Origin of the sequence: Sinorhizobium fredii NGR234, from assembly GCF_000018545.1 — a bacterium.
Taxonomy (GTDB): domain Bacteria; phylum Pseudomonadota; class Alphaproteobacteria; order Rhizobiales; family Rhizobiaceae; genus Sinorhizobium; species Sinorhizobium fredii_A.
On record NC_012587.1, the window covers coordinates 112,727 to 170,397 of the forward strand.

General features: G+C 61.2%; 48 protein-coding genes, 1 tRNA gene and 1 pseudogene (2 of these 50 running past the window's edge). 36 read left to right on the forward strand and 14 right to left on the reverse strand.

Translation table 11 applies throughout. The features are described 5' to 3' along the window. Together NGR_RS11890 and NGR_RS11895 are read right to left on the reverse strand one after the other, a co-directional pair. Window positions 1-955 carry the 5' portion of a CHASE2 domain-containing protein gene (locus tag NGR_RS11890; protein ID WP_012706692.1) on the reverse strand. The gene continues 929 nt to the left of window position 1, outside the view, so only the first 955 of its 1,884 coding nucleotides appear in the window; the start codon lies at window positions 953-955; the stop codon falls past the left edge of the window. 5 nt (window positions 956-960) lie between these two features. After that, window positions 961-1,665 carry a Crp/Fnr family transcriptional regulator gene (locus NGR_RS11895; protein WP_012706693.1) on the reverse strand — a complete coding sequence of 235 codons (705 nt, stop codon included), beginning with the start codon at window positions 1,663-1,665 and terminating at the stop codon, window positions 961-963. 321 nt (window positions 1,666-1,986) lie between these two features. On the opposite strand from NGR_RS11895, the gene NGR_RS11900 reads away from it, so the two are divergent. Together NGR_RS11900 and tnpA are read left to right on the forward strand one after the other, a co-directional pair. Further along, window positions 1,987-2,424 (forward strand): DoxX family protein, encoded by a 438-nt coding sequence (locus tag NGR_RS11900; RefSeq protein ID WP_012706694.1) that lies wholly within the window; start codon window positions 1,987-1,989, stop codon window positions 2,422-2,424. A gap of 173 nt (window positions 2,425-2,597) precedes the next feature. After that, window positions 2,598-3,032, forward strand: a complete 435-nt coding sequence (gene tnpA / locus NGR_RS11905; RefSeq protein WP_012706922.1) for an IS200/IS605 family transposase — start codon at window positions 2,598-2,600, stop codon at window positions 3,030-3,032. Window positions 3,033-3,118: 86 nt separating this feature from the next. Here the strand turns inward: tnpA and NGR_RS11910 are convergent, their stop codons facing one another. Both NGR_RS11910 and NGR_RS11915 read right to left on the reverse strand, forming a co-directional pair. Next, window positions 3,119-3,547: an RbsD/FucU family protein gene (locus NGR_RS11910; protein WP_012706696.1), complete on the reverse strand. Its 429-nt coding sequence runs from the start codon at window positions 3,545-3,547 to the stop codon at window positions 3,119-3,121. Continuing rightward, window positions 3,548-4,780, reverse strand: coding sequence for an ROK family transcriptional regulator (locus NGR_RS11915; RefSeq protein ID WP_012706697.1), 1,233 nt, complete (start codon window positions 4,778-4,780; stop codon window positions 3,548-3,550). A gap of 266 nt (window positions 4,781-5,046) precedes the next feature. Here NGR_RS11915 and NGR_RS11920 point away from each other — a divergent pair, with 266 nt between their 5' ends. From NGR_RS11920 to NGR_RS11950, 7 genes are all read left to right on the forward strand, one after another. Next, complete coding sequence (locus tag NGR_RS11920; RefSeq protein ID WP_012706698.1) at window positions 5,047-6,072, forward strand: sugar ABC transporter substrate-binding protein; 1,026 nt, start codon at window positions 5,047-5,049, stop codon at window positions 6,070-6,072. Window positions 6,073-6,372: 300 nt separating this feature from the next. Then, on the forward strand, window positions 6,373-7,458 hold the full coding sequence (locus tag NGR_RS11925; protein ID WP_012706699.1) for an ABC transporter permease: 1,086 nt from the start codon (window positions 6,373-6,375) through the stop codon (window positions 7,456-7,458). Then, on the forward strand, window positions 7,458-8,240 hold the full coding sequence (locus tag NGR_RS11930; protein WP_012706700.1) for an ATP-binding cassette domain-containing protein: 783 nt from the start codon (window positions 7,458-7,460) through the stop codon (window positions 8,238-8,240). Before NGR_RS11925 ends, NGR_RS11930 begins: the two co-directional genes overlap by 1 nt. Continuing rightward, on the forward strand, window positions 8,237-8,857 hold the full coding sequence (locus tag NGR_RS11935; protein WP_012706701.1) for a nucleoside triphosphate hydrolase: 621 nt from the start codon (window positions 8,237-8,239) through the stop codon (window positions 8,855-8,857). Before NGR_RS11930 ends, NGR_RS11935 begins: the two co-directional genes overlap by 4 nt. Before the next feature lie 148 nt (window positions 8,858-9,005). After that, on the forward strand, window positions 9,006-10,043 hold the full coding sequence (gene pyrC / locus NGR_RS11940) for a dihydroorotase (RefSeq protein ID WP_012706702.1): 1,038 nt from the start codon (window positions 9,006-9,008) through the stop codon (window positions 10,041-10,043). Window positions 10,044-10,067: 24 nt separating this feature from the next. Beyond that, window positions 10,068-10,766, forward strand: coding sequence for an orotate phosphoribosyltransferase (locus NGR_RS11945; RefSeq protein WP_012706703.1), 699 nt, complete (start codon window positions 10,068-10,070; stop codon window positions 10,764-10,766). A gap of 58 nt (window positions 10,767-10,824) precedes the next feature. Continuing rightward, on the forward strand, window positions 10,825-11,751 hold the full coding sequence (locus tag NGR_RS11950; protein WP_012706704.1) for a carbohydrate kinase family protein: 927 nt from the start codon (window positions 10,825-10,827) through the stop codon (window positions 11,749-11,751). Window positions 11,752-12,083: 332 nt separating this feature from the next. Here the strand turns inward: NGR_RS11950 and pgi are convergent, their stop codons facing one another. Together pgi and NGR_RS11960 are read right to left on the reverse strand one after the other, a co-directional pair. Further along, window positions 12,084-13,709: a glucose-6-phosphate isomerase gene (gene pgi, locus NGR_RS11955; protein ID WP_012706705.1), complete on the reverse strand. Its 1,626-nt coding sequence runs from the start codon at window positions 13,707-13,709 to the stop codon at window positions 12,084-12,086. A gap of 318 nt (window positions 13,710-14,027) precedes the next feature. Continuing rightward, a complete protein-coding gene (locus tag NGR_RS11960; RefSeq protein ID WP_012706706.1) occupies window positions 14,028-15,728 on the reverse strand; it encodes a long-chain fatty acid--CoA ligase in 1,701 nt (566 codons plus the stop codon). Window positions 15,729-16,118: 390 nt separating this feature from the next. Here NGR_RS11960 and NGR_RS11965 point away from each other — a divergent pair, with 390 nt between their 5' ends. The 5 genes and pseudogenes from NGR_RS11965 to NGR_RS11985 all read left to right on the forward strand — a co-directional run bounded on the left by NGR_RS11965 (window position 16,119) and on the right by NGR_RS11985 (window position 22,387). Next, on the forward strand, window positions 16,119-17,294 hold the full coding sequence (locus tag NGR_RS11965) for an AI-2E family transporter (RefSeq protein WP_012706707.1): 1,176 nt from the start codon (window positions 16,119-16,121) through the stop codon (window positions 17,292-17,294). Window positions 17,295-17,399: 105 nt separating this feature from the next. Beyond that, window positions 17,400-20,084 (forward strand): sensor histidine kinase, encoded by a 2,685-nt coding sequence (locus NGR_RS11970; RefSeq protein ID WP_012706708.1) that lies wholly within the window; start codon window positions 17,400-17,402, stop codon window positions 20,082-20,084. 84 nt (window positions 20,085-20,168) lie between these two features. Then, a complete protein-coding gene (locus NGR_RS11975) occupies window positions 20,169-20,834 on the forward strand; it encodes a CDP-alcohol phosphatidyltransferase family protein (protein WP_012706709.1) in 666 nt (221 codons plus the stop codon). Beyond that, complete coding sequence (locus NGR_RS11980; protein WP_012706710.1) at window positions 20,831-21,442, forward strand: lysophospholipid acyltransferase family protein; 612 nt, start codon at window positions 20,831-20,833, stop codon at window positions 21,440-21,442. Before NGR_RS11975 ends, NGR_RS11980 begins: the two co-directional genes overlap by 4 nt. Window positions 21,443-21,449: 7 nt before the next feature. Beyond that, window positions 21,450-22,387 (forward strand): annotated as a pseudogene (locus tag NGR_RS11985) (phosphatidate cytidylyltransferase). Between the two features lie 104 nt (window positions 22,388-22,491). On the opposite strand, the gene NGR_RS11990 reads toward NGR_RS11985, so the two are convergent. Together NGR_RS11990 and NGR_RS11995 are read right to left on the reverse strand one after the other, a co-directional pair. After that, the gene (locus NGR_RS11990) at window positions 22,492-22,983 is read right to left on the reverse strand and encodes a PIN domain-containing protein (protein ID WP_012706712.1); all 492 of its coding nucleotides are present in this window, start codon (window positions 22,981-22,983) and stop codon (window positions 22,492-22,494) included. Continuing rightward, a complete protein-coding gene (locus tag NGR_RS11995; protein WP_164924153.1) occupies window positions 22,980-24,167 on the reverse strand; it encodes an XRE family transcriptional regulator in 1,188 nt (395 codons plus the stop codon). The genes NGR_RS11990 and NGR_RS11995 overlap by 4 nt, the downstream gene beginning before the upstream one ends. A gap of 444 nt (window positions 24,168-24,611) precedes the next feature. Here NGR_RS11995 and NGR_RS12000 point away from each other — a divergent pair, with 444 nt between their 5' ends. The 6 genes from NGR_RS12000 to NGR_RS12020 all read left to right on the forward strand — a co-directional run bounded on the left by NGR_RS12000 (window position 24,612) and on the right by NGR_RS12020 (window position 28,545). After that, window positions 24,612-25,820 carry a tyrosine-type recombinase/integrase gene (locus NGR_RS12000; RefSeq protein WP_012706714.1) on the forward strand — a complete coding sequence of 403 codons (1,209 nt, stop codon included), beginning with the start codon at window positions 24,612-24,614 and terminating at the stop codon, window positions 25,818-25,820. Further along, complete coding sequence (locus NGR_RS12005) at window positions 25,810-26,670, forward strand: hypothetical protein (RefSeq protein WP_012706715.1); 861 nt, start codon at window positions 25,810-25,812, stop codon at window positions 26,668-26,670. Before NGR_RS12000 ends, NGR_RS12005 begins: the two co-directional genes overlap by 11 nt. Before the next feature lie 155 nt (window positions 26,671-26,825). Then, a complete protein-coding gene (locus NGR_RS12010) occupies window positions 26,826-27,023 on the forward strand; it encodes a helix-turn-helix transcriptional regulator (RefSeq protein ID WP_012706716.1) in 198 nt (65 codons plus the stop codon). 171 nt (window positions 27,024-27,194) lie between these two features. Further along, complete coding sequence (locus tag NGR_RS33095) at window positions 27,195-27,488, forward strand: winged helix domain-containing protein (RefSeq protein ID WP_012706717.1); 294 nt, start codon at window positions 27,195-27,197, stop codon at window positions 27,486-27,488. Window positions 27,489-27,597: 109 nt separating this feature from the next. Further along, entirely contained in the window at window positions 27,598-28,095 is a 498-nt protein-coding gene (locus NGR_RS12015) for a hypothetical protein (protein ID WP_012706718.1), read from the forward strand. Between the two features lie 138 nt (window positions 28,096-28,233). Beyond that, window positions 28,234-28,545, forward strand: a complete 312-nt coding sequence (locus tag NGR_RS12020) for a DUF6074 family protein (RefSeq protein ID WP_164924154.1) — start codon at window positions 28,234-28,236, stop codon at window positions 28,543-28,545. Window positions 28,546-29,347: 802 nt separating this feature from the next. On the opposite strand, the gene NGR_RS12025 is transcribed toward NGR_RS12020, so the two are convergent. Next, entirely contained in the window at window positions 29,348-29,602 is a 255-nt protein-coding gene (locus NGR_RS12025; RefSeq protein WP_012706719.1) for a hypothetical protein, read from the reverse strand. A gap of 1 nt (window position 29,603) precedes the next feature. Further along, entirely contained in the window at window positions 29,604-30,128 is a 525-nt protein-coding gene (locus NGR_RS12030) for a hypothetical protein (RefSeq protein WP_012706720.1), read from the reverse strand. A 139-nt stretch (window positions 30,129-30,267) separates the two neighbouring features. Here NGR_RS12030 and NGR_RS12035 point away from each other — a divergent pair, with 139 nt between their 5' ends. The 8 genes from NGR_RS12035 (at window position 30,268) to NGR_RS12070 (ending at window position 45,336) form a co-directional block, all read left to right on the forward strand. Continuing rightward, complete coding sequence (locus NGR_RS12035; RefSeq protein WP_164924155.1) at window positions 30,268-30,540, forward strand: helix-turn-helix domain-containing protein; 273 nt, start codon at window positions 30,268-30,270, stop codon at window positions 30,538-30,540. A gap of 421 nt (window positions 30,541-30,961) precedes the next feature. Further along, window positions 30,962-34,372, forward strand: coding sequence for a type I restriction-modification system endonuclease (gene hsdR / locus NGR_RS12040; RefSeq protein WP_164924156.1), 3,411 nt, complete (start codon window positions 30,962-30,964; stop codon window positions 34,370-34,372). A gap of 66 nt (window positions 34,373-34,438) precedes the next feature. Continuing rightward, on the forward strand, window positions 34,439-35,974 hold the full coding sequence (locus NGR_RS12045) for an N-6 DNA methylase (protein WP_012706722.1): 1,536 nt from the start codon (window positions 34,439-34,441) through the stop codon (window positions 35,972-35,974). After that, entirely contained in the window at window positions 35,971-37,461 is a 1,491-nt protein-coding gene (locus NGR_RS12050; RefSeq protein ID WP_012706723.1) for a restriction endonuclease subunit S, read from the forward strand. Before NGR_RS12045 ends, NGR_RS12050 begins: the two co-directional genes overlap by 4 nt. A gap of 3 nt (window positions 37,462-37,464) precedes the next feature. Beyond that, complete coding sequence (locus NGR_RS12055) at window positions 37,465-38,712, forward strand: hypothetical protein (RefSeq protein ID WP_012706724.1); 1,248 nt, start codon at window positions 37,465-37,467, stop codon at window positions 38,710-38,712. Window positions 38,713-39,234: 522 nt separating this feature from the next. After that, complete coding sequence (locus NGR_RS12060) at window positions 39,235-41,637, forward strand: ABC-three component system protein (RefSeq protein WP_012706725.1); 2,403 nt, start codon at window positions 39,235-39,237, stop codon at window positions 41,635-41,637. A gap of 4 nt (window positions 41,638-41,641) precedes the next feature. Continuing rightward, window positions 41,642-42,283, forward strand: coding sequence for an ABC-three component system middle component 1 (locus NGR_RS12065; RefSeq protein WP_164924157.1), 642 nt, complete (start codon window positions 41,642-41,644; stop codon window positions 42,281-42,283). Beyond that, on the forward strand, window positions 42,280-45,336 hold the full coding sequence (locus tag NGR_RS12070; protein WP_012706726.1) for an AAA family ATPase: 3,057 nt from the start codon (window positions 42,280-42,282) through the stop codon (window positions 45,334-45,336). The genes NGR_RS12065 and NGR_RS12070 overlap by 4 nt, the downstream gene beginning before the upstream one ends. Window positions 45,337-45,605: 269 nt before the next feature. On the opposite strand, the gene NGR_RS12075 is transcribed toward NGR_RS12070, so the two are convergent. Together NGR_RS12075 and NGR_RS12080 are read right to left on the reverse strand one after the other, a co-directional pair. Next, a tRNA-Thr gene (locus NGR_RS12075) sits at window positions 45,606-45,681 on the reverse strand. A gap of 74 nt (window positions 45,682-45,755) precedes the next feature. Next, the gene (locus NGR_RS12080; protein WP_012706727.1) at window positions 45,756-46,766 is read right to left on the reverse strand and encodes an NAD(P)H-dependent flavin oxidoreductase; all 1,011 of its coding nucleotides are present in this window, start codon (window positions 46,764-46,766) and stop codon (window positions 45,756-45,758) included. A gap of 283 nt (window positions 46,767-47,049) precedes the next feature. On the opposite strand from NGR_RS12080, the gene NGR_RS12085 reads away from it, so the two are divergent. Next, window positions 47,050-48,222, forward strand: coding sequence for a biotin transporter BioY (locus NGR_RS12085; RefSeq protein ID WP_012706728.1), 1,173 nt, complete (start codon window positions 47,050-47,052; stop codon window positions 48,220-48,222). Window positions 48,223-48,480: 258 nt separating this feature from the next. Here the strand turns inward: NGR_RS12085 and ppk2 are convergent, their stop codons facing one another. Then, entirely contained in the window at window positions 48,481-49,383 is a 903-nt protein-coding gene (gene ppk2, locus NGR_RS12090; RefSeq protein ID WP_012706729.1) for a polyphosphate kinase 2, read from the reverse strand. Window positions 49,384-49,628: 245 nt separating this feature from the next. On the opposite strand from ppk2, the gene phoR reads away from it, so the two are divergent. The 7 genes from phoR to phoB all read left to right on the forward strand — a co-directional run bounded on the left by phoR (window position 49,629) and on the right by phoB (window position 57,318). Further along, window positions 49,629-50,873 carry a phosphate regulon sensor histidine kinase PhoR gene (gene phoR / locus NGR_RS12095; protein WP_012706730.1) on the forward strand — a complete coding sequence of 415 codons (1,245 nt, stop codon included), beginning with the start codon at window positions 49,629-49,631 and terminating at the stop codon, window positions 50,871-50,873. A 193-nt stretch (window positions 50,874-51,066) separates the two neighbouring features. Then, on the forward strand, window positions 51,067-52,101 hold the full coding sequence (locus tag NGR_RS12100) for a substrate-binding domain-containing protein (protein WP_012706731.1): 1,035 nt from the start codon (window positions 51,067-51,069) through the stop codon (window positions 52,099-52,101). A gap of 94 nt (window positions 52,102-52,195) precedes the next feature. After that, entirely contained in the window at window positions 52,196-53,680 is a 1,485-nt protein-coding gene (pstC, locus tag NGR_RS12105; RefSeq protein ID WP_012706732.1) for a phosphate ABC transporter permease subunit PstC, read from the forward strand. Next, the gene (pstA, locus tag NGR_RS12110) at window positions 53,677-54,999 is read left to right on the forward strand and encodes a phosphate ABC transporter permease PstA (protein WP_012706733.1); all 1,323 of its coding nucleotides are present in this window, start codon (window positions 53,677-53,679) and stop codon (window positions 54,997-54,999) included. The genes pstC and pstA overlap by 4 nt, the downstream gene beginning before the upstream one ends. Before the next feature lie 12 nt (window positions 55,000-55,011). Next, window positions 55,012-55,827 carry a phosphate ABC transporter ATP-binding protein PstB gene (gene pstB, locus NGR_RS12115; RefSeq protein WP_012706734.1) on the forward strand — a complete coding sequence of 272 codons (816 nt, stop codon included), beginning with the start codon at window positions 55,012-55,014 and terminating at the stop codon, window positions 55,825-55,827. A 46-nt stretch (window positions 55,828-55,873) separates the two neighbouring features. Then, window positions 55,874-56,587, forward strand: coding sequence for a phosphate signaling complex protein PhoU (gene phoU, locus NGR_RS12120; protein WP_037420495.1), 714 nt, complete (start codon window positions 55,874-55,876; stop codon window positions 56,585-56,587). A 47-nt stretch (window positions 56,588-56,634) separates the two neighbouring features. Continuing rightward, a complete protein-coding gene (gene phoB / locus NGR_RS12125; RefSeq protein ID WP_012706736.1) occupies window positions 56,635-57,318 on the forward strand; it encodes a phosphate regulon transcriptional regulator PhoB in 684 nt (227 codons plus the stop codon). Window positions 57,319-57,405: 87 nt separating this feature from the next. Here the strand turns inward: phoB and NGR_RS12130 are convergent, their stop codons facing one another. Further along, on the reverse strand, window positions 57,406-57,671 hold the 3' portion of the coding sequence (locus NGR_RS12130; protein WP_012706737.1) for a GcrA family cell cycle regulator. Its footprint extends 253 nt past the window's final position; 266 of the gene's 519 nt are visible here — the last part of the coding sequence; its start codon lies beyond the right edge, outside the window — the gene reads right to left on this strand; the stop codon is at window positions 57,406-57,408.

A 57,671-nucleotide genomic window follows, 5' to 3' on the forward strand; every position in this document is an offset into this window, starting at 1 on the left:
GCACGAACCCGGTGACCACCGCATTGGCTATGTCGGCATGGATCTGTACCGAGGGCTCGAGCGGCATGGAGGCGGTCGGTCTCAGCCCGCCGAGGCTCGGCATGCTGCTGCCGAGGAAGACCAGCTTGCCGGCGATCCTGGATTCGTCGATCCTGCCCGCCAACACGTCGGCTGCCGAAACCGTCCGGGCGGCGAGCGCCGCTTGCGAGCTCGCCACGAAACGAAGATTGCCATCCGCGTCGAGCGGGATGATCGCATGATCGAGCCTCAACCAGGCTGGCTCACCGCCGAGCACCGGCGTGCTGCTTGCCGCGCCCAGCCGGCCCGCTTCGATGCCAAGCGCCGGGAAGGCGTCGTTATCGACGATGGCGAAGGCCTGCGTACGCCGGACGCGTGCATCCTTGTCTCCGACGAGGAATGCCGCCGTCGCCGCCTTCGACCGGTCCATGAAGATCGGGCAGGCGGTCTCCGCGCCCTGGGTGAACCATTGTTCGGGAACAGCGAGCTGACGTCTGAACGCCAGCGGCGGAACGGGACGCGGCCGCTCAAGGGAGCGCGCCGCAGCCAGAAATCCCAGGACGACCGGTGCTTCGCCGATCGCCGAAGCAAGGGCCGAATTCGCCGGCGAGGCCGGATCGCAGTCGGAACTGAAGACGAAGTCGACGGCGATCGCCTTCGGGCGGGCGGCTGCAAGCCGCGCTATCAGCTCAGCCGTCGCACCACGATCCCAGTTTTCCGACCGCGCCTCGTAGGCCACCCGATCGATGTCGACCACGACGATATCCGCCGAGCGCGGCGAGGAGACCCATTGGGTAAGATTGTCGAAGAAGAGTTCGCGCGGCGTCCGGAAGGCCGTCTCGGCATAAAGGTAGAGAAGGAGCGCCGTGGCCAGACTCGCAACGATCCCGCCGGCAAGCGGGCTGATGCGGCGATGCGGCCATGGCGTCTGGCTCAATCGGCCTAGTCCTCCGGTGGATCGGCTATCATCAACAGTCGTCCCACATTACACGAGACGATGCCGTCCGTCCGCTTGAGAGCGCCGTGTTCCTCCAGCCACAGAATGGCGCGGTTCACCTTCGGTCGGCTGGCGCCGAGAATGGCGGCGATATCGGTCTGGCTCAGGGTCAGGCGAAGGTTGGCGCTTGCCGGCAGTTCGTTGCCGTGGATCTGCCGGAGCGTCGCCAGGAAGAAACGTGCGACGCGGGCATTGAGATCGTAGAGCGCGATCGTTTCCAGCCGGTCGGTCGTGTCGCGCAGCTGCGCGCAGAGGAAGCGGATGACCGCCTCGGCAATTCTCGGCTTCTGGGTGATGAGATCGAGGAAGGCCTTCTTGCCGATCACGTAGCCCTCCGCGGCGGTCACCGCGGCGGCGTCGGCCGAACGCGGCTGATCGTCGAGCACCGCCATTTCACCGAACAGCGCCCCGGCCTCGTGCTGGCGCAGCATCAGTTCGCGCCCCTGCGGCGTGAACAGCGACAGTTTGATGCGCCCGGAGACCACGACGATCATGTAGTTGCCTTCGTCGCCGCGCTGGAAGATGACCGTGCCGGCCGGCCATTTCCGGTAGCTGGCGATGTCGGCAAGTTCGCAGAGCGTTTCCTTGTCGAACTCTTCGAAAATCGGAAAGGACCGCCAGAAGGCGGGACTCCGGTTGATTTCGGTCATGCGATTTCCCCGCGTGCCCTACAGCGCCGCGCGTCTTGTCAGATGCGCAAGGTCGCTGTAGCGCTTTGAATTGCTGCATGTTCTTACCCTAAAATCGCCGGGGATTTAAGAAAACATGCAGCAGACGTGGGGAAAATTCTTCCACAGGCGCGACCTGTTGCAAACAGAGACGAGTTTGGCGCGCAGGATATTGCCGGAAGATTGACGATTTCACATTGTCGTCTCGAAATTGTGAACGATCCGTTTCCATCGGGCCGGCTGGCCGATTCGTCAAATGCTGATATTCCTGTTGCAAATCCGTTTCCAACAGGAGCCTCGCGCATGCCTCTGAATGTCATCGTCCTCGTCGGGCGCGTTCTACTCTCGATCATGTTCATTACCTCCGGCTTCGGCAAGCTCGCCGATCCGGCGGGCACGGCCGGCATGATCGCCAATGCCGGATGGCCGGCGGCGACGGCGCTCGCCTATCTCGCCGGCCTCTTCGAACTCGTCGCGGGCCTTGCCGTTCTGGTCGGCTTCCAGACGCGCATTGCCTCCTATCTGCTTGCCGCCTTCTGCCTCGTCACGGCCTTCGTCTTCCACAGCGGCCCGATCAACGTTCCCGATTTTCCGGCAGCGGCAAACGGCCTTCTGTCGATGTTCAACCAGATCATGATGATGAAGAACATTACCCTTGCCGGCGCCTTCCTGGTGCTTGCCGGTTTCGGCCCCGGAGCGCTCTCGCTTGACGCCCGCCTCGGCAGAACCGTCGCTGCCTGAGACGACGTCACTCCGAAAATAAGGAGAACCCGCCGGCCCCGCCGGCGGGCGTTTTTCGTTGTAAGCAAAATAAACCTCCACCTCCGGTGGAGGACTGGACGCGTTCTACATTGTGATTGAGAGACCTCCGTGCTTGGACCGCTAGGCTGGCCGAGACATAGAACGGAGGTTTTATGGATGAACGATCGCAATCACACGCGACGTGGGACTGCAAATACCATGTGGTCTTTTCAAGTAAATACCGAACGAAACGTCTTTACGGTGACTTGCGCCGTGAATTGGGTGACCTTTTGCATCGGCTTGCTCTGCAAAAGGATTGCCGGATCGAGGAAGGGCACCTTATGCCCGACCATGTGCATATGCTGATCTCGATCCCGCCGAAGTACTCGGTGTCGCACATTGTGGGCTTCCTGAAGGGCAAGACAGCCCTTTACGTGGCCAACAAATATGCCCGCAAGCGGCGCTACAAAGGCTATCACTTTTGGGCGCGTGGGTACTTCGTCTCAACGGCTGGCTATGATGAGCAGGTCGTCAGACGCTATATCCGTAATCAAGAAAAGGCCGACAAAGCTTCCGACTTTGCCGACCTCTTTAACCGTAGCTACTAACTTATAGCAAAACCGCTTCTAGCGGTTCAAGCGCAGCGTTTCAAACCTCCACCTCTGGTGGAGGTCGTGACTTTTGGGCGGCGGGCTCAGGGGTAGACCACCCCCTTGCGCAGGATGACGTTGCCGTAGAGGCGCGGTTCGCTGGTCTGCACCACCGTATGGGCGGCTCTCACGCGCGGGTAGAATTCCGTGCCGAGAAGCGGAACGACCGGCTGGTTCGGCTCGTGCTTGCGGCAGCATGCGATGATGTCCCGATGCACCGGGTCAAGCGCGTCCTTGTCCTGTTTGACCGTGGCGCGGAAGATTGCCTCCGGCACGAAGTCGTCGATCGGCAGCACGCTGAGAATGGCATCGAGCGCGGGGATCAGATGATGGCCGTCGAGCCGCACCAGCCGGCGGGCATGTTCCTGGCCCGGATAGTTCCCGTCGACCAGGGCGATCTCGTCGCCATGCCCCATTGCCCTGAGCGCGGCAAGCAATTCCGGGCTCAGGATGGGGTCTATTCCCTTTAACATTCAGGTAAGCTCCTTGAAGAGAACATTGGTATCGAGCAGATAGCGGGAAAAGAGCGGCAGGCTCGCTCCGCCGATCGCCCGGGCGTGGCTGCCGACGACGCCTTCGACAAGGTCCGGCAGCGTGACGCCCTGAAGGTCGAGCGTCTGCAGCGCCTTGCGCGTCGCGGTCAGCAGGCGGGCCCGCACCCAGGGCGGGAAGCCGCCGTCGATCACCGCGGCGGAAAAATCGACGATGGAGACGGCCGAGACGACCGCCTGGGCGAGTGCCGCCGCCGAATCCTGGATCCAGACCTCGAGCGGTTCGCCGAAATCGATCCAGTCGTCGGCCGAATACCAGAGCGGCTTCGGATCCATGCCACGTTCGCGCAACAGCTTCTCGAGGACGAAGACCGAGGCGATCTTCAGCAGTTGCGTTGTCTTGCCGTCTTTGCCCGAGACCGGCAGTGGGCCGACGGCACCGGCGGTGCCGGTGCGGCCCGAGAACAGCGCGGAGTTGAGCACGACGCCGCCGCCGATGAACGAGCCGATATAGAAATAGACGAAATCCGGATAGCTGGCGCCGACGCCGAAGGCGAGTTCCGCCCCGCAGGCGCTGGTGCCGTCGTTCTGCAGAAAGACGGGATGTCGCGTCCGCGCAGCGACCGCCGCCTGCAGGTCGAAATCGTGCCACTTGTCCATTTCTTCGTGCGGCGCGCCGACCTCTTCCGCCCAGTTCCACAATTCGAAGGGCGTCGCGATGCCGACGCCGGCGATGCGCTTGCGTTCCTCGGGGCCGAGTTTCTCCTCGAGCTTCTCTATGCCTTTGACGATGAAGGTGACGAGGTCGCCGGGCAGGGGATAGGTGTGGATCTGGTGCAGGTGCAGGCGAATGTTGCCGAGGAAATCCATCAGCACCAGGTCGGCGCTGCGGCGGCCGATCTTGACCCCGAAGGAATAGACGGCATCGGGATTGAGCCGCATCGGGATGGACGGCTGCCCGACCCGGCCGCGCACAGGCGCGCCACGAATGAGCATCCCGTCCGCCTCGAGCGCACGCATGATGACCGAGACCGTCTGGGCGGAAAGTCCGGACCGGCGCGCGATCTCCGCCTTGGACAGGCTGCCGTGGCGACGCACCAGCGACATGACCAGCCGCTCGTTATAGGCGCGCACGCGCGTCTGGTTCGCCCCGCCGCTCGGGTCGATCACGTCGGGTTGCGCCGATCCCCCATGGGGATCTTCTGTCAGTGACATGCCACCGTCTCCTCCCGTTGGCATCCCTTCACGCGAGATTGTCGGTTTCGCTCCCGCGCGCTCTTGCCGCCGCCGGCCGCTACAGGGCCGGTTACTTGCCCTGCAGAATGCCACATTCAGATAATAATTCAATTTGATTTATTTATTGACACCTCGGAATTTTGGTGTTTGATTGACGCTCGGAAGCACCGTCGGCAGGAGGAGAATGCTGCCACGGTGAAGCCTGAAGCCGGTCCCCGGCATTATTTAAACCTTGGGAGGGTTTGATGAAGAAGACTGTTCTTTCCACCGCATTCGGCGCGCTCGCTCTTGGCGTTGCCTTCGCGTCGCCGTCGCAGGCGGCCGACGTCTCTGCCTGCCTCATCACCAAGACCGACACCAACCCCTTCTTCGTGAAGATGAAGGAAGGCGCGAGCGCCAAGGCCCAGGAACTCGGCGTCACGCTGAAGGCCTATGCCGGCAAGGTCGACGGTGATCACGACAGCCAGGTCGCTGCTATCGAATCCTGCATCGCCGACGGCGCGAAGGGTATTCTCATCGCTGCCTCCGACACCAAGGCGATCGTCGACCAGGTGAAGAAGGCGCAGGCCGCGGGCGTTCTCGTGATCGCCCTCGACACGCCCCTCGATCCGGCGACGGCTGCCGACGCGACATTCGCGACCGACAATCTTCTCGCAGGCAAGCTGATCGGCCAGTGGGCCGCCGCGACGATGGGCGAAAACGCCAAGACAGCAAAGATCGGCTTCCTCGATCTTACCCCGTCGCAGCCGACCGTCGACGTGTTGCGTGACCAGGGCTTCATGATCGGCTTCGGTATCGATCCCAAGGATCCGAACAAGATCGGCGACGAGGACGACCCGCGCATCGTCGGCCATGACGTGACGAACGGCAACGAGGAAGGCGGCCGCACGGCTATGGAAAACCTTCTGCAGAAGGATCCGGACATCAACGTCATTCACACCATCAATGAGCCGGCCGCCGTCGGCGCCTACCAGGCGCTGAAAGCCGTCGGCAAGGAGAAGGACGTGCTGATCGTGTCGGTCGACGGCGGCTGCCCGGGCGTCAAGTCGGTTACCGAAGGCGTGATCGGTGCCACCTCGCAGCAATATCCGCTGATGATGGCTGCACTCGGCATCGAGGCGATCAAGAAATTCGCCGAGACTGGCGAGAAGCCGAAGCCGACCGAAGGCAAGGACTTCTTCGACACCGGCGTCGCGCTCGTCACCGACAAGCCGGCCGCCGGCGTCGAATCGATCGACACGAAGGTCGGTACGGAGAAGTGCTGGGGCTGATCGCCCGCATTCCTCGATCGCACGAAATGACGGAAGGGCGGCCCCGGCCGCCCTTCGCTTAAGCGCCAACGTCTTTGACAAGGCGCGAAACCTGAGCAAACTTTAGGGCGGGATAAACGAAAGTCGCGATGCGCTTTCGCGCGCGAACCGCTCTGGCTTCTCGGAACCGATCAGGTTGCGATCCGGATGAGATCGTCCGGACTTGATCGAGAAAAGTTCCGGAACCCGCCGTGACGACCGGCGAGCCGCGCATCCGGCAGCAATGCACCCTCTTTGAGTGGGTTTACGGGAGGAGTCTCCATGGGCGAGCCAAACACAGCCGCACAACCATCCCAGGAGTTCGAAAAGGTCCTGGTCAACAGTTCGACGGATGTGGCGTCCTTCGACACGCACGACAAGACGCCACTTCAGAAAATTCAGCATTTCCTGCATTCGACGCCGGCCGCCGTGCCGTTCGTCGTGCTCATTGCGTCGATCCTCGTCTTCGGGCTGGCGATCGGCGGCAGGTTCTTCTCGTCCTACACGCTGACGCTGATCCTGCAGCAGATCGCGGTCGTCGGCATGCTCGGCGCGGCGCAGACGCTGGTGATCCTGACCGCCGGTATCGATCTCTCGATCGGCGTCATCATGGTCATCTCGGCGGTCGTCATGGGCAATTGCGCCGTCAGCTACGGCCTGCCGGCGCCGATTGCAGTGGCGGCCGGGTTCCTGGTCGGCGGCGCCTGCGGGCTTTTGAACGGTCTTCTGGTGTCGCGCCTGAAACTGCCGCCCTTCATCGTCACGCTCGGCACGTGGTACGTGGTCATGTCGACGAACTTCATCTACTCGGAGAACGCCACCATCCGCGAGGCGGACGTGACCGCGGTGACCCAGTGGTTGCATGTCTTCGGTGTGACCTTCAAGGTCGGCGCCGCGGTGTTGACCCTCGGTGTCGTCGCCATGGTCGTGCTGGTCTTCGGCCTCTGGTACGCGCTGAACCACACCGCCTGGGGACGCCATCTCTATGCGGTCGGCGACGATCCGGAAGCCGCCAAGCTCTCCGGTATCCGCGTCGGCAAGGTGTTGTTGAGCGCCTACACGCTCGCCGGCCTTATCGCAGCGCTCGCCGCCTGGGTCTCGATCGGCCGAAATGGCTCGATTTCCCCGTCGGCAGCTGTCACGGATTACAACCTGCAGGCCATTACCGCGGCCGTGATCGGCGGCATCTCGCTCTTCGGTGGCCGTGGCTCGATCCTCGGGACCCTGATCGGCGCGATGATCGTCGGCGTGGTGTCGATGGGTCTCAACATGCTCGGCGCCGACCCGCAGTGGAAGGTCTTCCTGACCGGCGTGCTGATCATTTCCGCCGTCGCGATCGACCAGTGGATCAGAAAGGTAGCAGCATAATGGCACAGGAACCCATTCTCACCGCCCGCGGTCTCGTCAAGCGCTATGGCCGCGTCACCGCCCTCGATCACGCCGATTTCGACCTCTACCCGGGTGAGATCCTCGCGGTGATCGGCGACAACGGTGCCGGCAAGTCCTCGATGATCAAGGCGATTTCCGGCGCCGTCACCCCGGACGAAGGCGAAATCCGCCTCGAGGGTCAACCGGTGCATTTCCGCTCGCCGATGGATGCGCGCGCCGCTGGCATCGAGACCGTCTATCAGAACCTCGCTCTGTCGCCGGCGCTTTCGATCGCCGACAACATGTTCCTCGGCCGCGAAATCCGCAAGCCGGGCATCATGGGCAAGCTGTTCCGCACGCTCGATCGTTCCGCCATGGAAAAGAGGGCGCGGGAGAAGCTTTCCGAACTCGGCCTGATGACGATCCAGAACATCAACCAGGCCGTGGAAACGCTCTCGGGCGGCCAGCGCCAGGGGGTGGCGGTCGCACGTGCCGCCGCCTTCGGCTCCAAGGTCGTCATCATGGACGAGCCGACCGCAGCGCTCGGCGTCAAGGAGAGCCGCCGCGTCCTGGAGCTGATCCTCGACGTGCGTCGCCGCGGCCTGCCGATCGTGTTGATCTCGCACAACATGCCGCATGTCTTCGAGGTGGCGGACCGGATCCACGTCCACCGCCTCGGCCGTCGGCTCTGCGTGATCAATCCGAAGGAATACACCATGTCGGACGCGGTCGCCTTCATGACCGGTGCGAAAGCACCACCCGGCGAGGCGCTCGCCGCATGAATGTACAGTCCTTGACGGACGAAATCCTGAAACGGGCGGCGGGCGCCGGCCGTTTCATCGTCGCCATTGCCGGCCCTCCGGGCGCCGGTAAGTCGACGCTTTCCGAGGCCCTTGCCGCGGCGATCGCCGAGACGGGGGAAAACGTCGCGGTGCTGCCGATGGACGGCTTCCACATGGACAACGCGGTCCTCGTCGAAAAGGGCCTGCTGCAGCGTAAGGGGGCGCCCGAGACTTTCGACGTGCGGGCCTTCCTGTCGACGCTCGCCGCGGTGCGCGCCAATGACGGCGAAGTCCTCGTTCCGGTGTTCGACCGCACCCGCGAACTGGCGATCGCCTCGGCACGGACGATTGCCGCGGAAACGCGCATCGTTCTGGTCGAGGGCAATTACCTGCTGCTCGACGAGGTGCCGTGGAGCGGGCTCGATGGGGCATTCGACTATTCGATCTTCATCGATCCGGGGATCGACGTGCTCGAACAGCGATTGCTGCAGCGCTGGCACGATCACGGCTATGATGAGGAGACGGCGCGAACGAAGGCCTTCGACAACGATATCCCGAACGCCCGCCGCGTCGTCGGCAGCCGCCGCGCCAGCGATCTGGTGATCCGGGATTTCTGAGATTTGGCTCAGTGCGCCATTGTCTTCGGCGGCGCAATGATGGTATCGAGGCGCGGTTTCACCACATGAGTTACCGCCCTTTCAAGCGCTTCGGCCGGCTTCGACGCCGCCCGCGCGGATCGGGCGCGAGCATCGGGAGAAAGCTGACATGCAAGAGCTCGTTATCCGTCGCCCGGACGACTGGCATCTCCACCTGCGCGACGGCGGCGTGTTGCGCGGCGTCATCGGCGATACGAGCCGCCATTTCGCCCGCGCCATCGTCATGCCCAATCTGGTGCCGCCGGTGGTGACCTCCGCCGACGCGGCCGCTTACCGCCAACGCATTCTCGCCGCCATTCCGGCCGGTGACCGGTTCGAACCGTTGATGACCCTCTACCTCACCGAGGGAACCGACCCGGACGATGTCGAGGCCGGCTACGGGAGCGGCCTCGTCAAGGCGGTGAAGCTCTATCCGGCCGGGGCGACCACCAATTCGCATAGCGGCGTGCGCGATATCGCCAAGGCGATGCCGGTTCTCGAGCGCATGGCCGAGATCGGAATGCCGCTCTGCGTCCACGGCGAAGTGACGACACCGGAGGTCGATATCTTCGACCGCGAGGCGGTGTTCATCGAAACGGTTCTCGATCCGCTGCGCCGGCGGCTGCCCGACCTCAGGATCACCATGGAACATGTGACGACGAAGGACGGCGTCGACTATATCAAGGAGCATGCGGGCAATCTCGCGGGCTCGATCACCACCCATCACCTGATCATCAACCGCAACGCCATCCTCGTCGGCGGGATCAAGCCGCATTATTACTGCCTGCCGGTCGCCAAGCGCGAGAGGCATCGTCAGGCCTTGCGCGCCGCTGCCGTCTCGGGAGACGTGCGGTTTTTCCTCGGCACCGACTCCGCCCCGCATGTCGATCCGCTGAAGGAATGCGCCTGCGGCTGCGCCGGTATCTATACGTCCGTCAACACGATGAGCTGCCTGGCGCATGTGTTCGAGGAGGAGGGCGCGCTCGACCGGCTCGAGGCCTTCACCTCGCTGAACGGTCCGGCCTGGTACGGCCTTCCGGCGAACGAGGAAACGATCACGCTGCGCAAGGCCAACGAGCCGGTCCGCTATCCCGCCAAGATCGAGACCGAAGCCGGTCTGATCACGGTTTTCGACCCGCTGTTCCCGCTTTACTGGGCGGTTGCCTAATCGTTTGATTTTGAAGGAGAGGTCATGTTTTCGAATGCGTTCACCGACAAGACGGTGATGGCCGAGCTGGTCGCGAAGATGCTCTGGGAGATCAAGGCGGTGCACTTTCGCGCCGACGAGCCTTACAAGCTGTCCTCCGGCATGGCGAGCCCGGTCTATATCGACTGCCGCAAGCTGATCTCCTATCCGCGCATCCGCTCGGCGGTGATGGACTTCGCCGCGGCGACGATACTCCGCGACGCCGGCTTCGAGCAATTCGATGTGGTGGCCGGCGGCGAGACGGCCGGCATCCCCTTTGCGGCCATGCTTGCCGAACGGCTCGGCCTGCCGATGATCTATGTGCGCAAGGCGCCGAAGGGGCACGGCCGCAATGCCCAGATCGAGGGTCATATGCCGGAAGGCGCGCGCGTACTGGTGATCGAGGACCTGACGACCGCCGGCGGCTCGATGTTCAAGTTCATCGATGCGATCCGCGCGGCCGGCGGCATCGTCGAGCACGGCATTGCCCTCTTCTACTACGACATTTTCCCGGAAGCGCGGGGCAACATGAAATCCAAGGGCGTCGACCTGCATTACATTGCCACCTGGCGCAATGTCCTGGCGGTTGCCCGCGAGCAGGCGCTGTTCGACGAGAAGACGCTGAACGAGGTGGAAGCCTTCCTGAACGCGCCGCTCGCCTGGTCGGAGCGCAACGGCGGCGTGGGTACGCTTGCAGCCCAGTGAGCCCGGCGACGCCGGGACTCTTGATTTTCTGGTCGGTAGTTTCCATGGGAGAACATTCATGATCGTTTGTTGCGGAGAGGCCCTGATCGACATGCTGCCGCGCGAGACCGCGGCCGGGGAAAGCGCCTTTGCGCCCTATGCCGGCGGCGCCATCTTCAACACCGCGATCGCGCTTGGACGGCTCGGCATTCCGACCGGCTTTTTCACCGGGCTCTCCGACGACATGTTCGGCGACATCCTGCGCGAGACGCTGAAGGCGGCGAATGTCGATTTCGGCCCCTGTGCCACGCTGCCGCTCCACACCACGCTCGCCTTCGTCAAGCTTGTCCATGGGCATGCGAGCTATGCCTTCTTTGACGAGAACACTGCCGGCCGGATGATCACCACGGAGCATCTGCCGGCGCTCGGCGATTTCTGCGAGGCGCTGCACTTCGGCGCGATCAGCCTGATCCCCGAGCCCTGCGGCTCGACCTACGAAGCGCTGATGACGCGCGAGCACGAAAAGCGGGTGATTTCCTTCGATCCCAACATCCGGCCCGGCTTCATCACGGACCGAGAGGCGCACCTCGCCCGCATGAACCGCATGGCGGCAATGTCTGACATCATCAAGTTTTCCGACGAGGATCTAGCCTGGTTCGGCATGGAGGGCAGCCACGATGCGCTTGCGGCCGAGTGGCTGAAGCGCGGCCCGAAGCTGGTGTTGATCACCCGGGGCGCCGACGGCGCCGTCGGCTATACGAAGAACCACAAGGTCGAAGTCGCAAGCGAGCGCGTGACGGTGGTCGACACGGTCGGCGCCGGCGACACCTTCGATGCCGGCGTGCTGGCCGCGCTGAAGCTCAACAACCTGCTGACCAAGGAGCAGGTCGCAAACCTGAGCGACGAGGCGGTCCGGCAAGCGCTGGCGCTTGGTGCCAAGGCAGCGGCCGTGACCGTGTCGCGCGCAGGCGCCAATCCGCCGTGGAAATACGAGATCGGGCTCTGATTTCCGGATGAGCCCCTCCCGAGTGAAGGGGTACTTTCGACAAGAGCGGATCGGGCGCATCCGCAAGCGGCCAGCGGATGCACCCCCCTCTGCCCTGCCGGGCATCTCCCCCACAAGGAGGGAGATTCGCTAGAGGCACCGCCTTCTAGCACAGCCAAGGCCAGCTCCCTGGGTGGATTGGCATTGTTTCTCGAAGAGTGAACGCGGAGCCTGCCTCCGGCCGATCTCCCCCCTTGTGGGCCCTTGCGGGGGAGATGCCCGGCAGGGCAGAGGGGGGCGTCGACACTCGCTACCCCGCCCGTCCTGCCGCTGCAATCTGATCGCTTTCGGCGTTACCGCGCCGCCTTCAGCAGCGCATCAACCAGGCCCGCTGTCGAGGAATCGTGGCCCGCGGCGCTCTCCTTGCCCTCGACGACGGGCAGCAGGCCGGTCGCCAGTTCCTTGCCGAGCTCGACGCCCCACTGGTCGAAGGAGTTGATGTTGAAGAGCGCGCCTTCGACGAAGACGCGGTGCTCGTAGAGCGCGATCAGGCGGCCGAAAGCGAAGGGGTCGAGCTGGTCGTAGACGAAAGTAAGCGAAGGCCGGTTGCCGGTGAAGACGCGGTGTGGTGCGATCTTGTCCGCCTTCGCCTCGTCCATGCCCTTCGAGGTGAGCTGCGCCTTAGCCTCAGTCAGCGTACGGCCTTTCATCAGCGCTTCCGACTGCGCAAGGCAGTTGGCGATCAGCAACTGGTGCTGGTGGCGCAGGTCCTTTTCGTGGCCGTTGGCGGCGATCATGAATTCTGCCGGAATGATGTCGGTGCCCTGGTGGATGAGCTGGTAGAAGGCGTGCTGGCCATTGGTGCCCGGCTCGCCCCAGACGACCGGCCCGGTCGCAAATTCCACCGGCTTGCTGTCGAGCGTGACGGCCTTGCCGTTCGATTCCATGTCGAGCTGCTGCAGATAGGCCGGGAAGCGCGACAGGCGCTGGTCGTAGGGGAGGATCGCCCGCGACGGATAGCCGAGCACGTTGCGATGGTAGAAGCCGATGAGGCCGAGCAGAACAGGTAGGTTCTCGCGGACCGGGGCGGTACGGAAATGCTCGTCGATCGCGTGGCCGCCGTCGAGGAAGCGGCCGAAATTCTCACTTCCGACGGCGATCATCAGCGGCAGGCCGATGGCCGACCAGATCGAGTAGCGCCCGCCGACCCAATCCCAGAAGCCGAAGACGCGGGCGGCGTCGATGCCGAAGGCGGCGACCTTGTCGAGTGCCGTCGAGACCGCCGCGAAGTGATTGCCGACCGCCGCCTCGCCGAGCTTGCCGGCGATGAAGGCGCGCGCCGTCGCCGCATTGGTCATCGTCTCGATCGTCGTGAAGGTCTTCGAGGCGACGATGAACAGAGAAGTTTCCGGGTCGAGCAGCTTCAGCGTATCGGCGATATGGGCGCCGTCGACATTGGAAACGAAATGCAGCCGCGGACCGTCGTGGAAGGGCGCGAGCGCCAGCGTCGCCATCACCGGGCCGAGGTCGGAGCCGCCGATGCCGATATTGACCACATCGGTGATCTTCTTGCCGGTGGCGCCCTTCAGGGCGCCGGAACGCACGTCGTCGGCAAAGGCACCCATCGCCTCCAGAACGGCATTGACGTCGGGCATGACGTCCTTGCCGGCGACGAGGATTGGCCGGTTCGATCGGTTCCGGAGTGCCGTATGCAGGACGGCGCGTTCCTCAGTGATGTTGATGATGTCGCCACGGAACATCGCGTCCCGCTTCTCTTCGACCTTGGCGGCTTTCGCCAGCGCCTCGAGACCGTCGAGGACCTTGTCGTTCACGGCGCATTTCGAATAGTCGAGCAGAAGATCGTCGAGCCTCGTGCTGAAGCGCGAAAAGCGGTTCGGATCGGCCGCGAAGGCGGCCCGGATGTCGGTTGCATTGGTCTCGCGTGCAGTGGCTTTGAGGGTTTCGACAAGCGCTTTCATCGCAGGGCTCCTTGCATCGGAAATCGGCTGCGATAGCTAGTCGGTTTAGACGTGGCAAATCAAGGGCAGGTGTGCACTGCAGCGAAAAAAGCAGGTCGCTGGGGGCGGTGTCGCAGTTCATGTCGCCGAAAAATATGCGGCGGTTCGGCGGCAATCTGCCCCTCTCCTCGGGTTTAACCCGAGGACTAACCCTCTCCCCGCACGCGGGGAGAGGGTACTTTGGAGGTTGAGGCGTCGCCGCGAGCCCCCTTCGCCCGCCTGCGGGGAGAAGGTGCCGGCAGGCGGATGAGGGGCTTTACCGCGCTTTGAGCGAAATGATCAGCCCCGCAGGTCCTTCCGCAAAATCTTGCCGACGTTCGACTTCGGCAGTTCGTCGCGGAACTCCACATGTCTCGGTCGCTTGTAGTTGGTGAGGTTTTCGGCGCAATGGCGCTTGACGTCCTCTTCGGTGAGGTTCGGATCCTTGCGCACCACGAAGAGCTTGACCGCCTCGCCGGAATGCGGATCGGCGATGCCGATCGCCGCGCATTCCAGGATGCCGGGGTGGGTCGCCACGACCTCCTCGATCTCGTTCGGGAAGACGTTGAAGCCGGAAACGAGGATCATGTCCTTCTTGCGGTCGACGATCTTCGTCAGCCCGGCGGCATTCATGAAGCCGATGTCGCCGGTGCGGAAGAAACCGTCGGGAGAAATCGCCTTGGCCGTCTCGTCGGGGCGCTGCCAGTAGCCGGCCATGACCTGCGGGCCGCGGATGCAGATCTCGCCGATTTCGCCGGTCGGCAGGCTATTGCCGTTTTCGTCGCGGATTTCGACCTCGGTCGAGGGCAGCGGCATGCCGATCGTGCCGGTGAACTCGTCAGTGTCGAGCCGGTTGGCGGTGGCGACCGGAGAGGTTTCCGAGAGCCCGTAGCCTTCATGGATCGGGCAGTGCGTCATGGCAAGCCAGCGTTCCGCCACCGGTCGCTGCACCGCCATGCCGCCGCCGAAGGTCAGGATCAGCGAGGCAAAATCGAGCTTCTGAAACTCCGGATTGTTCATCAGCGCGTTGAACAGCGTGTTGAGACCCGGGAAGATGTTGGTCTTGTACTTGCCCAGTTCCGCGACGAAGGCGGGAATGTCGCGCGGATTGGGGATCAGGATGTTGTTGCCGCCGGTCGCAAGCCCCATCAGCGAATTCACCGTCAGCGCGAAGATATGATAGAGCGGCAAGGCGCACATGAAGGTGAGGTTGTCCGGGCGCGGCTTGCGCAGGAACGCCGTGTTCAGCCAGAGCTCCATCTGCGCCATGTTGGACAGCAGATTGGCATGGGTGAGGGTGGCGCCCTTGGAAACGCCGGTCGTGCCGCCGGTATATTGCAGGAAGGCGACATCGCCGGGTCCGACATTCGGCTTCGCAAGCTGAAGCTTCTCGCCCTTGGCAAGAACCGAGCGGAAGGAGACGTGGCCCGGCAGCGACCAGGCGGGAACGAGCTTCTTTACGCGGCGCACGACGAGATTGACGAGGAGGCCCTTCACCCCGAGCATGTCGCCCATCGTCGCGACCACCACGTGCTTGACCTTGGTCCGGGCGACGACCTGCTCGACCGTATGGGCGAAATTTTCGAGTACGAAGATCGCCTTGGCGCCGGCATCGACCAGCTGGTGTTCGAGCTCGCGCGGCGTGTAGAGCGGGTTGACGTTGACGACCGTGTAGCCGGCCCTGAGGATGCCGTAGACGATCACCGGGTTCTGCAGGATGTTCGGCATCATGACGGCGACGCGATCGCCCTTCGCCAGACCGAGCGACTGCAGCCAGGCGCCGATTCGACCCGACTGGACATTGAGATCGGCGAAGGTGAGCGACTTGCCCATGCAGGTGAAGGCGGGGCGCCAGGAATGCTGCGCCACCGCATGGTCGAAGAACTCGCCGAGCGATCGGTAGGGGAGCGGTCCGATTTCGGCGGGCACGCCCGGCGGATAGGATTTGACCCAGTTTTTCGCCGCGCCGGACCCCGCCTGCTGCATGCTTGCTTCCGCCATGATCTCTCTCCCTCTGGTAGCAACGAACGGCCTTGCTCACGGCGAAGAAAAATCCCTCCCGATCTTTCCTCCCGACCGAAGATGCTGCTTTTCCAGCGTCTCTTCAAGCACTAATCGGAATTATATAACTTTGACGTAAACGTCAATAATGACGACGCAGATGCAGGGGACGGATTTGCAGGCAGGCAGGCGAAAACAATCGAAATCTCCCTGTCATGTCTCTCCGCTAGACCCTCGGCAGGCGATCACGGCAATTGTGAATTGATCCCGAACCAGCGCGATGATTTGGAGGCGCGACCCTCTTTATGCCGAAAGCGCGCATAGAGGAAGGATGCGGGCTGGCAAGGCTGCGGGATTGTTGTAAGGTTCTTGAGAGACGGAGGACTACAGGTGCAATTGGGCAATCGTGAGCGAGAAAATCCCCCGGTGGAGCCGCGGCTCTTCGGGCAGCCTGCCCATTCGCGCTCGGCCCTCGTCCTGCCGATCTCGGCGGCCCGTTGGATGCTCGTCCTCATCCTGCTGGCCGGCGTCTATTTCTTCCATGGCTTCGTCGTGCCGGTGCTGGCCGCCGTCGTCATCGGCTTTGCGAGCTGGCCCATCTACCGTCGCCTGCTTCAGGCCCTGAACGGCAATCGCACCTTGGCGGCGACCATTGCGATCATCTCCGTCATCGCCTTTATCGTCGTGCCCATCTCGATTGCCGCGGCCTATGCGATCGACGAGGTGCGCGATTGGCTCGTCTGGGCGGTGGAAACCAACGTCAATGGGGCGCCGGTCCCGGCCTGGCTGACGACCATCCCGGTGGCGGGCGCCTGGCTCGGTCAGCAATGGGTGAAATATGTCGGGCATCCGGGCGCGCTCGGCGAACTGGTTCAGCTCGTCAGCGGCTCCAATATCGGCAACATCTACCGCGGTGTGCTGGTGATTGGCGCCTCCGCCTTCCAGTCCTTCCTGACACTGCTCTTCATGCTGATCACGCTGTTCTTCGTCTATCGGGACGGCCATTCCTTCTCAAAGCAGCTCGATCGTCTCGGCGAGCAGATTTTCCCGATGCGCTGGGAGCGCCTGTCGCGGGTCGTGCCGCTGACCATCAGCTCGACTGTGACCGGCATGGGCATCATCGCGATCGGCGAAGGCATCGTTCTCGGTGTCGCCTATTGGCTGGCCGGGGTGCCGTCGCCGGTGACGCTCGGCATCATCACCGGTCTCATGGCGCTCATTCCGGGCGGCGCACCGCTCTGCTTCACCCTGGTGTCGATCTATCTGGTGGCGAGCGGCTCGCCTTTTCACGGCGTGGCGCTCTTCGCCTGGGGTACGACGGAGCTCTTCATCGTCGACAAGACGCTTCGTCCAAGGCTCGTCGGCGGCCCGATCAAGCTGCCCTTCCTGCCGACCTTCTTCGGCCTTGTCGGCGGCGTCAAGACGATGGGTTTTCTTGGTCTTTTCGTCGGTCCGGTGCTGATGGCGCTGCTCGTCGCAATCTGGCGGGAGTGGATGCACGAGGTGGCGAACCAGCCGGAGCCGACGGCAAATCCGATCTCCCGGGTCGACATCGCCGCGAAATAGGAGCGCCAGCCTGCGGGCCGATCCTGCCTCTTCGGAGTCACCGTCGGGCCGCATGTCAGCGTCGCAGGAGTGAATCTTCTCCAAGGATCAAGTTCGAGAGATTGCATGCCCGAGATTGATCGCGACCCGGCAAGCCGCCCCGATCCCGATGCCCTGCTGGCGCTGGCCGAAAAGGGCGGGCGAGGGAAGCTGACGGTATTCCTCGGCGCCGCCCCCGGCGTCGGAAAGACCTACGCCATGCTGATGCGGGCGCAGCGCCTCAAGGAAGAGGGCGCCGATATCGTCATCGGACTTGTCGAGACGCATGGGCGCAGCGAAACCGCGGCGCTGCTCGAAGGGCTCGAGGTCTTGCCGCGCCGCGAAGTGGCGCATGGCGGCCGTACCCTCCACGAATTCGATCTCGATGCCGCATTGGCGCGCCATCCGCGGATCATTGTCGTCGATGAACTCGCCCACACGAATTTCGGCGAAAGCCGTCACCCCAAGCGCTATCAGGACATCGAGGAACTGGTGGATGCCGGCATCGATGTCTGGACGGCGCTCAACATCCAGCATCTTGAAAGCCTGTCGGACATCGTCGCCCAGATTGCCGGCGTGCCCGTACGCGAGCGCATTCCCGACACGGTGCTGAACCGTGCCGACGAGGTGCTGCTGGTGGACCTGCCGCCGGCCGAACTGATCGACCGGCTGAAGGAAGGCAAGGTTTACCTGCCCGACAGTGCCAAGCGGGCGGTGGACAACTTCTTCCGGCTCGGCAATCTGACGGCGCTGCGCGAGTTGGCGCTGAGGCGCACCGCCGACCGGGTCGACGACCAGATGGTCGACTACCTCAAGCAGAACGCCATAGAGGGTCCCTGGCCGGCCAGCGAAAGGCTTCTCGTCTGCATCGGCCCGGACCCGCTCTCGGAAAAGGTGGTGAGGACGGCGAGCCGGCTGGCCTCTGGCCTCAATGCCGATTGGATCGTCGTTTCCGTCGAGCGCGCGGATCGCGAGGCGGCCGACGGCGAGGCGATGCGCCAGCTCGACGAGACCTTCCGTCTCGCCGAGCAATTGGGCGCCGAAACGCGCCGCATCATCGGCAGCGATTTCGTCGAGGAGATCCTGAAGCTTGCGAGGCGCGAGAACGCGACGCAAATCGTCATCGGCGCGCGGCGGCACCGGTTCCCGCTGAACCTGTTCCGCGCCTCCTTGCCCGACGCGTTGGCCAAGCGCGTGTCGGGAATCGGCATCCATCTCGTCACAGGCAAGATCGAGCCGGTCGCCAGGACGCGCCGGAGAAGCAAGCAGCTGCTGCCGGAGGGATTGGAGCGAGCGCTCGCCATAGCCGGTGGCACCGTCGGGCTCGCGACGGTGCTCGGCCTGCTGATCGAGCAGTTCATTATCCTGCAGAATATTTCGCTTCTCTATCTGCTCGCGGTGCTTGCTTCGGCGGTTTACGCCGGCTACTTCGCGGCCCTGGCGGCGGCGCTGTTTTCCGTTGTCGCTTACAATTTCTTCTTCATCGAGCCGGTCAACACGTTCACCGTGGCCGAGCCGCACGAGGTTTTCGCTCTTTTCGTCTTCCTGGCGGCCGCGGCGCTCGCCGGCGGCCTTGCCTCGCGCATTCGCGAACAGGCGAAGACCGCAAGAAACAGGGCGACGGCAACCCAGGCACTCTATGATTTTTCCCGCAAGCTTTCCGGCACCGCCAATGCCGACGACGTGCTGTGGGCGGCCGTCACCCAGATGCAATCGACGCTGAGGCGCAACGCTGTCATGTTGCTGCCCGAGGATGGAGATATCGCCTTGCGCGCGGCCTGGCCGCCGGACACCGAACTGACCGTCAGCGACATGATCGCGGCGCGCTGGGCTTTCGAGAAGAAGGAGGCGGCCGGCAATGATACCGGCACGCTGCCGAACAGCCCGTTTCAGTTCAGGCCGCTGATGAGCCCGCAGGGTGTCGTCGGGGTTTGCGGCTTTTTGCAGGAGGACAGTCCTCTCGAGATCAATGAGGAGCGGGCTCTTGCCGCGATCCTCGACCAGACCGCGATCGCCGTCGACCGGGCACGGCTGTCGCGCGAAAGCCTCGATCAGGCTGCCCAGCTCGAGGGCGAGAAATTCCGTGCCGCGCTTCTTTCGTCGCTCTCCCACGACCTCACGACGCCTTTGGCGACAATTGGCAGCGCCGTGATCAGTCTTCGCCAGCTTGGCGAAGGAACGCCGAAGGATGCCCGGGAGGACCTTCTGAAGTCGATCGAGGAGGAAAGCGGCAGGCTGACACGCTTCGTCACCAACCTGCTCGACATGAACCGGATCGAGGCCGGTACGATCAATGCCCGGCGTGATCGGGTCGATGTGGCGGAGGTGGTGCATGATGCCGTGGAACGGGCCCGGAAATATTTCCCCGGCCGCGTCTTCGAGACCAGCATCGCCTTGGGCCTGCCGGCGATGCGCGGCGACGGCGTGCTGCTTGGCCAGGTCCTCTTCAATCTGCTCGACAATGCGAATCGGTTCGGCGGCGACGAACCCGTCAGCATCTATGCCCGACGCGAGGGCGATGAGGTCGTGCTGTCGGTGACGGACCTCGGCAAGGGCATCGCGCCCGCCGATCTCGAGCACGTCTTCGACAAGTTCTTCCGCAAGGGAAAACCGGATGGCCGCTCGCTCGGCACGGGCCTCGGCCTTACGATCAGCAGGAGCTTCGTCGAGGCGATGGGCGGGCGGATCAAAGCGGAGAGCCCGGCGCTGCGCCGCCGCGGCACGCGGATTTCCATGCGCTTCCCGGCGGCCGAGGCGGAGCTCTCGAACTGAGGCGAGGTCGATATGGCCTTTGCCGCGAAGTTGTTTTATGACGGACTGCAATCATAAATTTGCAGGGGGCCGGGTTCCAAAAAGATGAATGTCGCTTCGGATGGCGGGGAGCCTGGCGGGCCGGGCGCGGATCGGCGCCCCATCGCGGCGCGCGACAGCGGCTTCGCACGCCGCTTGACGGCGCTGCTCCTCAAGACGCCGATCACCCCGAACGAGATTTCGCTGCTGAGCGTCGGCTTCGCCGCGATCGGCGCCGCGGCCCTCCTCTATGCGACGCGCTGGCCCTTTCTTTATCTCGTCGCCGTCGCCGGCATTCAGTTGCGCCTCCTCTGCAACCTCCTAGACGGGATGGTGGCGGTCGAGGGCGGCCGGGGCTCGCCGGTCGGGGCGCTCTACAACGAGTTTCCCGATCGTGTCGCCGACACGCTGCTGATCGTGGCGCTCGGCTATGCCGCCGGCGCCGGCTGGCTCGGCTGGGCGGGTGCCCTTGCCGCGGCCCTGACGGCCTATGTGCGCGTCTTCGGCGGTTCGCTCGGCCAGGCCCAGGTTTTTCGCGGTCCCATGGCCAAGCAGCATCGCATGGCGCTGATGAGCCTTGCCTGCCTGCTGGCGCTCGGCGAGGCCCTGCTGACCTCGGAACGCTTCGTACTCTACACCGCCGGATGGATCATCCTGGCCGGGTCGCTCATCACCTGCTGGACCCGCACCCGGGCGATCGTCTCGCGCATCCCGGGAGCCGCAAAGCCGTGATCGATCTGCTGTTAATCGGCCTCACCCGGTTCATCGTCGGCGGGCAGGCGCTCTGGATCGGCGCCTCGCCGGAGACGCGCCAGCGCATCTATTTTGCCAACCACGCCAGCCATCTCGACACGCTGCTGATCTGGTCGGCCCTGCCGCGGCCGCTGCGCGGCACAACCCATCCGATCGCGGCCTCGGACTATTGGGGCAGGGGCAAGGTCCGCCGCCATATCGCGCTGAAGGTCCTGAATGCCGTGCTTGTCGACCGTGTCACCCATGGCCCGCCCGGGGCGGCGCTCGCCCCATTGCGCGGCGTGCTGGCCGAGGGCGAGTCGCTCGTTCTCTTTCCCGAAGGCACGCGCGGCAACGAACGCTTGCCAGGGCCGTTCAAGAGCGGCCTCTACTGGCTGGCGCAGGAATTCCCGGAGGTCGAATTGATCCCGACCTATCTCGACAATCCGTCGCGCGCCTTCCCGAAGGGAACCTTCCTGCCGGTGCCGATCAGCTGCACGGTTCGCTTCGGCGCGCCGCTCCCGAGGCGGCCGGGAGAAGAGAAGGAGGCGTTCCTCGAACGCGCCCGCGCCGCCGTCGGTGCGTTGGCGTCGGATCCGGCTTTATGAGGCTGCCATGTCGTTGACCGACAAGCTATTCATTCTCTTCGGCGGAATTTGCGCCCTGCTCGGCATCGCCTCGGCGATCGGCTTTGTGCTGTCGCGCCAGGTGACCTCCGAGAACGGCCGGGCGACGGTCGACAATCTCAACGCCCGCATCAAGGCCTGGTGGGTGATGGTGGCGATCTTCGCGGTGAGTTTCGGCCTCGGCCGCGGCGTCACCGTGGTGCTTTTCGCGCTGACCTCGTTCTATACGCTGCGCGAATTCGTCTCGCTGACGCCGACGCGCGGCGCCGATCACCTGCCTCTGGTCGCCGCCTTCTACCTGCTGCTGCCGCTTCAGTACTGGCTGATCTGGACCGACTGGTACGCGCTCTTCACGATCCTGATCCCCGTCTATGGCTTCCTTCTGCTTCCGAGCCTTGCGGCGCTGAAGGGCGACGCCGGTGAGTTTCTGCTCCGGGTGTCGCGCATCCAATGGGGCCTGATGCTGACGGTCTACTGCATCAGCCACGCGCCGGCGCTGCTGACGCTCGACATCCCCGGCCGCCCACGCGAGGGTTTTCTGCTGCTCTTCTTCCTGATCACCGTCGCGCAGTTCAGCGACGTGATGCAATACGTCTTCGGCAAGCTGTTCGGTCGAACGAAGGTGGCGCCGGTCATCAGCCCCTCGAAGACCGTCGAAGGCCTAATCGGCGGCGGCCCGCCGTTGCCGCCGGGGCCGGCCTCTGGTGGATCACCCCGTTCACGCCGCTTGAAGCCGCCGCCATGGCGCTCGCCATCGTCGCCATGGGCTTCCTCGGCGGCCTATCGCTCTCGGCCGTCAAGCGCTCGATGGGCGTGAAGGACTGGGGCACGATGATATCAGGCCACGGCGGCGTGCTCGACCGCATGGATTCGCTGAGCTTCGCGGCACCGGTGTTTTTTCACCTGACGCGGTATTTTTATACGTGAGGGCGGGTCGCCATCCGAGCATGCCGACTTCCTCGTGCTCAACCTCGTCGCGGCTTAATAGTCGAGGAATGGATCGGAGTTGGCAGTCAAGCGCCGCCCCGCGCCTAGGTATCCCACCCCCACGTAACGTTTGCTAAAAACTCCAGCGCTTGGCCTTCAAGAAACCCTCGAAAGTCGTGCACGCGATGCCGTTCGCAAACGTTCGGAATTTTTGCGGAGTTTGGCTTGAAACGTTCCTGCGTAACTACCGTGCCACTGCAGACCTTCGCGGCGGCAATCAGAAAAGGGTCTGCAACCGGCTGGCCGGTCATTTGCGCTTTAGAAGAGATCAATTGTTGAAAGTGAGGAAGTGCAAAAATTTGCCCGACGAATGCTGCTTCCGCTGGTGCGGGAGGCTTGAATATTCCAGAATTATGCTTCGCCCACGCTATCACATTTGTCTCGGGGCAGGCTTCAAGTTCGCGTAGCACTTCGCGAACAGACACCACGCTACCGCTATCCACCTCTGCCTGGAATAGCTTCCAGAAGGTCGGAAATATGTCGTTGTAATACCGTTCAAGCTCACGAAGGCTGCTAGTGTCCACGATATAAATCATGCGGCCATCCCGCGCAGGAACCGGCTCTCCAACTCGTCAACCTGCTTGGGCTTTACGCCTATGAACTCGGCGGCTTCATCTACGTTGATCTGGCGGCGGCCATAGCGAGCGAACACCTCGCTCATAAGCCGTTCGCTGAGATAGGCGCCCTTCGTAGAATAGAAGCTGCCGCCAGAGCTTCCCTTGTGGATCTTCTGGCCGTCCCACTCGCGCTTGCGCTTCTCGTAGAACGCTTGACTGACGCGGTCCGCATCGCGAAACCGCCGCAGAATAACCTCACGGCTGACGCGATAGCGCGCAGCTAGTGCGGCAAAGGCATCTGACGGCAGGGCCTCGACGTTTTGCGGAAGTCCGGACACCTGCGCGGCGAAATCATCAGGAGGAACTAAAATATCGGCAGCGATCTGATTACAGAAACGCTCTATCCTCTGCTCTGCCGGAGACAACCGATTTAGGGGCGCTTCATCGAAAGTGCTTATCGCGCGCCTACCCATCAGGACGTGAGCGAGTTCGTGTAGCAAACTGAAAATTTGCCGGGTCTTCGTAGTGCTGTTGTTGATCACCACTATCGGTAATTCGGAATGTTCTAAGCAGAATCCCGATATTTCACTTTGCTTGAAGGTGTCCTTGAATACGAAAACGCCTCTAGCTTCGACGGCTTTGCGCCAAATCTTCAACGCTTCATCACCATCTGGGGCACCCCATTCGCGGGCACCGGGTGCGGGAACACCAAGTGAAGCGCGCACCACTGCGGCTTGCCGCGCGCTGGGCCTTGAAGCGTCGATTTCCACTTGTTTCCACAGCGGTTCGGCTGTAGGCGAACTCCCACCAAATAGCTCGATAAGAGACGCCTGATAGGCGCGCGCGCGTCGGATCAGCAACACGGTGTCGCGGCGCAGATTGCGGAGGTCGGAATCAGGCAAAGCGCGGAATTCAGCTTCTGGCCTGGGTTCCTTAGGGGGTGACGGCAGGAAAAAAATCGCCAGTGGTCGTTTGTAAAGCTCATATGCAAGCTTCTCTAGCTGTGCATACGAGGGCGCATCAGTCCCGGACTCCCAAGCGTCGATCTCTTCGACCGACTTCTTGAGGCGCCCGGCCACTTCTTCAGTTGAAAGGTGTGCCGATTCCCGCGCCCATTTTAGGAGCGCCGGTTGAATGCCGGGCAATGATGCCGCCTTACCCATGCCTACGTTCTTCCATCCGTCTCGACATTTGAACCTATCTCGCACTTCTTCAAACGCCAAGATGAACGCTCATGCCTAATGATGGCAGGCGAGGCTTACCGGAGGCTGTGTTGCTCTCGCAACACCCCACACAGAAAGAAGTTCCCACGGGCCAACCGTTGTCGACGGTACAGACATGACCAAAGACGCATTCGCGGAGGAAAAGAAAAGCCGACTTTCCCCTACGGCGACTACGTGGCCGAATTGTTTCGATTATCGATTTTCTTCGAGGTTTTTGGTGCCGCTTACGTGCATTGAAGCGTTCTATATCTCGAAATCGCGGCATCTCATCCAACATCATCGGCATTGAAAGCAAACGCGTTTCTTGTCTTATGGGCTCTCACGCTCTATCGTGCGCAGTTAGGCCATACCAAATCTAGGGGTGGACCAAAAGGTGGATAGAAAATGGCGCGCCCTCTCAACAAACTGACTGCTGTTGCCGTTAAGAACGCGTCGGCCGGTAAGCATTCGGATGGCGGAGGACTCTGGCTGCACAAGCGCGAGGACGGCGGGTCGCAATGGATATTGCGCGTGAACGTCCATGGACGACGACGCGAAATGGGGCTTGGTTCTGCCTCGGACGTTTCGCTGAAGGAGGCCCGGGAAGCCGCTGAGCGCTGGCGGGCTCTGGTGAGAAGCGGTCTGGACCCGATCAAAGAGCGCCAGCGCCAGCGGCGAGAGGCGGCGCGCAACCTTCATTGTCTTGATGACATCGCGCGTGATGCTTTTGAGAGCCGAAAGGCCGAGCTGAAGGGCGATGGAATTGCAGGCCGTTGGTTCAGTCCGCTAGAAATCCACGTCCTTCCTAAGCTCGGAAAAGTGCCCGTTGTCGACATTGATCAGACTGACATCCGCGACGTGCTTGCGCCCATCTGGCATAGCAAAGCGGAGACCGCACGAAAGGCACTAAATCGACTGGCCATCTGCTTGAAGCACGCTGCGGCTCTGGGGCTAGATGTTGACTTGCAGGCGACGGATAAGGCGCGCGCGCTCCTCGGCAAGCAAAGGCATAAAATCGAAAATATTCCGGCTATGCCTTGGCAGGACGTCCCGGGTTTTTTCGCTTCCCTCTCGGATGGCAGCGTTACCCACCTCGCCCTGCGTTTACTCATCCTGACCGGCGTCAGGTCTGGCCCTCTTCGTTTCTTGCGAGATGAGCAGATCAACGGCGACGTTTGGACCATACCCGGTGAGGCCATGAAGGGTCGGAAGGGAGCAACAGCCGATTTCCGCGTTCCTCTGTCGGATGCTGCCCTCGCGGTGGTAGAGCAGGCCCGCCAGCACGCACGGGATGGGTTCCTCTTCCCCAGTCTCCGGAAAGGCGTGATTTCCGACGCCACCATGTCGCGGCTTATGGAGCGCGCTGGCATGGAAGCTCGTCCTCACGGATTTCGATCGAGCTTGCGCGACTGGATTGCCGAGGCCACAGATACGCCCCATGACATAGCGGAGACAACGCTCGGTCACATAGTCGGCGGTGCGGTCGAACGAGCATACCGGCGGACAGACTTCCTTGAGCAGCGCCGGCAACTGATGGCGCGGTGGGCGCGCCATGTAACGGGGCAGAGCGGTCAGGTGATTACGTTGGCAAAGAGGAACCACAGTGAACCGTGAGTTTGACAAGGCTATGGAGGCTTGGAGGCTTCCGGACGAACTGTCGGTCGTAGACGCCGCGATTTTGATAACCGGCAACGATCCGTCCGCGGAACATGAAGTTTATGACCACAAAATGCGTAGGGCGTTTCTGGAGCAGGTCACGACCGGCCACAGGGGCTTTGAAGCCGCATTCAGCGCGCTCAGGAGCGCAATTCTTGCGAACAAGCTCCAGGCGAGGGTGGTATTCTCGGTCGATGTAGAGCGGGCAGAACTGAGAGCGGTGGTTCGAGGCAGCCGGCAAATATCCGAACTGAGCGGGCAGCTTCTGTCGCATTGCGCGGATGCGGTATCCTTGCAATGGGAGCCAGACTGGAAACAGACCACGGTCGAAGTCAAGGAACTGAGGCGGTGGCTCGAGTCACGCAACCACCGCCCACCGTTTTTCTTTCCGACAACTGAAACACAGCCAGAACCAAGACCGAAGGTGAGGGATTTCATGGATCGAACTCACCTCCGCTATTCCGCCAAGTTGGCGTGCGCGGTGGCCGCATGGGAAGCGCTGGCTGACCTGCCAAAAAGTAAGGCGGTCAAGGATGCTATTTGCGACTGGGTCGCTGAGCACGGCGAGAGATACGCGAAGCCTGGCGATAGAAACGGTTTCGGCGCCGCCGGGAAAGTGACCGGAAGCGCCCTTGATCAAATAGCGAGCGTGGTGAACTGGAAGCCGCAGGGTGGAGCGCCCCGAACAGGGGGGGAGGTTTCAGGCAAATCAGGCCAGGTTCCGAATAGCGGCGTCGGCCCGGCACGACAGGATCAGAAAATGCAGCCGCTCGACGACGAGGGGGGTGAAGAACCTCCCTTCTTGTAACGCATTGATTACACCGGTTTTTCCTAGAGAAATCGAGGGAAGGTAAGCAGGAGACCCAGAACCTCTCCCCCGGTAAAGTGAAGCTACCTACCTATTCTTTTCGTCTTCGGTTCAGCAGCCTTCATCTCGTCTCAATCAAATCCGAGGTGAAGCAAATGCAACTCACAGACCCTCTCCTCACCGTACGCGAAAGCGCCGAGGTCTTGCAGATCAGCGTCCCGACCTTCTGGCGTCGGGTCGCTGACGGAACCGTCCCCCGGCCGGTGAAAATAGGCGCTCTCTCCCGCTGGCCTTATTCGGAAATCATTGCCGTCATCGAGCGCGCCAAGAACTCCCGCTCCGATGTTGCATAGGGGAAAGCCGATGCCATCGCAAAAGAAAGACCCGGTTGCGCGGACAGGCGCAAACCGGGTCGCAAGCACAGCTCACGCCAGCGTCAAAACCAGCTCCCCTGAGCCAACTGAAAGGTTGTCCGACAGTCTATCCGCGCTCATCCATCTCCGCTTTAGGTTCCAGGGGCGCATATGAGCAAGGTTTTCCTAACGATACGGCGCCTCCCCGATGGCGCGCCCCATACAATGCGCGGACGGCCTGCCTGGGCGCTTGAGCTTCTAATCGACGCGGGAAGCGCAGGGTGCACTCCAATCACTGATCCAGGGCCTCGCTGGAGCTCCTACGTGCATATCCTGCGGAAGAGGTCAGGGCTGGTAATCGATACGCTTCGTGAGACTCATGACGGCCAATTTCCGGGCACGCACGCTCGTTATGTACTGCGCTCGCCAGTCGAGGTCCTCCGGAGCTGGAGGGATGTCAAATGACCTATGCGACGGATCTGTTTGCCGACGATATGCTAATGCAAGCAGTCACTCCCGAAGCGAAAGCACGTAAGGTGTGGGCCCCCGCACCAGAGAACCGGCGGAAGCTGCAATGACAAACATCAACCTTCGTGACCACAGCCACACATCGGGCCGGGCGGAAAAGAAGCCAAGATGGTTGACGCAGTTTATCGGGCATCGATTGGAAATGCTGCTAAGTCCTGCATGGCAGGATGCACCACGGCCTCTTGCTAGACTGATAGAGCGACTGGAAATCGAGCATCTTCGGCACGGCGGGCAAAACAACGGAGAGCTCTACGTTTCATATGCGCAGTTCGCCGCCTACGGCATATCGAAGAGGGTCATATGCAGAACACTGAAGCTGGGCGAGGACTTGGGTTTGATAGAAGTGATTCGTGGCGAAGGCATCATCAGAGGCGACATTCGGCCCGAGAATGCATACCGGCTAACTTTCGTGCCGGCGAAAAACAGAAAATCTCCAACGGACGAATGGAAGCAAATTTCGAAAGCGCGTGCAAAAGACCTTGTGACGGCCTATCGAGCAGACGAGAAGCGGGCGACAAACACAGCGCGGCGGGCGGCTGCATGAAAACAGCTTCCCAGTACCCGTTCCTGCGCTCTGTCGGTGGCCCTTCCTGCATGAAAGCGGGGCCCCCTCGGTTCCCTTTCCCGCACTCTCTCGGTGCCCATTCCGCTACTATCTTATATATTTTGGGTGGGGGGTGTAATGGCTAGCCAGGGCAATAGCATTGAAGGGCATCTTCTCAGCAACGAAGACAAGTGCGAGCTGGTGCCGTTTCCGCTTAGCAAACGCATCGGCAAAATCAGGGGCGTTGCGGCTAAGCTGCTGGACCGCAAATCGGAACGCCATGCTGAGTACTATCAGCAGCAAGTGACCGAGGCGTTGGTCGGGCAGTTGCGGAAAATCGGTCTTCCGCAACGTCTCCAGGATAAAGAAATCCGTGAATTCTGGTCTGGCGTCGAGCAAGAGATGAAGCGCACGCCCCCTTCACCCCCGCATATCGAACCATCTCGATAACGCCGACGAGTCTCCCGCTCGTTCATCGGTTTGGAGAGCCGAACGTGCTGCGACGGCTATGCCCCCACTGGCTTTGATCGGTGACGCGAGTGACGCAGGGGGCGACGATGCTAAGCCCGAGAGGCGCCCCACCTACACCGTGCTTTTCCGATAACGTCAATCAAAAGGCACGGGCTGTGGCAAAGGAACCAGGTCCTTCTTGCGGGTGCCGCAGAGTGCGCAAGCATGCAAGTAAGGTAGGAATACTACGAATGACGGGAAATGGTCTCACCGTGAGACATTTTTGCGCGGTGCGGGATAGCAACTTCTCGGGCGAGCAGCAGTTCTTGGCTCACATCATCATATGGAAATACAGCCGCGAGCATTCCTTCGCTAGAAGAGCAACTGGCCAAAAGAGAGCGAGTGACACTGCTGCAGCTATTTATCGCCCCAGTCGGTGTCCGCTTTTCTCCAATAATTCGCGGCCCTGCCTACGATTAAAATCGAGCTGATCTTCGTCGGGTCGTGGAATGAATTGCCGAGATATCAAATCGTTGTTGTGTTTAATCCACCAATCACAAATACGCGGTGGCAAGAAAACTAAAATCAAAATCAACACTGGGATGTAGAGAAGGAGATAAAACCCCTCGAACATGTCGTGCATAAAAGTGCCCCAATAGAGTTTGTGCCGCGTCAGCGGCTCAGCGACGCCTCCGAACCTGACGACTTGTCTGCCAGGCCGACTCTCGCCGTGGTGTGAAAATGTCTCGCCGTGAGACACTTTTTCTAGGCGGCAGATTGGCGCGTTTCTGCCGCGCAGGGATCAGCTTTGGTCCTTGGCCTTGCGATCCTGTAGAGCGTCGTACGCCCTCTGTGTAGCCGCCTCAATTTCGTCCTCTCGCATAAGAGGCTTTCGCACGAGAGTTTCGCGCGCCGTGCTGATTTCCATTTCCAGTTCCGCCTTAATGCGGTGGAACTCCTTCGCTCTTTCGTAGATGTTCCTGATTCCTCGAACACGCCACTTCGCTATGGCCTCCGGACTATCCCAGTCCGGGTCGTATTCAGGCTCCACCGACATCTCAGCCTCCCATTTGCACGGCGCATTCATTGGCGCGCTTTGTCGCCAAGTTCATCAGTTCTGGAACGTCCTGAATTTTGCCCGTCAACGGCTTGAATGCTAAGAACGATGTGCTGGTAGACCATACAATCGCTGCATCCAAGGTGTCCGACATGCACTGGCAGTACTGAGTTCTTTTTTCGGTCGTTAGCTGAGCGGTGTAGTCATTTTTTGTAAGGCACGAAGTCTTCACGCCGTCATGTGCTTCGGTGATTTCAGAAATGGCCAACCCCGAAATCACGAACATGAAACCCAGCATAAAAATCGAATAGCGTACAAGTAGACCCGGAACGCTTTTCCCGCCCTTCACGACGAAGTACCCGATGGCGGCGGGAATCAGGATGGCCCCCAATCCCTCGCCCCAGCTTTGCTGAATGGCGGCACAGGCTATTAAGCCGAAAAAGACCGCCGAGACATAAACAAGCCAATGACGCCTAAGGCTCGTCGGCTGGCTCACTAGCACGAAAGGCGCCAGCTTCTCGTTCATACCGTTCACCACTCCATTCGCTTAAGTGTCTTTGGCCCGAGCCGTGGAAGCATCGACCAGTTCGAAATTACTGCCAAACTCCTAATCAGAGATCAACAGTCCGTCGATTACCGCGCCGTCAATAGTGCTTCGTCTCGACATGGATGCACGGCAAATCATGGGCTGGAATCTTCGACTGCTAAGGGTTGAGCGAGGGCTATCTCAGGAGCGGCTCGCGTTTGAAGCTAGAATCGACCGCGCCTATGTGGGGCGCGTCGAGCGAGGGATGGAAAACGTCACGATTGCGACTATAGAAGCCTTGGCTCGTGCGCTTGAGGTGCCTGTCGCAGCGCTTTTTTCACAACCTGATCGCAATGCTTCCCAACCGAAGCCGTTGCGGTCAGGTAGGAAGCCGAAAAGCAGTAAACAGTAAGCGCCAGGGGGCAACCTTGGAGAGCTCTCACCTTCTCGGCTACTGCACGACATATCGGCCTAAGCCGGGAGGTCACCTAGTAAGAAAATGTCTCGTCGCGAGACATTTTCCATGTTTGCGTGGGGCGTCACAGTCGGATCCAGGCTTCGCGGACAACGTCTTGTCCCTCAACAACGTATGCGCCGCTTACATCCCATTGATATTGCGTGTTTAAAGCTGGCTTGAGGCAGCGTTGCTGCCACCAGGTTGCGTTGTTCCGTCGGCCTTCGAGTGTCACCTATTCGCCGCGGAGTTCATTTCCGCTTTTCAGCGCCAATGTATTCGATGATCATCGTTTCAGAAATCTGCAACTCCAGTTTGCCTGCCCCCAAGACGTATGGCATGGTCCGCTCGGGGGCGGTAAGAAGCATTGGGTGGGGCATTGTCGGTAAATTTCGACCATCTGAAATCGCTGAGTCCCGAACTACAGCGTCTGGGCACGCTTGCTGAACGCTTCTTTGCAGATGACGCCAATACCTCGCTGATCAAGAGCCGTCAGTTCGGCGAATACATGGTCAAGGAGATCGCCGCGCTCTCCGGTGTCTATGATCCCGCTGCCCGTGAGACGACGCACGATCTGCTTCGGCGGCTCGCGACCCAGCAGATCCTGCCGCGCGAGGTGGCCGACATCTTCCACGCCGTGCGCAAGAGCGGCAACGAGGCGACCCACAATCTGGCAGGGTCACCGACCGAGGCGCTGGCCGCCCTCAAGTTCTGCCGGGCGCTGGGCGTCTGGTATCGCCGCACCTACGGACGCGATCCGAACTTCAGACCAGGCCCCTTCGTCCCTCCCAAGGCCTCCGCCGATATCGATCAGGCAACGCAGGCAGAACTGGCCACGCTTCGTCGGCAGGTTCGGGAAGCCGAGGCGCAGCTCGCGGCCGCCCATTCCTCGGCGGATGAACTCGCCAAGGCCCGTGCCGCAGCCGATGAACTCGCCCGCCAGGCTGCCGCTGACAACGCGGTCTGGGAACAGACGGCCGTCGAGATGGAGGCCAATCAGGCCGAGCTTTCCCGCAAGCTCGCGGAGCTGCAGAAGGCGGCGCAGGCCCAGCCGCAACAATTGCAGATGGAGTTCAAGCAGGCAGGCCTTCAGGCCGCGAGCCGGTTGGAACTCGACGAGCGGCAGACCCGCCGCTTGATCGACGCCCAACTGGTAGATGCAGGCTGGGAGGCCGACAGCGATCGTCTGAGTTATCAACTGGGCGCGCGCCCGGAAGAAGGCCGGAACCTTGCTATCGCCGAGTGGCCGGCAGCCGGTGGACGTGCTGACTATGGGCTGTTCATTGGCTTGACGTGCGTCGGTATCATCGAGGCAAAGCGCGAGAGCGTTGACGTGCCTTCCACGCTCCAGCAGGCCGAGCGCTACGCACGCACCATAGCGCTGCCGCCGGAGAACAGCCATCCGGGCGGCCTATGGAATCATGGTCTCGCCGACCCGTTCCGCGTTCCCTTCGTCTTCACCACGAATGGCCGCCCTTTCGTCCGCCAGTGGCAGACCAAATCAGGTATCTGGTTCTGCGATCTGCGTCGCGACACGAACCACCCCCGACCTCTGACAACCTGGTTTTCGCCGAAGGATCTTCTCGACATCCTCGCGACCGATCTCGACGCCGCAGCCCAAGGTCTCGCCGAGGACAGTTTCGGCAAGGGCAGGATGCGACCCTACCAAGAGGACGCAATCGCTGCGATTGAGAATGCGGTCGTCGCCGGCCAACGCGATATTCTCGTGTCGATGGCGACAGGGACGGGCAAGACGCGCACCAGCATCGCCCTGATGTACCGCCTGCTGAAGCATAAGCGCTTCCGCCGTATCCTCTTCCTGGTAGATCGAAAGGCACTCGGCAAGCAGACAAGCGACGCCTTGGAAACGACCGAGATCGAGGGCATGCTGAACTTCGCCCAGATCTACAAGGTTGCCGGGTTGGAGAAGAAGGTTCCGGAGGACGAGGATCAGGTGCAGGTCGCCACCGTCCAGTCCCTGATCGCCCGCATCCTCAACGAACCTGACCCGGCCAAGCGTCCGACGCCTGGCACCTTCGATTGCATTATCGTCGATGAAGCTCATCGCGGCTACACGCTGGACGCAGAACTACGCGAAAGCGATGTCGGCTTCCGCAATCTGGATGACTACCAGTCAGCCTATCGCCAGATCCTCGATTACTTCGATGCCGTGAAGGTGGCGTTGACGGCAACACCCGCGCTTCATACCCGGGAGATCTTTGGCCATCCGGTCTTTCACTATGGCTACCGCCAAGCTGTCGTCGAAGGTTATCTCAACGATCACCTGCCACCGAAGCGAATCACCACAGCACTCTCCGAAGCCGGCATCCATTTCGAGGGTGGCGAGGAGGTCGAGATCATCGATCGCACGACCGGGCAGATCGATCTGTTCGAACTCCCGGATGAAGTTTCGCTCGACTACGACGTCGCCGATTTCAACAAGCGGGTCTATTCGGAGGCCTTCAATCGCATGGTCTGCCGGGCGATCGCTACGGAAATTCCGCCAAGCAAGCCAGGCAAGACGCTGATCTTCGCCGCCCGCGACGCCCATGCGGATGATCTCGTCCGTCTGCTAGTCGAGGAGTTGCAGGAGGAGTATGGCAACGACGCTGTGCCGCACGGCATGGTGATGAAGATCACTGGCAATGTCGACAAGGCTGACGACCTGATCCTGAAGTTCAAGAACGATCCACATCCGAAATACGTCGTTACCGTCGATCTTCTGACCACAGGCATTGATGTGCCGACCATCTGCAATCTGGTCTTTGTGCGCAGGGTCAAAAGCCGCATTCTCTATGACCAGATGATCGGCCGAGCCACGCGGCTTTGCCCGGAGATCGGCAAGGAACATTTCCGCATCTTCGATGCCGTCGATCTCTACGCCGAACTGCAGGAGATGACGGACATGCGCCCCGTCGTCGTCAAGCCGGATATCTCGCTCGGCCAGCTTGTCACCGACCTGGACAAGGCAGAGACGGAGGAAGACAAGAGTTGGGTCGCGGGCCAGGTGATCGTCCGCATGCGCGCCATGGCAAACCGCATGGATGCTGAAACCCGGGAGAGTTTCGAGCGCCACACGGGAGAGACGCCGGAAAACGCGGTGCAGCGTCTTGCCACCCTTTCCGGTTCCGAACTGCAGGATTGGCTAAAATCCCATCCGCGCGTGATCGAACTTCTGGAGCGCCGCCCGATCCGGACTGGAAGCGGCAACGACGGTGTGGTCATCTCCACCCATGAAGACGAGTTGCTGCGCATCGAGGAAATCTTTGGCAAGAACACCACGCCGGAGGATTACATCACCGGCTTCGAGCGCTTCATCCGGGAGAATATGAACCAGGTCCCGGCGCTGATTGCCGTCACCCAACGACCGCGTGATCTGACGCGCAAGGAACTGTCGGAACTGGCAGGCCTGCTGGACGAGAAGAACTATTCCGAAGCTATGCTGCGCGCCGCCTATGGCAAGGTCCGCAATGCCGATATCGCCGCCCATATCATCGGCTTCGTCCGCCAGGCAGCGATCGGCGATCCGCTCATCCCCTATGCCACGCGTGTGGAAAACGCGATTGGGAAGATCGAGGCCTCGCGCCCCTGGACCCAGAAACAGAAGGAATGGCTGCGCCGCATTGGCCGTGCGCTGAAGGACAAGCCGGTGGCCGATCCGACGCTGCTTGACCAGGGCGTCTTTGCGGACAAGGGCGGCTTCAAGCGCATCTCCCAGGAATTCGATGGCGAGCTGGATGATGTCCTGCACGCCTTCAACGAGGCGATCTGGGCGCCGCCCGCCGCCTGAGTTGACCGGAGGCCCACGCTGGTTACAAACGTCAACACCGATCCTTGATCCGAAAAGAATGTTGCCATGAATGCCAATGCCATCGTCCAGAAACTCTGGCGTCTCTGCACCGTCCTCCGCAAGGACGGCATCACCTACCAGCAATATGTCACTGAGCTGACCTATCTGCTGTTCCTCAAGATGATGGCCGAGCGCAATCGCGAATCGGGCAGCCTGCCGGAGACCATGCGCTGGGAAGATCTCGTCCAGGCGAATGGCCTTGCCAAACTAGAACTCTACCGCAGGACGCTGGTGACCCTGGGCACCGTCAGCACACGCCTCGGCAAGGACGACGCCCTCGTCCTGCCTCCGGGCGACAATGCGACGCCGGATGAACGGAAGCGGTATGTCGATGCCCGCCCACTGCCGGATATGGTGCAGGAAATCTTCGACAACGCCTCTACCTTCATCCGGGAACCGCAGAACTTGACGACGCTGGTGACTGCCATCGACGAGCTCGACTGGTTTTCCGAGGAGCGCGATCAGTTCGGCGATCTCTATGAGGGCCTGCTGCAGAAGAACGCGGAGGAGACCAAGCGCGGTGCCGGACAGTATTTCACACCACGCGTGTTGATCCGAGTGTTGGTCCGCCTCATGCAGCCGCAGCCCGGCGAGGTGATCCAGGATCCCGCAGGCGGCACCGGCGGCTTTCTGATCGCGGCCGATCACTACATGCGCGCCCGCACCGACAATTATTTCGATCTTGGCGAGAAGGAGCAAGAATTCCAGAAGCGCCACGCTTTCCACGGCATGGAAAATGTGCCGGGCACGCTGCGCCTGCTCTTGATGAACCTCTACCTGCACGACATCGACAGCGACCATGTCGATCTCGGCGACACGCTGTCGGACAAGGGCAAGGGACTTGGCCGCGCGAACCTCATCCTCACCAATCCGCCCTTCGGCCCAGCAGGCGGTGCGCCGACACGCGATGATCTGTCGGTTACTGCCACTGTCTCCTCCTATCAGCTTCCTTTTGTCGAGCATTGCATTCGCGCGCTCAAGCCCGGAGGACGCGCGGCCATTGTCGTGCCGGACAATGTCCTGTTCGAAGACGGGCGTGGCAGGCAGCTCCGCCAGATGATGATGGACTGGTGCGACCTGCACACCATTCTGCGCCTGCCGACTGGCATTTTCTATGCACAAGGGGTGAAGACCAATGTCATCTTCCTGACGCGCGGCAAGACGGAGACCGGCAACACCAAGGCCACGTGGATTTATGACCTGCGCGCCCAGATGCCGAAATTCGGCAAGACCACGCCGCTGACGGAAGCCCATTTCGAAGGCTTCGAGAAGGCCTTTGGCACGAGCCCCTATGGCAAGGAGCGTGTGAAGGATGAAGGCGAGGTCGGACGCTGGCGCGAGTTTAGGCGCGAAGAGATCGCCGCTCGTGGAGACAATCTCGACATTGCCTGGCTGCGCGAGGCAGACGACGAGGCGGAAGATGGGCTGACCGAACCAGAAGATATCGCCGCAGCCATTCTCGGCCATCTGCAAGCCGCGACGCTGGAGATTGAGGCGCTGATGGCGGAGCTTGGCGACGAGCTGTCCGAGGCCGCAGAATGAGTGAGTTGCCGAGGGGGTGGTGTGTCACCACAATCCAAGAAATAGCCGATGTGGGGACTGGCGCTACACCAAAACGCGGAACAAGAGCATTCTACGAATCTGGGACTATCCCATGGATTACAAGCGGTGCAGTAAGCCAAAGGCAAATTACTTACGCTGATGAGTTTATCACCGAGGCTGCTATTCGTTCGACTAACTGCAAGGTCTTCCCAACCGGTACAATCTTGGTTGCTATGTATGGAGAAGGAAAGACGCGAGGCTCGGTGGCAAGGTTGGCCATTGACGCGGCAACCAATCAAGCTCTTGCAGCGATCGTCCTTCCCAATGACGACATAGTATCCAGCGAATTCTTGATGAATTTTCTTACGTCTCAATACTCGCAGCTGCGCGGATTAGCAGCGGGTGGAGTTCAGCCGAATCTAAACCTACAATTGATTCGATCTACCAGTTTCCCCCTCCCGCCCCTGGCCGAGCAAAAGCGCATCGTGGCCAAGCTGGATGCGCTGAGCGCGAAATCCGCCCGCGCCCGCACCGAACTCGCTCGCATCGAAACCCTCGTCTACCGCTACAAGCAGGCGGTACTCGGCAAGGCGTTCAGCGGGGAGTTGACGGTGGATTTCAGACTGAGCCGTCGTCACCTGCAGAGCGAGGCCAAGGCAGGCTCTATCCATGGAGAGGAAGGTGTCGAACGAAAGCTAAAGGTTAGAGGAACGACGGATGTCATGAAAGGCATTCAGTTATCGCCTCTACCGGAGAGCTGGAACTGGGTCAAAAACCACAGGTTAGCCCAGAATCGCGCCAACGCGATTTGCGCCGGACCCTTCGGTACAATTTTCAAAGCGAAGGACTTTAGAGACAAAGGCATTCCGATCATATTCCTACGCCACGTTGCTGCCGGGGAGTATCGTACTCATAAGCCAGGCTTCATGGACAAGAAGGTTTGGCAGGAATTGCATCAGCCTTATTCGGTGTTCGGCGGGGAACTGCTCGTGACGAAACTGGGAGATCCGCCCGGTGTTGCTTGCATTTTCCCTGCTGGCGTCGGCACCGCGATGGTGACGCCGGATGTGATGAAAATGAGCGTCGACGAAAACGCCAGCGTTCCAAAGTTTCTGATGTTCTATTTCAACTCACCGATAGCCAAGAACATAATTCACCAGCTCGCCTTTGGTTTGACGCGACTGAGAGTTGATTTGGCAATGTTTAAGACTTTTCCAGTGCCACATCCATCCCTCGAAGAACAACTCGAAATCGTCCGCCGCATCGAATCCGCCTTCGCCAAAATCGATCGGTTGGCGGCGGAAGCTAAGCGCGCGCTGGACCTTGTGGGCAAGCTGGATGAGGCGATCCTCGCCAAGGCCTTCCGCGGCGAACTGGTCCCCCAGGACGAAAACGACGAGCCCGCCGAAAATCTTCTGGAGCGCATCCGCGCCGAGCGCGCGGCGGCGCCGAAGGCGAAGCGTGGGCGGGGTAACGCTAAGGGCTAAGCGATGAGTTTTTTGAGAGAAGGGCCGATTACCCTGATCGCACGATTGGTTCGGTCAGAGGCTCTCACCAACGACGATTTGGTCCTGCAGAAGGCCAATCGCGTCGCTTTCGAGTTCGATGCTATTGACGCCAGGATGAGTGCCGACGAAGCGCTGGCTACCATAGCGGATAGAGCCGATCGCTCTCGCCTGGCTGTGCTGAAGATTTTGACGACCGCAGAGAAATTTCAATACCTTGCAGATATTGGGGACGTTCGCGATGGTCAGTGGTATCGGATCAACTTACTGCCGCGAGGGAAGAAGCCGGGACCTTTCGCTTGGGCGTCTTCACTCGGAGACGCTGGTTATGAAGAAATTGTGCCCTTTGTCCTGGACGAAATCCGTTATCTGTTCTCGGAAGTCGATAGCCCCCTGAGCCCAGTCGGGGCAGCAGTCGGAAATGAGCGGGCTCTAGCGCAGGCGATTGCAGAGGCCTGCAAGTTCCCAGAACGGGCAATCGGTAAAAGCCGCGCCGCGCGCAATCTCCTTAGCGGTGCGAATTCGCCTCACAAAATCGTCGTCCGAGATGTCGGGCAGGCGAGTTTCTGCAGCGCAATCGATCAGCACGGAAACGAACTATTTCATCTGGATGCTGGTTGGCCGATCTCGTACAACAAAAAGACCGCGGCTAGTAAACCCAGGCTAAAAGTTAGCGATGTCCCAGTGATCCTTTCTCACTGGGACTGGGATCATTTGCATGGCTATCACGCAATAGCGGGCCTTGCGGGTGGCATTTGGATTGTCCCGGTGCAGCGGCTTGGACCAGGCGCAAAGTTGGTTGCTGAGAAGCTTGCCACCAATAATCGCCTTCTGGGCGTGAGTTCCGCAAACGTATCGGCTGGCCCCCTGCGGCTGGGGCGCTGCAAGGGTAAAGCCGGCAATCTCAATCAGACTGGCCTATGCGTTCAAACTACCTTGCAATCGGGCAAGACGGTTCTTTTCATGGGTGATGCCGACTACGACCTAGTCCGGCCGAGATTGTCGACTCTGCCGGACTTTATCGTTGCCACCCACCACGGCGCCAAATTTAGAGGAAGTGTCGTCTCGCCACGTGGGGGCAGTGGCCGGTGTGTGGTTTCGGTTGGCAAAGGAAACGGCTATGGCCATCCGTCGGCTGCGGCTGTTATGTGCCACTCGGGCGCTGGCTGGTCAATGAGCTTCACGTGCGAGCGCAATGGTATTCCGCGCGGCAGCCGACACTTGGGACCCTAGCTGGACTTAAAGCCTTGCGCGAAGCAGCGGCGAAAATGTCTCGTCGCGAGACTTTTTACGTGGCCGCAAGTCGCCGCCTTGACTTCGCAGCTCCAGCTTTTGTCCTTGGCGTGGCATCTCAGCGCTGGTTGCCATCCTTGCTCCGTGGCTTTCGCTGTGAATACCGGATGCTGTCGAAAACGAATGCTCAGCTGTACCATCTATTAGGGAAGTTGGTGTAAGAAGCAACCAAGTGTATGGGGAGCTGGCGGAATGGCTTACTGGTGGGTATCACAAAACCAGAGACACCGTCAGGAGCGGGAGGTTAATCCTGATTTCGCCGATGCTATCCGTCAGTCAACTAGCCGCGGCAGGTGTCGTGTATTCCGCAAAGGTCCGAACTCTAGCTGACGCTCACCGTTCCAATCTAGCCCGCCACCGTCAGAGCGTTTTCGTTACTAACTAGCTGTAGATAGACTACTTAACAGGGAGGTTCAGTGCCGTGAGCCATCAAGTCCGTAAATCGAAGCGGGCGGTCGTCCTGTGACACCCGAAGAGATTTTCGAAGATGCGTTGGTCCCTAACACAAGGAGCGTGCTCGTACTTGGGAGCTTCGAACGCAGAGTCACGGTCTACTCCCAGCAGGTACGTGCGCTCAATCTCGTCGATGCTTTACTCTCACAGAATGTAGTTCGTGACGACGGCAAAATCGCTATCATCGGCGGAGGTGCTGCAGGAGTAACCGCGGCCGTAGCCTTATCCAAGGCGGCCCCTAACCTGAAGGCGCTCGACCTATTCGAGGCGCGAGCGGACATTCTGCAGCTTCAGAAAAACAGCACGCGCTATCTTCACCCTCACTTTTATGACTGGCCAAGCATCGGCTCGGACGAAGAAGATGCAGGCTTGCCGATTATGAATTGGACGGCCGGCCCGGCGGGCGACGTTGTAAGGGCCCTTTGGAACCAATTTGACGAGGCATGCAGAACAACGAGATTGAGCTTTTATCCGAACTCGACCGTTACTTCGCTGAAGCCAAGCTCAATAAGCACAGTTCGCGTGGTAACGACTGGGACTGCTATTTCGAGAATATATGATGTCGTTATCCTAGCTATTGGCTTCGGACTTGAAGCGTTCTTAGACGGCGACACCGACTCATATTGGAAGCCCAGCGCGCTGGCAGGCGCCATGCTCGTGCAGATGCAAGAGCCCAGCATCTTCATTTCCGGCAACGGCGATGGTGGTCTCGTCGACTTTCAGATGGCGGCCTTCAATGCGCTTGATCACCGCGCGATATGCCAGCTCATCACAAATCTTGATCTTGGCGACGCATTGACGGAGCTCCGCACAATTGAGGTTGAGGCCTGGGCGCCGGGCGCGAACGTCAATCTCATGGATGCGTACCGGATGAGGGTAAAGCCCCTGATCCCAGCCCCAGCCTGGGCCACGGTCGTCGAAGCGCTGAGAAACAATGTACGCATTCGTTTACACACAAATGAGGCACAGCTCCTCCGCAAGACAACCGCTCTGCACAATCGTCTCGCAACTTTCCTCATAATCGAGGCCGACCGAGACATTGAACGCAATGCTATCACAGTCACGACCGGCGTTGGCTTCACGGATGGCGTGGTACCGGCGACCGGGCCCATCTCTCTCGATGGGGAAGCCCCCTTTACGCCATATCGGCGCTTCCTTCGACTTGGCCCCGACAGTGCCCCGAACCTCGCGCCATTCGATGCCCTGCTTGCCACGTATCCTGGACGACTTTTGCCAAAGGCTTCTGCCACTAGACCCGAATCTCCGACCCTAACCGCCTCTGCAAGAGCACGTTTCGCGCGTTTTGCGCCAGCCGCGGCGCCAGCGCAGCTTCCAGAACAGGCAGCGGTTGGGCCTCGGATCTTACGCATTGTCTTGCAGCGCCAGGGGAGCAACATAACTTGGTCAGGCGACCTGGCTCCTACCGACATTGACACGCTATGGCGCGGAAACGACGGCCTGTCCGTTTATGTAGATGTAGCGGCTGCCGATTCCGACGGTCTGATCGCGGCCCTAGCTCGCCTGGGATGTCACGCGGCCAGTTTTCATCTGTATGCCCGGGACGCTCAGGGATGGCGAACGTCCATGACATCGCTTTGTGCTAGCCGTTCGCTTCCCGGGCCCGATATGGGCACCCGCTGCATCGTCAATGACTGGGAAGACCCGCCTGCAGTGGCGCAACGGGCGACGTCTCCGATAGCCGATCTTACTCGCATTGTTTCCGATAGATTGGACTTAGAAACCCTAAGTCAACTTCATGGCGCACTGTATGATGTACTGGGTCCGCCGAACGTGGAAATCGGATGGCTGATCGAGGCACGCCTTAAAGGGCAGTTGTGGGCCCGGTGGTTAAATTGGCACCCCGTCCTGCAAGCCGAATCTGCAACGCGTCGGCGTTTCATGCTGCTGTTAGTCACAGAACAAGACCATGACAATATTACTCCGGAGTTGCTCGTCAGAGTCGGGCCACGCAGCCTACGGCCGTTTCTGACCAAGCCAACGATTTTCGGACTTACTTTTGCTGTCTGCTCAGAGCACGCAGTGAGCCCGATTGCTGTTGCTCCCGGCAACATGGCTGGGGGTGGATTGACCGGTCATGCTTGTGGCGTTGGTTGGATTCAGGGTCGCGATCTGTCCGCAGGATTTGCGGCAGCCCAAGCCTGGACAACCGGTGTGGTGCTGCTCGCGCAATTGAGAGAGGCATTTCGACTTGCCGAAAGAGATGTCAGGTTCGACCATGCACCTGGCGATCAAGCGAAAGTGGGTGACGTGCTGCTAGATCAAGAGCCGTTAGTTATCCCCGCGGACGAGCTTTTTGTTATCGCGCTAGAGGCGGGCGAGCAGAGTATGCAGCAGCACCTTCGATCGGTGATCCAATGGCGCGCCACCACCAATCGAGCTAGCTTGGAGTAGCTTTATGGCCCAACTCGCAGAAGTGCTTACTTTGTTGGTCGAAGCGGCTGCTCGTATGGGAGCCACGACAGGTACTGTTTCGGAGGAATTTCTTGGTGCCCGCTTCAATTCGGAAGTGTTGAGCGAGGCGGTAGGGCGAGCAGCAGTTTCTCGGAAGGAAAACGATTTGCCGACAACCATTACCGGCGTGCGCATCGATGATGTTCCTTTGCTGTTAGGCGAGCTTTTAGGTCCAGCCACAAGGCCGGCAATCGAGGCTCAGTTGCGTCGATACCGGAATCAAGCAACGATCGCCCGTTCCTGGCTAGGGGCAGAAGCCCCCAACCTTCAGCTGTTTCTTGTAGCGCCTCCCGGTAGCATTCATGACGGCCGTTGGAAGCAATTGGCAGCCGAAATTGAGGCCGACGATAGAACGTGTCGAAAGCTTGTCTGGCTCTTCGATCATGAACCCAGCGAAGAAGACGCTGAAGCATTTCTATCCCGCACCTTCGTAGCCCGTCCCTGGCCAGGCGCCCAACAACTGGTTCAACTCGATGCTGTCGCTACGTATGCTCTTCCAAATGGATGGGAGGAGGCAGCGGATAATCCTGAGCTCGACTTTGACGGGCTAGTCGCCCAATTCATTGAGCTGGAGCGTTTAGCATGAGCGAAATCTTCCTGCGCAGCGTCGAGTTGTCGAACTTCCGAGTTTACGGGGACAGTTATGTCTTTGAGTTGCCGGCGGAACCAGGAGTAACACTGATCACTGGTGCGAACGGACTAGGAAAAACCAGCTTCTTTGATGGCGTTGAATGGGCTCTTACGGGCCAGGTTGGTCGTTTCTCTGACATAAGGACCGACAGCCGGCGCCGCGAGGCTGATCCGCTCACGCGCCTAGGCGCCCCTGAGAATAGCCATAGAGTGGCCCTCGCATTCACAGATGGAGAGCCCATCGACCGCGGCTGTGGCTTTCTCCCAACTGAGCATGAAGTCGCGGCGCTACTCAAGCAGGAACGTTGGCCAGCGATCAGCAACTTGCATGGCTATCTCTCGATCACGCATTTTCTCGGTCAGGCCTCAACTCGCCGCTTCTCGCTACGCGAACCCAAGGCGCAGTGGGAGGCGCTCAAAGGCCCAGCGGGTGTTGATCGCATCAACAGTTTGCGGGAGCGCGTCAGCGGACAAGGAGCGCGTCAGGCATTCACGCGAGCGATTCGTGACCGAACGCTGCGGCTAGAAAAAGCTTCAGAGGCGTTGCAATCATGGCTGTCCTTGATCGAGGAACGGGACCGCCTCGCAAGACTTTCTAGTTCAGAACGGTCGTTCCCTCCACAACAGGTACTGGAGGAATGCGAGCGAATCCTCGCTCAACTGGCCCCACTGCTACCCGCCGCGCAGCATGAAATAGCTGGCCGCACCGAGGAGCCCGAAGCTGTCTTGCAGCGACTAGGAAGTCTCATTGGTGAAGTAGACGAGTACAATCGAGCCGAAGAGGCAAAGTTGAAGGCTCTTGAGGCAATCGTTGCAGCATATGAGCGATCGATTGCGGAGACGGCTGCCAAGTCCGCTCTCGTTAAGGAGATGGGCGCGAGGCGAAGCCAACTCGTCGATGATCTTGCAAGGGCTGAGGCAACGCTCAATCATGCGGCCACCGCGCATGGACGATCGAGGCAGTTGTCGGCGCAGTTAATGGCACGATCAGCCACGTTGGCGCGTGTTGAAGCTGCCGTAGCGCAACTCCAAAGTGCTTCATCAGCGATTGCAGAAACCGAGCGGCAGTTGGACCTCTCGAAAGCGGAAGAGGGGAGAGCACAACGTCGGCGGGGAGATGTTCAGTCAGAGATGGACAACGCAAAGGCGTTGCGGACGGAACGAAGCAGGGCCTCAACGCAGCTTTCCCAAGCTCAAAAGCGCGCCCAGATTTCGACTGCACTGTCGCAAACGCGCTCCGAGATTGCGCGTTTGACCTCACTGACTAGCGCTCGCGATAGCGAACAGCTCACGGCACGCAGATCAGAAATCGTCAATGCGCAGTCCTTGGTAAAGGTCGAGATTGACCGACTCACTACAGAGCTTCGCCGGCATGATGAGCGTGGACGGCTACTTGCAGAAGCTATTGCCTCAATCGCCCACCAGCTAAGCCACGAAGATGAGACCTGCCCAATCTGTGACAGCCACTTTCCCCCAGGTAGGCTAAAGGAATTGGCTGACGCGCAAGCGCGTGCTGGTACGGCGCCTGCATCGGTGCTTGCGGCCAACCTATCACATGCGCGATCTGAGCAGGAAGCGCTTATGCGTCGGCAGTCCGAGGTGGACCGCGCGCTAACAGAGCTAGGGCAGCTAAGTGCGAGTCTAGTTGTTCTGCAGGAGCAAGAGGCGCACCTTTTGCAGGCTCTCGTCGAAGCCGGTGGTGCAGTTGACGTTCATTATGATGGGAGCGGTATCGACGCCGCTAGAATGGTCCTAGCTTCACTCGACGAGCGCATCGAGAATGGTCCTTCAGAAGTCGCATTGGACAGTCTTCTGGCGGAGGTGCAGGCCGCGATGGACGCGGAGCGTGCACGACAGGGCAACCTTGATCGCCTGCGGTTAAATGCAATTTCAGACGCCGAGGCTGCCCGTTCCTTCCTGAGCCAACATCCCGACCTTTGGGCTCCTGATCATGGATTGCTAATATCACTTGGCGAGCAACTCACGGCGATTCGGGCGGAATCAGCGCTGATTGGCGAAAAAGTGCAGAATGATCAAACAAACGTTGAAGCTGCTCGCTTACGTCGCGACGCGATCATGGAGGCGATCGCAACCGAGGACGCTAGTTTGTCGACCTCAAATCGCGAGCTCGATAGGGAGGCCGAGCTGCGACGGGACCTGCTACGTCAATGGAACGACGCGGGACAAACAGGTGATCCTGATTCTGCAAGGGTTGCGCAGGTTTCGTCGCGGGTTGCAGAGCGATCAATTCGTATCGGGCCGATCGCTCTCGCCCATGCCGAGTTAATCGATAGTCTGAGGGTCTGGAGGAATGACCAGCAGCTTCAGGACCGTGAGCGTTCTATTGCAGCCACGTTGGCAAACTTTGGTCTGTCTACCATTCCACAAGTCACAGAACGTTTCACTAGAGACATTGCCGTCATCCAAGATGAGCTCGATCTCGCCCAAAAGGCCCGCGCTCGAATGGACGATGTGGGCCAAAAGATGCAGCAGCGCGCGGAAGAATTTGCCGATGAGGTCCTCAAGCCCCTGAATGATACGATACAGCGCTTTGCGCTACCCCTGATGACGTGGACGGATGCATCGATAATCTACCGAGCGGAGCATCATGCTACCCGCTCCGAACTTAAGCCTGCGATTGTCCGCACCGACTCAGATGGCAAAGTTACCCAACTGGAGATGAACCCAAATCTGTTTTTTAGCGAAGGGCAACTGTCGGCGCTTAGCGTTAGTGCGCTCCTCGCCGCCAGCACCACGTTTTCTTGGTCAAGATGGCGCGGACTGCTTCTTGATGATCCGCTTCAGCATAACGATGTCATCCACGCTAGTGCGTTCATGGACCTGATTCGGCAGATGGTCCGCGAACTAGGCTACCAGGTAGTCCTCTCCACCCACGATAGTACCGAAGCAGAGTTTCTTGTGCGAAAATGCAAGAGCGCGGGAATCCCCTTCGCAATTCACGAACTGGTACCACGTGGAGAGGAAGGCCTCATCTCGGAAGTCGCGTGATCCCAAGCGACCACTTCCTAGATTATGTGTCCTCAGCGGTCCGACGAGCGTTTTCGTTTTCCTTCAGCCGGAGTGGAGTTTTGCCGCCCGAAAAGTGTCTCATGATGAGACGCTTTTTAAAGAAACTTACGAAGTTTTGACGGTTCCAAAAAGTGCTCTGCGGCGCAGGTGCTAACGCACAGCGGTAAACTCAAGGGGGGTAGAAAGGTGGATTCAAATTGGGCGGTCATCGCCATCGATTTGATTCGGCTCACTTTTCTCAAGAAGAATGGTGCCGCTTACGTGACTCGAACACGTGACCCCATCATTACGAATGATGTGCTCTACCGACTGAGCTAAAGCGGCATAAAGGCGTTCCGCGGTGGTCGCAGAACGAATGTGAGGCGCTGATAAACGCAAAGCGCCGAGATTTCAAGCCATCAGTTTCGAGAAGTTGAAAATTCCTTCGGCGCGTTGAGGCCGGACGGTAAAGCGAGCCCGAGGCGGGCGCGGGCGGCGTCGTATTCGCTCTCCCACCGGTCGACCAGGTGGGCGACGGTGCTGACTTCGCGGATGGCGCCGATGCCCTGGCCGCAGCCCCAGATGTCCTTCCAGGCCTTGGCCCCGTCGGCGGCCGCTCCGAAATCCATCTTCGACGGGTCGGCCTCCGGCAGGCCGTCCGGATCCATGCCGGCGGCGCGGATCGAGGCCTTCAGGTAGTTGCCGTGAATGCCGGTGAAATAGTTGGAATAGACGATGTCGGCGGCGTTGCTGTCGACGATCATCTCTTTGTAGGCGTCGCTGGCGCGGGCCTCGTGGGTGGCGATGAAGGGGGAGCCGATATAGGCCATGTCGGCGCCCATCGCTTGCGCGGCGAGGATGGCGTCGCCGGTGGCGATCGCGCCAGAGAGCAGCAGCGGCCCGTCGAACCAGGCACGGATTTCCTGGATGAGCGCGAAGGGCGATAGCGTTCCGGCATGGCCGCCGGCGCCGGCGGCAACCGCGATCAGCCCGTCTGCACCCTTGCGGATCGCCGAGTTCGCATGGCGGTTGTTGATGACGTCGTGCAGTACGATGCCGCCATAGGAGTGGATCGCCGCGTTGACCTCCGGGACCGCACCGAGCGAGGAGATGACGATCGGCACCTTGTATTTGACGCAGAGCATCAGGTCCTGTTCGAGCCGGGTGTTCGACTTGTGGACGATCTGGTTGACGGCAAAGGGTGCTGCCGGCCGATCCGGGTGCTTGCGGTCGTGGTCGGCGAGAGCCTCGGTGATCTCGGCGAGCCATTCGTCAAGCTGCGCCTGCGGACGGGCGTTGAGCGACGGGAAGGCGCCCACGACGCCGGCCTTGCATTGTGCAATCGTCAGCCGGGGATGCGAGACGATGAAAAGCGGTGCGCCGACGACCGGCAGTCTCGTCGTTCCGGACAGAATTTGCGGCAATGGCATCGGGTCTCTCTCCATCCCAGTTTTTTGACGTTTGCGTAAACGTCAATGTAGATAGCAGCAATGGCCGCGCTTGCAAAGAGCGGTCTTTCGCCGCGGAATTTGATGGGTCAAGCCCCTTTTCCCCGGGGCAAGGCCGGCCGGCAGCGCCGGCGGACTTGCAGATTCCGCAAGCACCGGTTACCCAATTGTTAATAAAACCAAGGGCGTGCCGCGGGAAGAGGCGTGGCCCGCCAAGGGTCTGCCTTTTGGCGGCGTAAGGCTTCGGTGTGCAGAAGGATTGGATGTGAGCGGACTCGAGACGGCGATCAGGAATGCACTGGAACGCTCGGAGCGGAGCAATGCGGAAGTCCGCGCGCGGATCTATCAGTCGGCCCGCCAGGCGTTGGAAAACGGCCTGAAGAAGCAGGAAATCGAGGACCCGGACATCATCGCCAAGCAGCGCCACCGGCTGGAGGCGGTCATTCACGCCATCGAAACGGAGGAGCGCGCGGCCTTGAAGGCGCGCGTCGCCTCCCCGGTCGTGAGCCTCGCGGAAGTGAAGGCCAAGGGCGATGCCGCCGGCTCGGCGCCTGCCGGCGCGGCCGCCGCGGCGCGGCAGGAGCCGGGCTTCCAGGCGGAGGCGCGGGCGGCGTCGACCGCGGACGGCGGTCTCGGGGCGCTTGGCGCCCTGCGCCCTGAGCGCGACGGCCCTATGGCTGCAGCACAGCCCGTGACCGATGGCGAAAAAACCGTCGGCGCGGCAAGGTCCGGCTCGATCGCGCCGGATCTGGGTGTTGCCGACAAGCGTCCCCGCAAGCGCCGGCGCGGTCGGCTTCTCTCTTTTTTCATGGTCGTCGCCACGCTTGCCGCGGCAGTGGGGGCCGGTGTCTGGTGGGTGGAGACCAACGATCTGTTGAAGTCGCCCGCCGAGCGCGACACTAATGTCGCCAATCCGCCGGCCGTCGTGGAGAGCGAGGACTTCCCCGGCGCAGCCGGGTTGCCGACGCTGGGTGCGCAGGAGGGTTTCTCCGGCGATTGGATCGAGGTTTTCACATCCGCGGATGTTTCGGCCGTCAAGCCCGGCACCCGTGCCAGCGCAGAGCCTTTCGATGACGATGGCGGTGAACGCATCCGCCTGACGTCGGCAGCGGGGGCGAAGGAAGGCGAGGTGGCGATCGACATTCCCGCCGATGTGCTTGCCAAGCTCTCGGGCAAGTCCTCGACGCTGGCGCTGAGCGTCCAGGCGCTTCCGGGCAAGACGACGGAGTTCTCCGTCGAGTGCGATTTCGCGGCGCTCGGCGCCTGCGGCCGGCATCGCTTCACCGCCCATGACGAGCGCGTCGACATGCTGTTCAAGATGAGCTTCGAAGATGGTCGGGCGCCGGGCAGTTCCGGGAGACTGCTGATCAACAGCGACGTCAGCGGCGCCGGCAACAGCCTGGATCTCTTCGCCATCCGCGTCCTGCCGGGACAATGAGCCGCCCTTGGGCGATTGAATGGGGGGTGGTTCAACCCCCTCTGGCCTGCCGGCCATCTCCCCCACAAGGGGGGAGAATACGTGCGATCAGGTCTCGCGCCGGTCGACTCGCTTCTGCAGGCGGAAACGTTCCGTGGGAGGCGTAAAGGGGTGCCGCGTCTTTTCTCCCCCCTTGTGGGGGAGATGGCCGGCAGGCCAGAGGGGGCTAAGGCAGGGAAGGCCCTGGCACGCTGATTTGCCGGAGGCGATGCGTGCAGATCACCTGAGAAAGCCGGGTCCGGCGCCGACGATCTTGTCGTCTACCTTGCCGATCGCCGCCTTGTCCTTACCGTCGTAGTCGAGCTTCGTCAGCATGTGACGGATCAGGTTGATCCGGGCGCGGCGTTTGTCATTGCCGCGGATGACTGTCCAGGGTGCATGGTCCGTATGCGTTTCCTTCAGCATCCGGTCGCGCTTCTCGGTGTAGTCGTTCCACTTGGGCAGCGCCGCGATGTCCATCGGCGACAGTTTCCAGATCTTCAACGGATCATGCCGACGGTCGTGGAACCGCTTCAATTGCATCTCCCGGCCGATATTGAGCCAGAACTTGAAGAGCTGGATGTTCTCGTTGACGATCATCTTTTCGAAGCGCGGCGTCTCCTTGAGAAAATGCTCGTATTGCTCCGGCGTGCAGAAGCCCATCACTGGCTCGACGCCGGCGCGGTTGTACCAGGAACGGTCGAAGAGAACGAATTCGCCGGCCGTCGGAAAGGTCGAGACATAGCGCTGGAAATACCACTGGCCGCGCTCGGTCTCGGTGGGCTTGGTAAGTGCCACGACGCGGGCGGAACGGGGGTTCATATAGGCCATCGTCGCATGGATGGCGCCGCCCTTGCCGGCCGCATCGCGCCCCTCGAAGACGGCCATCACGCGCTTGCCGGTCGCCTGCATCCAGAACTGCACCTTGACGAGCTCGATCTGCAGCTTCGTCAGCGTTTCCTCGTATTCCTCTTCGCTGAGCTTCTTCTCGTAGGGATAGTCATCGGAAGAAAAGGCGTCGTCGTCGATCCATTTCGGCAGCTCCGGATTGTCGATGTCGAACACCCGGGTCTTGCCGCCGATCGCAAGCTCGACCGCCCGGCTTCCCGGCGCGCCGCCAGTTGGTGACTGTTCGAGGGCCATGTGCCTTCCTCCCGCTGATGTCGATGTCGCTAAAGAGCCGTAAGGCTCGCCGGCATCTTGGATGCAGTGGAGGAGGCCATAATTGCATTGCAGATTCAAGCATGTCGTGAAAATCATGTCATGAAGCGCCGCTATCTCTGCCCTCGTGGCGGAGCGGCCGGCTGGAATGCACGAGGCGATTTCCAGCCGGACCTCTCCACCGTCGCGAGTATTCGCCACGTTTGTATGGCTCGGGAGGCGGCAAGTTGGAGAACGAGGGCGCGAAAGTGTTCTGGCAGGGCCTCAAGCCGAAGCTGAAGGCAGAGCGCTGGATCCTTGGCCTCTCCATCGTGCTTGCCGTCCTCGCCGCCCTCGCCGGTATCCATGTTCTGGCGGTGTTCGCCTTCTGGCTCGTTCTCGCGGCAGCCCTGCTCAAGCGAAGTGCCCCATCGGCAGAGCCGCTGCCGGAGGCGGCGCCGCGAATAGTGGAGGCGCGGACCGACGCACTGGTTCCCGCGCTGAATGCGCTCGATATGCCGGTGCTCGTCATTGGCGCGGACGAGACCGTGCTTTTCCAGAACACTGCCGCCGAGAAGGCCTTCGGCACAATTCCCCCGGAGAGCTACCTTTCGGCGCGCGTCCGCTCTCCCGGAATACTCGACATGGTGCGCGAGACCATTGCGACGGGTAAAGTCAACCAGATCGAGCATTCGGAACGCTTGCCTTCGGATGCGGTCTATGTCGTCCGCGTCGCCCCGGCGGATATCGGCGGCGAGACCCTTGGCGGGAGGGTCTTCCTGCTGACCTATCGCGACATCTCGCAGACCCGCCGCATCGACCGGATGCGATCCGACTTCGTTGCCAATGCCAGCCACGAACTGCGCACCCCGCTCGCTTCGCTGCGCGGCTTCATCGAGACACTGGCCGGGCCGGCCAGGAACGACTTGAAGGCGCAGGAGAAATTCTTCGGCATCATGCACGAACAGGTCACCCGCATGAGCCGCCTCGTCGACGATCTCCTGTCCCTGTCGCGCCTGGAACTGAAGTCGCACATCGCCCCGGAAGACGCAGTCGACCTGGTGCCGCTGCTCGGGCACGTGCGCGACAGCCTTCAGCCCTTGGCCAGCGATCTCGACGTGACCATCTCGCTCGAGGTGCCCGAGGAGCCGGTCTTCGTCCAGGGCGACCGCGACGAACTGATCGAGGTCTTCGAAAATCTCATCGAGAACGCCTGCAAATACGGCCAGGAAGGCAAGAAGGTCGACGTGCGGCTGACGGGCAGCGGCGGCCAGGCGGAGGTAACGGTCACCGACCATGGCCCCGGCATCCCGGCCGAGCATGTGCCGCGGATCACCGAGCGTTTCTACCGGGTCAATGTGGAGGCGAGTCGGTCAAAAAAGGGGACCGGCCTCGGCCTCGCCATCGTCAAGCACATCCTGACCCGTCACCGCGCCCGCCTGCTCATTCATTCCGAGGTCGGCAAGGGTACCGTCTTCACGGTCCGCTTCTGACACAAAAGCCGCGAGACGGCCGCAGGTTGCCGAAATGTCGGTGTGTTTTCAATGGCATAGTCTGTCATAAATGTTTCATCGAACTGACATAAAACCTGTAGCCATCGGCGGCTAACTAGGGCAGCCGATCAGACGGCGATGAGAGCGCTTGACCCATGGCGCACCAACACGAGCCCATTCCGGGAGAACATCAATGAAAGTCCTTAAACTCACTGTAGCGGCGCTGGTTGCATCCGCCGCTTTCGCCGGTGCCGCTGTGGCTCGCGACCAGATCCAGGTCGCCGGCTCCTCGACCGTTCTTCCCTACGCCAAGATCGTCGCCGAGACCTTCGGCGAGACGTTCCCGGACTTCAAGACCCCGGTCGTCGAATCCGGCGGCTCCTCCGCCGGCCTGAAGGAATTCTGCAAGGGCGTCGGCGAAGACACCATCGACATCGCCAACTCCTCGCGCAAGATCAAGGACAGCGAAGTCGAAGCCTGCAAGGCCGCCGGCGTCACCGAGATCCAGGAAGTCAAGATCGGCTATGACGGCATCGTCTTCGCGACCGACGCCGGCAATGCCGACCTCGCGCTGAAGCCGGAGCAGCTCTACAAGGCTCTCGCCGCGGAAGTCGTCGTCGACGGCAAGCTCGTCGCCAACCCCTACAAGAAGTGGTCGGAAATCGATGCTTCGCTTCCGGACGCCGAGATCGCCGCCTATATCCCGGGCGAAAAGCACGGCACGCGCGAAGTCTTCGAAGAGAAGATCCTTGCCCACGGCTGCAAGGACGCCGGTGCTGTCGATGTCATCAAGGCTGCCATCAGCGACGAAAAGGCCGCTGCCAAGAAGTGCGTTGCCGTGCGTAAGGACGGCCTGGCTGTCGACATCGACGGCGACTACACCGAAACGCTGGCCCGCATCGCCTCCAACAAGAGCGGCATCGGCGTCTTCGGCCTGTCGTTCTACGAAAACAACGCCGACAAGCTGAAGGTCGCGACCGTCAGCGGCATCGTGCCTTCGACCGAGACGATCGCTTCCGGCGAATATCCGGTTTCGCGCCCGCTGTTCTTCTACGTCAAGAAGGCGCATCTCGGCGTCGTTCCGGGGCTCAAGGAATATGTCGAGTTCTTCGTCGACGACCAGATGATCGGCCCCGACGGCCCGCTCGCCGAATACGGCCTGGTCGCGGCGCCCGACGCCGAGCGCGAAGAAATCCGAAAGACCTTCGAAGCCGGCAACCTGCTCTGATCAAGACGTCCCGGTGCAGCGTTCAACTGCGCCGGGACTTTCTTACTTCGATCATTTCCGGCGGCATTAGACGGCCAGCCGTGGAGACGTGCCGATGAGTACTACGCTCCTTCTCCTGACCATCTTGCTGATCGGTCTTGTTGCCTACTTCGCCGGCCGTGCCCGCTCGCTTGCCCTGTCCGGCAGCAAGCTTGCCACCTTGCATTCGCTGCCGGGCTATCATGGTAGCTATGTCGCCATCTGGGCCGTGTTGCCGGCCGCTCTGGTGCTTGCCGCGTGGCTGCTCGCCTCGCCGCTCTATATCGATTCCTCCGTTCGTTCGGCGCTTCCCGAGACGGTCCAGAACCAGGGTGCGGCGACGGTCCAGCTTGCTCTTAGCCAGGTGAAGGCCGTCGCCACGGGCCTTGGTCGCCTCGACGCGACGGAGATTGAGGCGGTCAAGACCGGTTCGGCCAATCTTCGCGAAACCCTCGCAGCCAAGGGCGTGGCGCTTGCCGGTGAAGGGGAGCCCTTCATGGTCGAGGCGGCTGAGCAGTTCAACGCGATGCGTGGCCATAGCCGCTGGCTGATGAGCGCCGTCGTGCTGCTTGTCGCCGTCGCCGGCGGCCTCTATGCGATCCGCAATGTCACCACCCGTTTTCGCGCCCGCAACCAGGTCGAGCGCGTCATGCTCGGTTCGCTCGTCGTCGCTTCGTCGATCGCCATCCTGACGACGATCGGCATCATCGGCTCGATGCTGTCGGAGGCCGGCCGGTTCTTCAGCATGGTATCGCCGGCGGAGTTCTTCTTCGGCACGGTCTGGGACCCGCGCTTCGCAGCCGCCGGCAGCGAAGGCTCCTCCGGCCAGTTCGGCCTGCTGCCGCTTCTCGGCGGTACGCTCTATATTGCCTTCGTCGCCATGGCTTTCGCGGTGCCGATCGGCCTGTTCGCCGCCATCTACATGGCCGAGTATGCAAGTCCGCGGCTGCGCTCGATAGCCAAACCGCTCCTGGAGGTGCTCGCCGGCATCCCGACGATCGTCTACGGCTTCTTCGCCCTCGTCACCGTCGGGCCGTTCCTGCGCGACATCTCTACGCAGCTGAACGGCCTGCTCACCGGCAACTACCAGAACTTCATCCAGGCGCAGAGCGTGCTGACCGCCGGCATCGTCATGGGCATCATGCTCATTCCGTTCGTGTCGTCACTCTCGGACGATATCATCACGCAGGTGCCGCGGGCACTGCGTGACGGCTCGCTCGGCCTCGGCGCGACGCGTTCGGAAACGGTCAAGAGGGTCATTCTTCCGGCCGCGCTGCCCGGCATCGTCGGCGCGCTGCTGCTGACCGCCTCGCGCGCCGTCGGCGAAACGATGATCGTCGTGCTGGCCGCTGGTGTCGCCGCCCGCATGCAGATCAATCCCTTCGAGCCGATGACGACGGTGACGGTCAAGATTGTTCACCAGCTCACCGGTGACCTGGAGTTCACCTCGCCGCAGACGCTGGTCGCCTTCGCGCTCGGCATCACCCTCTTCGTCATCACGCTCGGCCTCAACATCTATGCGCTCTACATCGTGCGCAAGTATCGGGAACAGTACGAATGACCGACGTAGCTTCTCCCATGGTAAGGGTCTCGACCCGTCCTGCCGAAAGCCGCCGCGACATCGGCATCAAGCGCCGCTACGCCGCCGAGCGCCGGTTCCGCGCCTATGGCATCAGCGCCATTGCCATCGGCCTGTTCTTCCTTGCGGTCCTTCTCTGGAGCGTCGCTTCGAAAGGCTACACGGCCTTCCAGCAAACGACGATCACGTTGCCGATCGAGTTTTCGGAGAAGGTGATCGACCCGAAGAACGAGCGGGCGACCGATCCGAAGCAGCTGATGACCGCCAACTATCCGGTCCTCGTTCGCGACGCGCTGGTCAAGCAGCTTGGCATCGACCCGAAGAAGCGGCCGCTGGTCAAGCAGGCGACCGACATGGTCTCCGACAGCGTCCGCACCCAGCTGCGCGACATCGTCACTGGCGATCCTTCGGTCATCGGCAAGACGATCCCGGTAACCTTGCTCGCCGACGCGAACATCGACTCGGCTTTCAAGGGGCAGATCGACCTTTCGGTCGAAGAATCGAAGCGCAAGGTCAAGGACCAGCAGGTCACCTGGATGAACGAGCTGGCCGAGGCCGGCGTCCTGAAGAAGAGCTTCAACACCGGCATCTTCAGCTTCGGCGCCTCCAGCCGCCCGGAAGCCGCCGGCGTTGGCGTGGCGCTCGTCGGATCCGCCTATATGATGCTGATCGTTCTGGTCCTGTCGCTGCCGATCGGCGTCGCCGCCTCGATCTATCTCGAGGAATTTGCGCCGAAGAACCGCCTGACCGACCTGATCGAGGTCAACATCAACAATCTCGCCGCCGTGCCGTCGATCGTCTACGGTCTGCTCGGCCTGGCGGTCTTCGTGAACTTCGCCGGCATGCCGCGTTCGGCGGCACTCGTCGGCGGTTTCGTGCTGACGCTGATGACGCTGCCGACGATCATTATCGCGACGCGCGCCGCGCTGAAGGCTGTGCCGCCATCGATCCGCTCGGCCGCGCTCGGCCTCGGCGCCTCGAAGATGCAGACGATCTTCCACCATGTGCTGCCGCTTGCCATGCCCGGCATTTTGACCGGCACGATCATCGGCCTGGCGCACGCCCTCGGCGAGACGGCCCCGCTGCTGCTGATCGGCATGGTCGCCTTCGTCGTCGACTATCCGGGCTCGCCGCTCGAGCCGTCCACGGCGCTTCCCGTGCAGATCTACATGTGGGCGAACGAGGCGGAGCGTGCCTTCGTGGAGCGAACCTCGGGGGCGATCATCATCCTCTTGATCTTCCTCATCATCATGAACCTCGGGGCAATTCTGTTGCGGCGCCGCTTTGAGCGTCGCTGGTAGTGGGGTAGGACTATGAACATCATGTCGGAAGCTGCAGTCGAAAAGGCTCTGGACCAGAAAATGAATACGGTGCCCTTGAAGATGATCGGCAAGGATGTGTCGGTCTATTACGGCGAGAAGCGCGCGCTTTTCGACGTCAACCTGAATATCCGCGAGAACACGGTGACGGCGCTGATCGGTCCGTCCGGCTGCGGCAAGTCGACCTTCCTGCGTACGCTCAACCGCATGAACGACACGATCGAGAATTGCCGCGTCACCGGCCGGATCACCCTCGACGAGGACGACATCTACGATCCGTCGATCGACGTGGTGGAACTGCGCGCCCGTGTCGGCATGGTGTTCCAGAAGCCCAATCCGTTCCCGAAGTCGATCTACGAGAACGTCTCCTACGGGCCGCGCATCCATGGCCTCGCCCGCACCAAGGCCGATTTCGACGAGATCGTCGAAACGAGCCTGCAGAAGGCCGGCCTGTGGAACGAGGTGAAGGATCGTCTGCAGGAGCCGGGGACGGGTCTTTCCGGCGGCCAGCAGCAGCGCCTCTGCATCGCCCGTGCCGTCGCCGTCAGCCCGGAAGTGATCCTGATGGACGAGCCCTGCTCGGCCCTTGACCCGATTGCCACCGCCAAGGTCGAAGAGCTTATTCACGAGCTGCGCGCCAATTTCACCATCGTCATCGTCACCCATTCGATGCAGCAGGCCGCCCGCGTTTCGCAGCGCACCGCCATGTTCCACCTCGGCAATCTCGTCGAGGAGAACGATACCGACAAGATGTTCACCAATCCGGACGACCAGCGCACGCAGGATTACATCATGGGCCGCTTCGGCTGATCGGCCGAACCTCCCCCGTGAAGAGCGTGCCCTCGAGGAACCAATGATGTCCCACCCCCATATAACGACCGCCTTCGACGAAGAGCTGAAATATCTGACCCGCCGGATCTCGGAGATGGGCGGCCAGGCCGAACAGATGGTGGCGGATTCCGTCCGCGCTCTGGTGAACTCCGACCTGGCGCTTGCCCAGAAGGTGATTTCCGACGACGCTATCCTCGACGACGCCGAGCGGCAGATCGGCGAGAAGGCGATCGTCACAATCGCCAAGCGTCAGCCGATGGCAGCGGACCTCCGCGAGATCATGGGCTCGATCCGGATCGCGGCCGATCTGGAGCGCGTCGGCGACCTCGGCAAGAATACCGCCAAGCGGGTCATCGCGGTTGCCGGGTCCGGCATACCGCGCAAGCTGGCGCGCGGCCTCGAGCATCTCGCCGAGCTTGCCCTGATCCAGCTCAAGGAAGTTCTGGACGTCTACGCCTCGCGTTCGCCGGAGAAGGCCAACAGCATTCGTGAACGCGACGAGGAGATCGACGCGATCTACACGTCGCTGTTCCGCGAGCTCTTGACCTACATGATGGAAGATCCGCGCAATATCACGCCCTGCACGCATCTTCTCTTCTGCGCCAAGAATATCGAGCGGATCGGCGACCACGCGACCAACATCGCCGAGACGATCTACTACATGGCGACGGGCGCCCAGCCGCAGGGCGAACGGCCGAAGGACGACATGACGTCGACGCTGGGTTCCGTCACCGACTGAGGCTCGCGTGCCTCCAACCCATGATCCAGGCAAGGAGTCGTAACTGCATGTTGCCGAAGATAGCCGTTGTCGAGGACGAGGAAGCCCTGAGCGTGCTGCTGCGCTACAATCTCGAGGCCGAGGGCTTCGAGGTCGATACGATCCTTCGCGGCGACGAGGCGGAAATCCGTCTGCAGGAACGCCTGCCCGACCTTCTGATCCTCGACTGGATGCTGCCCGGAGTCTCCGGTATCGAGCTTTGCCGCCGGCTGCGGCAGAGGCCGGAGACCGAGCGGCTGCCGATCATCATGCTGACGGCGCGCGGCGAGGAAAGCGAACGGGTGCGGGGGCTCGCGACCGGTGCCGACGATTATGTCGTCAAGCCGTTCTCGACGCCGGAACTGATGGCGCGGGTGAAGGCCATGCTCCGGCGCGCCAAGCCGGAGGTGCTGTCGACAGTGCTTCGCTGCGGCGACATCGAGCTCGACCGCGAAACACACCGCGTGCATCGCCGCAGCCGCGAAGTGCGGCTCGGCCCGACGGAGTTCCGGCTCCTCGAATTCCTGATGTCCTCGCCGGGCCGTGTGTTCTCCCGTTCGCAGCTGCTCGACGGCGTCTGGGGACACGACATCTATGTCGACGAACGTACCGTCGACGTCCATGTCGGCCGGCTGCGCAAGGCCCTGAATTTCTCCAATATGCCCGACGTGATCCGGACGGTGCGCGGCGCCGGCTATTCGCTGGAAAGCTGAGCTTGTCGCTCCGAGCCCGCTATAGGATATGCCCAGAAAGAAAAGGGGTCCCGCAGGACCCCTTTTGCGTTTTGCTCTGTTTGGTCGTCAGCGCATGCGCCGCCGCTCGGCCGAGGGCTGGTAGGCGAGCCGGGCGTGGTAGCTGCAATAGGGCGAGGATTCCGGCGAGTCGTTGCCGCAGAAGTGGAATTCTTCCTTGAGCGGATCGCCGATCGGCCATTTGCAGGTTCGCTCGGTCAGCTGGGTGAGCTCGAGCCGGCGCGACATCGGCACGACGATGTTCGTATCGAGGACGAGATCCTGTTCCGCCACCAGATCGACGGCGACCTCTTCCTTGAGCACGGTCGCGCCGG

Coding starts and splice junctions, on each gene's coding strand:
- NGR_RS11895 (WP_012706693.1), bottom strand. CDS start 1,665: ATGACCGAAATCAACCGGAGTCCCGCCTTCTGGCGGTCCTTTCCGATT.
- NGR_RS11900 (WP_012706694.1), top strand. CDS start 1,987: ATGCCTCTGAATGTCATCGTCCTCGTCGGGCGCGTTCTACTCTCGATC.
- tnpA (WP_012706922.1), top strand. CDS start 2,598: ATGGATGAACGATCGCAATCACACGCGACGTGGGACTGCAAATACCAT.
- NGR_RS11910 (WP_012706696.1), bottom strand. CDS start 3,547: ATGTTAAAGGGAATAGACCCCATCCTGAGCCCGGAATTGCTTGCCGCG.
- NGR_RS11915 (WP_012706697.1), bottom strand. CDS start 4,780: ATGTCACTGACAGAAGATCCCCATGGGGGATCGGCGCAACCCGACGTG.
- NGR_RS11920 (WP_012706698.1), top strand. CDS start 5,047: ATGAAGAAGACTGTTCTTTCCACCGCATTCGGCGCGCTCGCTCTTGGC.
- NGR_RS11925 (WP_012706699.1), top strand. CDS start 6,373: ATGGGCGAGCCAAACACAGCCGCACAACCATCCCAGGAGTTCGAAAAG.
- NGR_RS11930 (WP_012706700.1), top strand. CDS start 7,458: ATGGCACAGGAACCCATTCTCACCGCCCGCGGTCTCGTCAAGCGCTAT.
- NGR_RS11935 (WP_012706701.1), top strand. CDS start 8,237: ATGAATGTACAGTCCTTGACGGACGAAATCCTGAAACGGGCGGCGGGC.
- pyrC (WP_012706702.1), top strand. CDS start 9,006: ATGCAAGAGCTCGTTATCCGTCGCCCGGACGACTGGCATCTCCACCTG.
- NGR_RS11945 (WP_012706703.1), top strand. CDS start 10,068: ATGTTTTCGAATGCGTTCACCGACAAGACGGTGATGGCCGAGCTGGTC.
- NGR_RS11950 (WP_012706704.1), top strand. CDS start 10,825: ATGATCGTTTGTTGCGGAGAGGCCCTGATCGACATGCTGCCGCGCGAG.
- pgi (WP_012706705.1), bottom strand. CDS start 13,709: ATGAAAGCGCTTGTCGAAACCCTCAAAGCCACTGCACGCGAGACCAAT.
- NGR_RS11960 (WP_012706706.1), bottom strand. CDS start 15,728: ATGGCGGAAGCAAGCATGCAGCAGGCGGGGTCCGGCGCGGCGAAAAAC.
- NGR_RS11970 (WP_012706708.1), top strand. CDS start 17,400: ATGCCCGAGATTGATCGCGACCCGGCAAGCCGCCCCGATCCCGATGCC.
- NGR_RS11975 (WP_012706709.1), top strand. CDS start 20,169: ATGAATGTCGCTTCGGATGGCGGGGAGCCTGGCGGGCCGGGCGCGGAT.
- NGR_RS11990 (WP_012706712.1), bottom strand. CDS start 22,983: ATGATTTATATCGTGGACACTAGCAGCCTTCGTGAGCTTGAACGGTAT.
- NGR_RS11995 (WP_164924153.1), bottom strand. CDS start 24,167: ATGGGTAAGGCGGCATCATTGCCCGGCATTCAACCGGCGCTCCTAAAA.
- NGR_RS12000 (WP_012706714.1), top strand. CDS start 24,612: ATGGCGCGCCCTCTCAACAAACTGACTGCTGTTGCCGTTAAGAACGCG.
- NGR_RS12010 (WP_012706716.1), top strand. CDS start 26,826: ATGCAACTCACAGACCCTCTCCTCACCGTACGCGAAAGCGCCGAGGTC.
- NGR_RS33095 (WP_012706717.1), top strand. CDS start 27,195: ATGAGCAAGGTTTTCCTAACGATACGGCGCCTCCCCGATGGCGCGCCC.
- NGR_RS12015 (WP_012706718.1), top strand. CDS start 27,598: ATGACAAACATCAACCTTCGTGACCACAGCCACACATCGGGCCGGGCG.
- NGR_RS12020 (WP_164924154.1), top strand. CDS start 28,234: ATGGCTAGCCAGGGCAATAGCATTGAAGGGCATCTTCTCAGCAACGAA.
- NGR_RS12025 (WP_012706719.1), bottom strand. CDS start 29,602: ATGTCGGTGGAGCCTGAATACGACCCGGACTGGGATAGTCCGGAGGCC.
- NGR_RS12030 (WP_012706720.1), bottom strand. CDS start 30,128: ATGAACGAGAAGCTGGCGCCTTTCGTGCTAGTGAGCCAGCCGACGAGC.
- NGR_RS12035 (WP_164924155.1), top strand. CDS start 30,268: ATGGATGCACGGCAAATCATGGGCTGGAATCTTCGACTGCTAAGGGTT.
- NGR_RS12045 (WP_012706722.1), top strand. CDS start 34,439: ATGAATGCCAATGCCATCGTCCAGAAACTCTGGCGTCTCTGCACCGTC.
- NGR_RS12050 (WP_012706723.1), top strand. CDS start 35,971: ATGAGTGAGTTGCCGAGGGGGTGGTGTGTCACCACAATCCAAGAAATA.
- NGR_RS12055 (WP_012706724.1), top strand. CDS start 37,465: ATGAGTTTTTTGAGAGAAGGGCCGATTACCCTGATCGCACGATTGGTT.
- NGR_RS12065 (WP_164924157.1), top strand. CDS start 41,642: ATGGCCCAACTCGCAGAAGTGCTTACTTTGTTGGTCGAAGCGGCTGCT.
- NGR_RS12070 (WP_012706726.1), top strand. CDS start 42,280: ATGAGCGAAATCTTCCTGCGCAGCGTCGAGTTGTCGAACTTCCGAGTT.
- NGR_RS12080 (WP_012706727.1), bottom strand. CDS start 46,766: ATGCCATTGCCGCAAATTCTGTCCGGAACGACGAGACTGCCGGTCGTC.
- ppk2 (WP_012706729.1), bottom strand. CDS start 49,383: ATGGCCCTCGAACAGTCACCAACTGGCGGCGCGCCGGGAAGCCGGGCG.
- NGR_RS12100 (WP_012706731.1), top strand. CDS start 51,067: ATGAAAGTCCTTAAACTCACTGTAGCGGCGCTGGTTGCATCCGCCGCT.
- pstC (WP_012706732.1), top strand. CDS start 52,196: ATGAGTACTACGCTCCTTCTCCTGACCATCTTGCTGATCGGTCTTGTT.
- pstA (WP_012706733.1), top strand. CDS start 53,677: ATGACCGACGTAGCTTCTCCCATGGTAAGGGTCTCGACCCGTCCTGCC.
- pstB (WP_012706734.1), top strand. CDS start 55,012: ATGAACATCATGTCGGAAGCTGCAGTCGAAAAGGCTCTGGACCAGAAA.
- phoU (WP_037420495.1), top strand. CDS start 55,874: ATGTCCCACCCCCATATAACGACCGCCTTCGACGAAGAGCTGAAATAT.
- phoB (WP_012706736.1), top strand. CDS start 56,635: ATGTTGCCGAAGATAGCCGTTGTCGAGGACGAGGAAGCCCTGAGCGTG.